Below are 57,168 nucleotides of genomic sequence, written 5' to 3'. Positions count from 1 at the left end.
CGCACCGCGCCCCGGTCACGGGGGCTCCGACGGCAGCCGTCGCCCGGCCCAGTCGACCGCGTCCCCGGGCTCGCGCGAGGTCCTCATACGCCGGACGGGCGGACCGGACACCGTGAACGGGCCGCACAGGCGACCGCTCCGGGGCCGGCTGCTCCGGGGGCGGCCGGGCCGAGGTCGGGCGGGCCGAGGTCGGCCACTCCGGGGTCGGCCGCCCACTGCGCCTGGAGGACCGCCGGGTGGGTCCACCACGTCGTTTCCCTGCGCGCGCCCGCCCAGCCGAAGCCGAAGTGGACGTGATCCGTGTGGGGGTTGGGCCCGGAGAAGGGGGTCCAGCCGACCCGTGCGCGGTACGACTCCCAGATCCGGCCGTTCCAGATGATCCGCGTGATCCCGAAACGCCGGGCGAGAGCATGGGGGTTGCCGTGCCGGTCCGTGGCGAGCAGCCAGCCGAGGAGATCGGCGGCGAGATGACCCCGTGTCTCCACGTCGACACCCCAGTCCCACGCGCGGCCCTCCGTGTGCTCGGTCCGCCCGCCGCCGCAGGCCCGGCCGACGCCCAGGTCGGTGGTGCCGGGGTACGCCCGGAGTACGAGGTCGCAGAAGCCGATGGGGCCGGGCTTCGCCGTGGGGTCGCAGTCCCTCCGGCCCTGGTACGAGGCGTAGTTCTCGATCTCGGGACCGAAGTCCGGGGCGGCGGGTGGCATGTGACGGTGCTCCTTGTCGTGGGACGGACCGGGTGGGACCGGCCGGAACGGCGGTGGGCCCGGCCGACACGACGGCCGGAACGGCGGCCGGGTGAGCCGGACATGAACGGAAGTGCGGTGACGGCGAGTCCGCGATGTCACTCCTGGGAGTACGGCGGACGCGTACGCCCCGCCTTCCGCACGGGCTCGCCGTAGCGTGACGACTACGCAGTGTCGCCGTGCTCATGGTTTCGGCCAGAGGGCCGGTCAGCCAAGGAGGTGACTGTCGTCTTGCGCGACGGGAAACGGGAAACAGCGGCCGAGCAGCGGGTTTCGCCGCCCGACGAGACCTTCGGCGCCCGGCTGCGCCGGCTCCGTACCGAGCGCGGGATGTCGCTCGCCGATCTCGCCCGGCACGCCCACTACAGCCGGGGCTACCTCAGCAAGGTGGAGAACGGGCAGAAGCCCCCCACGTACGGCCTCGCCAGCAGTTGCGACGAGGCGCTGAAGGCGGACGGCCTGCTGCTGACGCTGGCCCCGGAGCGCGAGGGCGAGGCCGGGGCGCTGTGCCCGTATCCGGGGCTGGCCGCGTTCCGGTCCGAGGAGGCCACCTGGTTCTTCGGCCGCGAGCGGGCCACCGCCGAACTGATCGCCCGCCTGACCGAACGGCTCACCGACCGACGCTCCGACGGCCGGTCCGGCAGGCGAACCGCCGCCCCGGCCGACCCGATCGACCTGTCCGACCTGTCCAACCCGAACGACCTGTCCGCCCGATGGGCCGCCGCCCCGACCGATCCATCCGAGCCACCCGGCCCGCGCGCCGCCCGGAGCGATCACCCGACCGGGCCCGGGCACACGCACGCGACCGGCCCCCGATACGGGCAGCAGGGCGCGGGCCCCGCCGGCGGCGGGGCCGAACTCCCGTACCGCCCCGGGCCGGTCGTCGTCGTCGGCCCCTCCGGTGCCGGCAAGTCCTCGCTCCTCCACGCCGGTCTCGTACCGGCCCTCGCCCGTGGCGCGCTGCCCGTACCGGGCTCGCGGGAGTGGCCCGTCCTGTCCCTCACCCCCACCGCCCGCCCGCTCCACGCGCTCGCCCGGGGCATGGCGGAGGCGACCCGCGGCGGACTCGACCCGAACGCGGCGTTACGGGCCCTGAAGGAGGGCACGTTCGCGGAAGCGGTCCTGGACGCCGTACGGAACCCGGCGGCCGGCACCCGCCACCTCCCCCGGCAGAACCCCCCGCCCCCGCCCGACCGGACCGGCCCCCGGACCCCCGGACTCCTCGTCGTCGCCGACCAGTTCGAGGAGATCTTCACCCTCTGCCCCGACGAGGGCGAGCGCCGCGCCTTCATCCGCGCCCTGTGCTCCCTCGCCGCCCACACCACCCCCGGCGGTCCGGCCGTCCTCGTCGTCCTCGGTGTCCGCGCCGACTTCTACGGACGCTGTCTCGGCCATCCCGAGCTGGTGGCCGCCCTCCAGGACTCCCAGCTCCCCCTCGGCCCGATGACCCGTGACGAAATGCGCGAGGCCATCACCGGACCCGCCCGCCGCACGGGCCTGGAACTGGAACCCGGGCTGGTCGAGGTGCTGTTGCGCGACGCGGGTGTGCAGGACGACCACGCGCCGTGCCCCGGCGTCGGTGCGCTCCCTCTCATGGCGCACGCCCTGCTCGCGACCTGGCAGCAGCGGGAGAACGACCGGATGACGGTCGCCGCGTACCAGCTCACCGGCGGGATCAAGGGCGCGGTGAGTGCCAGCGCCGAGCGGGTGTACGAGCGGCTGGACGAGGCCGGGCGGGCCGCCGCCCGGCGGGCGCTGCTCCGCCTGGTGCAGGTCGGGGACGGCGACCAGGACACCCGCCGCCGTCTCGGCCGCGAACGGCTGCTGTCGCTGCTGCCCGACCCGGAAGCGGCGGACGGTGTACTGACGGCCTTCGGGGACGCCCGGCTGCTCACCCTGGACGCCGACGGCGTCCAGATCACGCATGAGGCGCTGCTGTACGCCTGGCCCCGGCTGCGCGGCTGGATCGACGCCGACCGGGCCGGGCTGCGCAGCCGACAGCGGCTGCTGGAGGCGGCCGAGGCGTGGGAGAACGCCGGCCGTGATCCGGCGCTGCTGTACCGGGGTACGCAGCTCGCCGTGGCCGTCGACTGGTTGAGCGGGCGGCTCGCGGACGGCAGCGCGCTGGAGCGCAGGTTCCTGGACGCCGGTGAGGCGCGCCGCCGCGCGGAGGCCGCCGCGCAGCGCCGCCGTACACGCCGGCTGTGGCAGCTGGTCTCGGCGCTGTCGGTGCTCGTGCTGCTGACGGCGACGGCCACCGGATTCGCGCTGCGGCAGCGTTCCGCCGCCCTGGCCGAACGGGACGCGTCCGCCGCGCAGGTCGCGGTCGACCACGCGGAACGGATGCGCCAGGTCGACCCGTCCCAGGCGATGAAGCTGAGCCTGGCGGCGTACCGGATCGTCCGTACGCCCCAGACGCGGGGCGCTCTGCTGGCCTCCTCCGGGAGCGTCTACTCGACACCGGCCGCGGGCCACCGCTATTCGGTACGGGCACTGGCCTTCGCCGGGAAGGTGATGGCGAGCGCGGGCGAGGAGGGCACGGTCCGGCTCACGGACACGGGCACGCCCGCCCGTCCGCGCGCCCTCGCCGTCCTGCGCGAGCCGAAGGGCGGCACGAGCGTGGCCCTCGGCCCGGGCGGGCGGCTGCTCGCCACCGGCGGGGAGGACCGGGCGGTACGGGTGCGGGATCTGCGGAAGGGACGCCGTGAGGTGTTCTCCGCCCGCACGGGGACGGAGGTGGAGGCCGTCGCGTTCAGCCGGGACGGCAAACGGCTGGCGGCGGCCGGAGCGGACGGCTCGGTCCGCGTGTGGCAGCGCACGGGCTCGGGCGGGTACGCGGCGGCCCCGGGTGATTCCGCCGGTTCCACCGGCTCCGGCAGCCCGCGTGGTTCCCGTGGCGGCTCCGCCGACTCCCACGGCTCTGCCGGCTCCCGTAGCTCTGCCGACTTCCCTGGGTCCGCCGGCTCCCGTAACTCCGTCGGCTCTGGTAGCTCTGCCGGCTCCGGCGGCGGGACGGCGGCGGGTTCCGGAGCCGGGGCGGCGGGCTCCAGCCGGTCCGGGGCCGGCCCGGGCAGGTCACGGGCAGCCTCCGGCCGCTCCCCCGCCTCCTTCGGCGGGCAGGCGGCCCGGGAGCACACCGGCCCCGTGAACGCCCTCGCCTTCAGCCCCGACGGCCGTACGCTCGCGAGCGCGGGCGACGACCGCACCGTACGGCTGTGGGATCCGACCCGGCCGGGGCGGCCCGTGCTCACCGCCACCCTGCGCGGGCACCGGGCCCAGGTGCGGGCGGTGGCGTTCGCACCGGACGGCCGGCTGCTGGCGAGCGCGAGCTTCGACCGGACCGTACGGCTGACGCCCGTGGACGAGGCGCGGCGCCCCGGCGCTTCGCGGGAGCTGACCGGACACACGGGTCTGGTCAACAGCCTCGCGTTCCGCGCGGACGGGCGGCAGCTCGCCAGCGGCGCGGACGATCAGACGGCACGGCTGTGGGAGGTTCCCTCCGGACGCCATGTGGTGACCCTTCCGCAGCCGAATCCGGTGCGTTCGGTGGCGTACGCCCCCGGAGGCGGCACCCTCGCGACCGGGGACGACGAGGGGCGGTTGCTGCTGTGGCATCTTCCGCCGCCCGTGCTGCTCGGCCCGCCGGGCGGGCTCACGGCCGTGCGGTGGGCCCGCCGGGGCACCCTGCTGGTGACGGCGGGCGCGGACGGGACGGCCCGGTTGTGGAGCGCCCCCGCCCCCGGGACCCGAGCCGCCTCCGGCGCACCCGCCGGCACCCCCGTCGGTGTGCTGCGCGGCCACAAGGGCCTGATCAACGCGTTGGACGTGAGCCGTGACGGGCGGCTGCTGGTGACGGCGGGCGACGACCGCACGGCCCGCCTGTGGGACATCGGCAAGCCCGGTAAGCCCGTACGCCTCGCCACCCTCACCCGGCACACGGATCTCGTCCACGCGGCGGTCATCAGCCCCGACGGGCGGCTCCTGGTGACGGCGGGCGAGGACCGGACCGCGCGGCTGTGGGACATCAGCGATCCGGCGAAGCCCGTGGGACTCACCACCCTCACCCGGCACACCGACCGGATCAACGGCCTCGCCCTCAGCGCGGACGGCCGGTTCCTCGCCACCACCGGCGGGGACTACCAGGCCCGGCTGTGGGATCTGACCCATCGGCGGCGGCCGGTGCTGCGCGCGACGCTGGGTCATCCCAACCAGGTCAACCGTGCCGCGTTCTCACCGGACGGGCGGCTGCTGGCGACGACGGACGACGACCGCAGGACCCGGCTGTGGGATCTGCGCGCACCGGGCCGGGTCGCCGGGATCCTCGTCGGCCACCGGGAGGCGTCCCGGGAGGCCGTCTTCGCGCCGGACGGCCGTACGCTGGCGACCACCAGCGACGACCGCACGGTCCAGCTCTGGGACGTCGGCGACCCCCGCCGCCCCGCGCTCCTCACCACCCTCACCGGGCACACGGGTCCGGTCCTGGGGGCCGCGTTCAGCCCCGACGGCCGGTCGCTGGCGACCGCGGGCATGGACTCCACCGTGCGGCTCTGGAGCAACGACGCCGGGGAGGTGGCGCGCCGGATCTGCGCGCTGGACGGTCCGGGGCTCACCGAGCCGGACTGGCCCGAGCACTTCCCGGGCCAGACCTACCGGCGCTCGTGCGGCTGAGCGGGCGCGCGGCCCACACCCGGGCCCTGCCCATGCCAGGCCCGGCCCCGAGGGTCAGAAGCCCTCCTTCGCATACGCGTCGTACGCCGCCGCGGGCGCGACATCCGCGTCGCACGGCGCGCCCCGGGACAGCTGCCACTGCGTCAGATGGCGCACCGGCCGGTCCGCGTCCTTCATCGCCCGGCGGATCCCGGCGGCGGCCTCGGGGTCGTTGTAGTAGACCTCCCCGATGATCCACGGCTGCTGGTAGCCGATGCGGTCCATCGCCGCGTCCGTGTCCATGAACTGCCGGTACTCGTCCCCGTCGTGCGGCTTCCCGTACAGATGGACTTCGAGGACGGCCGGCGGACGGTCCCCGTACACCTCCGGCAGCTGCGGTACGCGGCCCGCCGACCAGACCGTCAGCGAGAACCCGACCGTGTCGGCGGTGCCGTAGGCGCGGGTGTAGTCGGCCCACAGGCGCTTGTCGTACTCCAGGAGAGCGCGGTACTCCGGCTCCGGCGGGGGCGCTCCCTCATTGACCAGATCGAGGACGTACGGCACACCCGAACGGACGACCAGCTCCCGCACCTGCCGGATGACGGAGAGGTTTTCGGCGTACAGGCTTTCGTCGACGGTGGTCCAGTTCATCGGGTCGTTGGCGTCCAGAGGGAAGAAACCCAGCTCCACTTCCTCGAACCCGTTCTCCGCGACGGCTTTCAGCAGCCGGGACAGATTCTCCGCGTTTCCGTCGGAGAGCCGTCCGCCCGTGGAGTCCATCACCGTTCCGGAATCGGGACCGCGGTGATGGAACACGGGAATCCGCAGCCGCTTCTGGCCCGCGTCGGCCATCTGCCGCAGGTGCGCCCGGATCAGTTCGGGGGCCTGGTCGTAGCTGTTGACGACGCCGTACGGCTCACGGTGGCAGCCTTCGAGGTGGTAGACGAAGTAGTTCGAGCCGCCTTTGAGCGGGGGCGCGGGGGCGATGCCCGCCGAAACGGCGTGCGCGGGCCGGAATTCCGCCGGCCCCGAACGCACCGACCCGGAATACACGGGACCGGAATACACCGGACCGGAATGCACGGGACCGGAATGCGCCGGCGCGGCGATTCCGGATACGGCTGTTCCGGGCGCGGCACCCGCCTGCGTTCCCGCGAGGGCGAGGGCGATTCCGAGTGCGGCTCCGCCGGTCCGCCGGCGTGTGCTCCGGGAACGGACGGTCCGGCCCGGACGGCGCGGCCGGTGGATACGGCGGCCTCCCACCAGGCTGCTCTTCCGGCTGTTCACCGGCTCGTTCTCCGGCTTCTTCCCCGGGCTGTTCTCCGGCTTCTTCTCCGCGCTGTTCATCCGGCGCATGGCGAACCCCTGTTCCTGTGCCTGCCGTCCACAAGGGCCGGGTTTTCCGGCTCCCGCCCGGAAAGTACGCGCGTGCGCACGGACCGGGGGACGGCCGCGCCACGGCTCGCGGGCGCGTGACACCATCAGCCCGTGCTCGACATCGGCTACTCCCTCTCCCGTCGTTTCCCCGACCCCCCGCAGACCGACTACCGGCGCGCGGACGTCCGGTCGCTGCGGCACGACCTGTTCTGCGGGGACGTGTATCTCGCCGACACCGAGGCGGACCGGGAGCTGTCCACGGCCTGGGGATGGGTGCCGGTCCTCGACTTCGCGTGGGCGCTGTGCGACATCGCCGAGCAGCTCGACCGGGACCCCCTCGGCAGCCGGGCCTCCCGCCCGCAGCACGCCGAGCTGGACTTCACGGAGTCCGCCGACCGGATGCTGTTCGAGCGGCGGTTCGGTTGGGTGGACGTGGCGGCGGACTGGACGGCCGGGGACGAGCCCCCGCTCACCTTCAGCCACGCGGAGCTGCGCCGGGAGGGGCGGGACTTTCTGCACGATCTGATCGCGGACCTCTCCGACATGCACGAAGGGCTCGCGGACAATCCCGTGGTCTGGGACCTCCAGGCCCGTTTCCCCCGTAGCTGACCCGGACGCGGTCCGAGCGGGCCGAGCGATCCGCGCGGGCCGAGCGGGGACCACGGGGTCGGGAACCCCGGCGCGCCCGGAGCCGTACACGGCGGCGGACCGGGCACGGCCCGCTGCCGGCGGAAAGCCGGACATCCGGTTGACCTCAAGCGCCCTTGAGGTTGCAGGGTGGAGCGGAAACGGTCCGTACGCCACCGCTGCACCCCCGGGAGCACCCATGCACGCGATCCGCCTCCACGCCTACGGCCCCGCCGAGAACCTCTCGTACGAGACCGTCGAGGACCCGGTCCCCGGCCCCGGCCAGGTGCGCATCGCCGTCGCCGCGGCCGGTGTCCATCTCGTCGACACGGCCCTGCGGAGGGGGGCGGCCGGCCCCTTTGCCGGCACTGCCGAACTGCCCACGATCCCCGGCCGCGAGGTCGCGGGCACGGTGGACGGGCTCGGCGAGGGCGCCGATCCGACGTGGCTCGGCAAGAAGGTCGTCGCGCACCTCGGGACGGTGCCCGGCGGTTACGCGGAACTCGCCGTCACCGAAACCGGCAGACTCCACGAGATCCCGCCCGGTCTCGACGAGGCCGAGGCGGTGGCCATGATCGGCACCGGTCGTACGGTGATGGGGATCCTCCAGTTCACGGATCTGGAGCCCGGCTCCATCGCGGTCGTCACGGCCGCGGCGGGCGGTATCGGGACCCTCCTCGTGCAGTACGCCAAGAACGCGGGCGCCACCGTCATCGGCCTCGCGGGCGGTCCGGTGAAGGTCTCCCGCGTCCGCGCGGCGGGCGCCGACCTCGCCGTCGACTACACCCTGCCCGACTGGCCCTACCGGGTCCGCGCCCACCTCGGCGACCGGGACGCGACCGTGCTGTTCGACTCGGTCGGCGGGGCGACCGCGCTCGCGGCCGTGGATCTGCTCGGCAAGGGCGGACAGCACCTCGTATACGGCTGGTCCGGGCAGGACCCGCACGACGGCACTCCGCTGTCGTTCACCGACGAGGAGCTGGCCGACCGGGGGATCACCTCGCGGAACGTCCTCGGCCCGGAGATGCTCCAGCCGGTGGGCGGGGACATCCGCGTCCTGGAGGAACGCTCGCTCGCCGAGGCCGCCGGCGGCCGGCTCCGCCCGCACGTCCAGCGTTTCCCCCTCGCCCAGGCGTCCGGCGCGCACCACGCGCTGGAAACACGCGCCACGATGGGCAAGGTCGTGCTCGTGCCCTGATCCCGGCCGGGGTGAGGAGCCCCTCACGAGCGGGGACCCCGCCACCTCTCGCCGTCGCCGTCCGCCGTGTCACGCGAGGACACGGCGGGCCGGTTCACCCGCTCACCCGTCCACCCGCTCGCCGGAGAGGCCCCGCACCGGAGAGCCCCCGCACAGAAGGGGCCCCTCGCGGCCGGTCACCGGCGCTCAGCGGCCCTTCCCGCGGCCCAGCAGCGCCCGGGCGATGGACACCTGGTCCTGCGGCAGGCGCGGTTCGCCGTCGCCGAGGCACCACAGGGAGTTCTGGAGCACCCGCCCGAGCGTCCACGCCCGCGCCCGCTCCCGGTCCAGCCCCAGCGCCTCGGTCATCAGGTCGAACCGCCACGGGGCCTCGGCCGGGTCGAAGCGGTTGACGAGGGCGGGCAGCAGCTCGAAGCCGGGGTCACCGGCGAGCGGCTTGGGGTCGATGGCGAGCCAGGGCTCGCGCTCGGCGGCCAGGATGTTGCCGTAGTGCAGATCCCAGTGCAGCAGCCGGTCGCCGGGCTCCCCCGCCACTTCCCGTACGGCGGCGGCCCAGTCCTTCAGCAGCCGGCGCTCGTCCGCGGCGGCCACCCGCTCCAGCGCGCCGGGGACCGCGTCGAGCATGGCGTCGGCGATGTCGGCGAGGCGGCGCACCCCGCCGGGCGCGGACCGTGCCGTCAGCCGGGCCAGCAGCTCCGCCAGGATCCGGACGGCCTCCCGCGCGTCCTCCACCGCGGACAGATGGCGTGAACCCAGCCGTTCCAGCAACAGGGTGCCGGTCGCGGGGTCGTGGTCCAGGAGCCGGGCGGCACCGTCCCCGTCCCAGGCCCGCAGCGCCTCCGGCTCGCCCGCGGTCTCCTCGTCCAGGTCCTGGAGTTTGAGTACGGATTCCGTGCCGTCGGGGTGTCTCACGGGCAGGACGAGCGCGCACATGCCGTGCATGGCGGGCCCGGCGGGGGTCAGCTCCCAGCGTTCCAGGAACTCCTCCGCACGCCCGGGCAGGGCGGCGAGAAAGGCACGGGCTCCCTCTCCCCCGTACTGGAGCTGTTGCTCGGCCAGCGCTTCCGGAACCTCGATCACGCCATCGATCCTACGAACCCCAGATCAACGAATTCCGTTATTCTCACGGCCCCTCCGCCGTGCTTACAGTCGTATGTCCGCAGTTCCGCTGACGGAACAGCCCGACGACCCCATGACGACCCCATGACGACCCGATGAGCAGGGACCCTATGAGCAGCACGGCGAGCACCGTCAACGGCGGCATATCGTTCTGGTACGCGCAGGACGGATTCCCCGCGCCCCGCGAACCGCTCCCCGGTGACTCCACCGCGGACGTCTGCGTCGTCGGCGGCGGATACACCGGTCTGTGGACGGCGTACTACCTGAAGAAGGCCGCGCCGTTCCTGAACATCACGGTCCTGGAGGCGAAGTTCTGCGGATACGGCGCCTCCGGGCGCAACGGCGGCTGGCTCTACAACGGCATCGCCGGGCGCGACCGCTACGCCGCGCTCCACGGCCACGACGCCGCCGTACGCCTCCAGCAGGCGATGAACGACGCCGTCGGCGAGGTCATCCGGGTGGCCGCCGAGGAGGACATCGACGCCGACATCCACCAGGGCGGGGTCCTCGAAGTGGCCCGCACCCCGGCCCAGCTGGAGCGTCTCAAGGCGTTCCACGCCGCCGAGGTCGCGTTCGGCGAGAAGGACCGCCTGCTGCTCGGCGCCCGCGAGACCGCGGAGCGGATACGGGTGGCCGGAGCCATCGCCGCGGGCTGGACCCCGCACGGCGCGCGGCTCCAGCCGGTGAAACTGGTGAAGGGCCTCGCGGCGGCCGTCGAGGCGCTCGGCGTCACCGTCCACGAGTCGACCCCGGTCACGGAGATCCGGCCGAAGCACGCGGTCACCCCCTACGGCACAGTCCGCGCGCCCTACATCCTGCGCTGCACCGAGGGCTTCACGGCGACGGTCAAGGGCGAGCGCCGGGCCTGGCTGCCGATGAACTCCTCGATGATCGCCACCGAGCCGCTGCCGCCGTCGGTGTGGGAGACCATCGGCTGGGACGGGCGGGAGACCCTCGGCGACATGGCCCACGCCTATGTGTACGCCCAGCGCACGGCGGACGACCGGATCGCCATCGGCGGCCGGGGGGTCCCGTACCGCTTCGGCTCCCGTACGGACAGCGACGGCAGCACCGCGCCCGCGACCGTCGAGGCGCTGCGGGACATGCTCGTCCGCTTCTTCCCCGCCGCGGCGCGCGCCCGTGTCGACCACGCGTGGTCGGGCGTCCTCGGCGTGCCCCGAGACTGGTGCGCCACGGTCACCCTGGACCGCTCCACCGGCCTCGGCTGGGCGGGCGGTTACGTCGGCTCGGGCGTCACCACCACCAATCTGGCGGCCCGCACCCTGCGCGATCTGGTCCAGCAGGACTCCGGCCAGTCCGGCCCCACCGATCTCACCACCCTGCCCTGGGTGAACCACAAGGTCCGCAAGTGGGAGCCCGAGCCCCTGCGCTGGCTGGGGGTCCAGGCGATGTACGCGGCCTACCGGGGCGCGGACCGCCGCGAGTCGTCGGGCCGTACGACGACGACGGACCGGGTCGCCCGACTGGCCGACCGGATCTCGGGCCGCCACTAGGGTCTTCCCGCGTTCGGGGCGTCGGCGCCGGGGCCGGTTCCGGGACACCCGCGCCGGGCCGGGGTTCCGCGCCAGCGCCGGGGCCGGGGGTGCCGGCGCCAGCGCCGGGCGCTCTCGCCGGGGACACGGTACGGAGCCCGGGCCCTCGCCCGGCCGCTCCGACGCCCGGGTGCGGGGTCTCCTCGTCACGCCGCCGCGCGCGTCCGGGCATTCCGCTCCTGCCCCCGCCCTCCCCCGCTTCACCTCGCCTCGCCGGTCACCCGTTCGGCCAGCACCGGGGAGCGGATCCCCCTGCCCCCTCCGAGGGTGGGAGCGACGCACCGACCGCACCCGGGGGAGCCCACGCGGAACAAACACGAACAACAGAGACAACGCGACCAACACGGCCGACGGGAACGACGGGATCGACGAGAGGGAAAGGCATGGCGGCCACGGCGGAGTTCCGGAACGGCTACCCCACCCACGAGAGCGCCCGGGCCGTGCTGGCGGAGACCGAGCTGCGGCGAGCCGTCGAGGCGTACCGCTACTTCTACCCGACCGTCTCCCTGGAGGGCGTTCTCCAGGGCACGCGCGACGCGGGCGCCGTCGACAACAGCAACGCGCTGCTGTTCATCGCCCGCCCCCACCACCTCGGCTTCACCCTGAACTCCGACACCCCGTACTCCGTCGGCGTACTGGATCTGCGCCGGAGCGGCCCGATGGTGATCGACCTCCCTCCCGGCCCGCTCATCGGCCTGGTGGACGACCATCACCACCGCTGGCTGACCGACCTCGGTCTGCCCGGGGCGTACGGCTCGAAGGGCGGCCGCCATCTGCTGCTGCCGCCCGGCCACGAGGACCGGCTCCCCGAGAAGGGGTACACGGTCGTCCGCAGCGACTCCTGGACCGTGTTCTGCACCCTGCGTGCGCTGCCGGTGCGCGGCGATGTGGAGACCGCGAAGAAGGCGCTGTCCGCGACCCGGTTCCACCCGCTGTCCCGGAGCGACGACCCGCCCCCGTACACCTTCACCGACCACAGCGACCGGCCCGCCGACTGGACCTGTCTGCGGTGGGAGGACAACCTCGACTTCTGGCGGGTCCTGCACGGGGTGATCGACTCCGAGCCCCCGGTCGAGGAGATGCGCCCGATGCTGGGGCTGCTCGCGGAGCTGGGCATCGAGGCCGGCAAGCCCTTCGCGCCGGACGGGCGGATGGCGGGCGTGCTGAGCGAGGCGGCCCGCCGGGGGCGCGACGGTCTGCTCGTGTCCGCCTTCGCCTCCGTCCGGCCCGACCGTCTCGTGTGGCCCGACCGCACCTGGGAGTGGGCCGGACTCCGCCCGGAGAACGGCTCGTTCGAACGCGAGGGCTCCCTCGACATCGAGGCGAAGGACCGCTGGTTCGCCCAGGCGATCGTCGCCTCCCCGGCGATGTTCCGCCGCGCGGTCGGGCAGGGCTCGCTGTACTGGCTCGGTCTGCGCGACCGGGAGGGCACCTACCTCGACGGCGGGCGCGCCTACCGGCTCACGGTGCCGCTGCCCGTGCCGGCGACCCTCTTCTGGTCCCTGACGGTCTACGACGCGCAGACCCGTTCCGAGATCGTCACCGACCAGGGCCGGGCGGCCCTTCGCTCGCTCTTCGACGGTCTCACCCCGGAGTACACGCCGAGCGTGGACCTCTTCTTCGGCCCCACGGAACCGCCCGGCGGCCCGGACCGCTGGATCCGTACGACGCCCGGCCGAGGCTGGTTCTCCTACTTCCGCGTCTACGGCCCCGAACAGGCCGCGTTCAACGGCTCATGGCGACCGGGCGACTTCGAGCGGACGGACCGGGACCCGCCGGCCCCCGCGCCGCGCGCGATGTGACCCGCGCCTCCCGGCGAGGGTCCCCCTGCCTCCCTTCGACGGGGCGAGGCAGGGGGCGTTCCCCCGTAACAGGGCCGCATGGCGTGAAGGGGCCGGGGGGCCGTGCGGCCCGGGTGGGTCAGCGGACGGTGTAGTTGCTGTCGCAGTACTGGAGCGTCCCGTTGGGGTACCTCAGACACGCCACGATGGTGACGTCGACGTTACTGCCGACGGGAGGCAGAAGCACCGGCTGGGCGGCGCACGCGGTGCCCGCGCCGTTGGCGTCCTCCACCTCCTGGCTGTACGTTCCCCACTGGAGTATCGCGACGGCACCGTAGCCGTCGGAGGGACCCCGGTCGCAGGCCTCGACGTATCCGGTGGTGTCCGAGAGGGCGTATGCCTCGGCCGACCCGTATCCCCCGTTCGGGGAATGCTGGGAAAGCCAGCCGATCACGAACTCCGACCCACGATCGGACGGGGCCGCCGAACTGACCGAGGCGCTCATCGCCACCGTGGCCACGGTGGCTGCGGAAAGGGCCAGGACTCGTCTCAGACGCATCTGCTTCCTCTCATGTGCGGCGCATGGCTGGACCGTTCGACTGTGACGGCCTGCGGCCCGGCTGTCCTTGACTGTCCCTGCACAGTTGTTGACGATCCGTGCACAGATTCGGCGGACGCCGGCTTACGGGCCCCGCTGCCGGGCCATCCTTGGGCACCGCTCACGGCCCCGCATCGGCGCGTAACGCCCCCGGCGAGCGCCCCCGGACGACCCCCTGCGCAACGGGACCGTCCTCCGCAAGAAGACCGACCCACTGTCCCCGGACCGTCCTCCTGCTCCCGGACCGCCCTCCGCAGAGAGACCACCCCCTGCAGCCGCACCGCCCTCCGCAGAGAGACCACCCCCTGCAGCCGCACGGCCGTCCCTACGGAGACCTCCCTCCGCCGCCCCACCCTTCCGTCGGCGGGACCCGTCGGGTACACCCCACGCCCCCGATGCCGCCCTTCCCGCCGCACACCGGGACGGGCAGCATCGGGCCATGGACCTTCACTGCTTCCTGTGCCTCTTCGACGACGACACGACCCCGCGCCCCCTGACGATGATCGGCGGCCACCTCGTGTGCAGGGGCCATATGCACTCACTCGACAACCCGCACCTCGACCGCCTGCGGCGCGAGCAACTGCGGGAAGCGAATCCCCCCGTTTTCCAGCCACAAGCCGGGTACACCCCGCCCACGCGCCGCGCTCCGCGTACCTGACGGAGCCTCAAGAGGGCAGATGGTCAGTTCACATCGCCGCGCACGCCCTCGCCGAACAGACCGTCGACGTACGTGACGTACTTCGGGGTGAACCTGCCCTCGCCGGTGATGATGCCGCTGACGTTCTCTCCGGGTGCGAGGTCCATGGTGTTGATCTGGTTCTCGTCCTCGCCGAGCTCGGCCTCGTGCTTCGTGCTGTTGGTGTCGGTGATCGTGAAGTACAGCGGGTTGATACTGATCTTCTTGTCGCTGTTGTTCGTGACCGTCACCTTCACGCTGGTGAACGCCCCGCCGTCGTTCAGGATGCTCGGAGTGAAGGTCGCCTTCTTCGCCGTGACCTTCACCTCCGGCTCCGGCTCGGGCTCGGGCTTCTTCTCGGCCTTGGCCTTCTCCGGCTCGGCGGCTGCGGCCGGCGCCTTCTTCTGCGCGGGGGCTTCGGCGGTCGGGGTGCCCTTGTCCTGACCCGTAGCGGCCGTGTCGTCGCTGAGTGCGGCTCCGATGATGCCGAGCAGCAGCAGGCCACCGAAGACGCTGCCGAGGACAATGGCGACGATGGCCCCGGTGGACATGCGCTTTTTCGGCGGGGGCGGGAATCCGGGGTAGCCGTGTCCGGGCTGGGGTGGACTGGGCGGGAATTGCTGGCTCATGCGTGAACTGCCCCTCGATGGGTTGTGATGGGGGGGAACGTATCGGTGGAGAGCAGTGGCAAGGAGGCACGGCCGGGAGTCTGTTACGCCACTGATACGGAGTGTGTGGCGAAGCCCCTGCCGGTGAGGTTCGGCAGGGCTCGACCGGCGCTCCATGGCTTCCGGAAGGATGTCTCGGCCCCAGCGCCAGGCGCCCTCGCTGCCGGGCGCGTACGTGGAGCGGTGCGCCAGGGTGTGCCCAGCCGTCGCTGACGATGGCGATCCAGCAGCACCCCGAAAACACGCTCGCTGGTCAGGGGCCCGTGCTCACCCCGCACATCGACGCACAACTGGCCGTCCGGGAAGCCGCCGATCAGCCGGTGCGCCCACCGGATCGCGAACGCGGACTTCCCGAATCCGACCGGGCCCGAGACAAGGGCGACGTTGTCCCGGGCTTGCGGTCCTGTCACCTCGTCAGCTGCTCTCAGCTCTGCCTCACGGCCGACCAGGAACGGTCCGTCGACCGGGTAGTACTCCTCGGTAACGCGTCGACCTCGTCACCACTGGGCACCGCAATTCACCCACCCAATTACTGCAGACGCCGCATGGACGGCTGCCCGGCACTCTGGTGAAGTTCTCACAAATTCTGAACAAATTCCTTCGCGCCACCACGCGATATTCAAGACAATTACCCCCTCACGATTTTCGAACGCTAACCCGAAATCAGGCGTGACTAATCCACCCGCCTCTCGGCGAACCACCTCGCACTTCATTCCCCGGCCATTTCTTTTCCGAAACTCCATGCCGCCAGGCTGAACAGCACGCCGCCGAGAATGAACCAGGGGTTCCAGAGGGCGAGCGTCCAGAACTTCTGCGCAGAACTGACTCCATCGACCCCCGACGCGCCCGTGATGAGCAACGTCTCCACGCCGATTCCCCGGACCAGCAGCAGCACGCCGATCCCCGAACCGAGCAGCTTGAGTAATGTCCACGGGCGCCCGTGCACACCGCGCCGCCGCAGCCCCAGCGCCACCAGGGCACCTGCCAGGCACAGGAAGCCCACCGCCCAGAGACCGCCGACCACGAACCAGTCCGGCCGCTCGACCGCAAGCTGCTTTCCGGCAGAGATATCCAGTCCGTCTTCCCCACCGAGCGCCCAGAAGAAATGCACACCCGCGAAAATCGTCGCCCAGCCGAAAGCGAGATATCCATGCCACCGCGAGCCACTCGATCGCAATTTGTCACCATGTCCCGATTTATGACTGTTCTGGGCTCTTCCCCGAGCGCCACAGTGCCGCACAGCGGGCAAACGACGCAAACATTCCAGAGAAATCTCGAGAGCGAGATCCCCACATTGGCAGATACCCGACGCCGATATGATACGAACGAGTGCAAGCCCTTGCAACGGCCCTATTTCCCCTAGTACTCCAGCCGTAGATCGTGATCTCGATGGTGAGGGGCGCCGAGGCGGCAGGTGGTCAGCGTCGATCATCTCGTCCGAGATCGCCCACGCCGTCGCGGGCGTCGGCTCCTTCTTCGGTTACCTGAGTTCACCGAGACGGAGGGCGTCTCTTATCTCGCTGAGCTTCGCCGTCGTTGCCGTGGTCTGCTCCTGCGCTTGTTCAGCGAGTCGGAGGGCGTCGTCAATCTCGCTGAGCTTCACGGAGGACAGGACGGCCTCCCGCTCTATCAGGTCGTCCCGGGACACTGTGGTCAGCCACGTGCACGGGGTGAAGCCTGGACGCGGGAACGCGAGCCGCAGCACGCCTTCGAACGGCAGTCCTTCACCGGCGCCGACCGTCACTTCGATGCCCAGACCGCTGATGTCGACGCCTGCCGGAGCGACGACCTGCATCACCCGGATCCCGGACGTGTCCTCTCCCGACAGCAGTACGACCAACCTCCGCTCGTCGAACTGGACCCACCAGACTTCGCCACGTTGCACAAGTCCTCCAGACACATGACGGCAGGCAGACGCTGCGCGACCCCGACGCGCTGTGGAGACGGGTGCGGCCACCGTTGATCATCGGTGTGTGAAGACAAACGATCATGCGGTGGCCGCAGGTCACAGCGTAGACCCTGCCCGCTGGCAGGAGGCGTTCGAGGGCCTGATGGCCCGGATCGCGGGCCGGTTCACGCGGGTGGAATCCCGGCGCCGGGCCCGGAAGTTGGTACTCGGCCTGCTGTCGGACCTGCCGCGCAAGAACTGCTGGACCATCGCCGAGTGGGCCGGGGACAGGACCCCGGACGGCATGCAGCACCTGCTCGGGCGGGCCAAGTGGGACGCCGACCAGGTCCGCGACGACGTGCGCGCCTACGTGGTCGAGTATTTGCACGACGACGAGGCAGTCCTGGTTGTCGACGAGACCGGCGACGTGAAGAAGGGCACCGACACTGTCGGTGCCCAGCGGCAGTACACCGGCACTGCGGGGAGCTGTATTTCAATTAGTGCTCGGTGGACTGGTGTTGGCGGGACACTGGGGTATGGCTGCGTGAACGTCCGGCAGAGCCTTCGCCATGACAGCTCTGAAAACCAAGTTCGATCAGCTCCTGCCCATCTCGATGAGCGTCGCCGCCGGCTCTATCGCCAGCGAGGCCGCGTCACTCGGCCACGGCGGGATCACGGTAGTGGCCGCCGCCTCCGGCGCCGGCACTGCCACCATCGCACGGGGAATCGCCGAGTTGTCCGGCCGTCCGCTACCACCTGGCCGGATCAGAGCACCGGGAGCCAGCCGGAAACCGCTGACGGTCACCGACACCGGTCTCCTGCCCGCGCTGGAAGCACTGATCGAGCCACACACCCGTGGCGATCCGGTCTCACCGCTGCGCTGGACCACGCTCTCGCTGCGCAACCTGGCTTCGATACTGACCGCACAGGGTCACACGGTCAGCGCGGCAACCGCCGGACGCCTGCTGCGCGCCCTGGGATACAGCCTGCAGGGCACCGTGAAGACCTCGGAAGGCGCCGGTCGTCCAGACCGTGACGCCCAGTTCACCCACCTGAACGCCACCGCCACCGCATTCCTCAACGAGCACCAGCCGGTGATCAGCGTGGACACCAAGGCCAAGGAGTTGCTCGGCAACCGCGGCCTGCCCGGCCGCACCTGGCGGCCGGGCAGGGACCCGATCCGCGTGGACTGCCACACCTTCATCACCAGCGCCCAACCGGTGGTCATCCCCTACGGGGTCTACGACATCGCCCGCAACACCGGCTGGGTCAACGTCGGAACCGATCACGACACCGCCGAGTTCGCGGTGGAATCCATCCGCCGCTGGTGGCAACACTGCGGACGAAGCGACCACCCGGATGCCACCCGCCTGCTGATCACCGCCGATTCCGGCGGATCCAACGACCCCCGCCGTTGGACATGGAAGAAGCACCTGGCCGCCTTCGCCCTCGAGAGCGGACTGGAGATCACCGTCTGCCACCTCCCACCCGGAACATCGAAGTGGAACAAGATCGAACACCGGATGTTCTGCCACATCACCGCGAACTGGCGCGGCCGCCCACTCACCAGCTACCGGGTCGTCATCGAAACCATCGCCGCCACAACCACCCGCACCGGGCTGAGGATCAGCGCCACGCTGGACACAGGCAGCTACGTCCTGGGCACCACGGTCACACCCGCCGAGTTCCAGGCCCTGCCGATCACACCCCACACCTTCCACGGCGACTGGAACTACACCCTGGCACCGCTTCCGCCCCGGCCGCCCGAGCCAACCAGAAGCCGGCGCCGGATCGATCCCGCCCTGACCACGATGCTCACCGATCCGGCCCTGACCGGAATGTCACGGCCTGCCTTCGACCACCTGGTCGCCAGCTCGGAACCGTACTGGGACGCCCTGGCCGAGGCGGCCTTCCAACGACGCTTCCACCGCCCACGCAGCTACCTCCACCCCCAAACCAGCAGCCTGGACCACTACCACCGCCTCCTGGCAGCCCTATTACGCCGCCGCGGAGCAATCACCAGCACCCTCCTGGCCCAACTCCTCAAGGTCACCCGCACCAACCTGTCCAACCAGTTCCAAGACGGCCACCGCCTGCTGGACCTGCACCGCGTCGCCGTCACCCCATTGCCCGGAACACCCGCCCGCACCCTCAAACAGCTCAAGGCCCGCCTACCACTCCCTGAAGACCCCCCAACAGATCAACTCTGACAGTTATTCGGATACGAGCCCCGGGCCGGATCGAGAATTCCCAGATCGGGGTGTTCCTGGCTTACGGATCCGACCGGGGACGGGCTCTGATCGACCGCGAGTTGTATCTGCCGAAGGGCTGGACGTCTGACCGCGAACGGTGCCGGGCTGCCGGCATCGGCGACGATGTCGAGTTCGCTACCAAGCCGGACATGGGCCTGCGCATGCTGGAGCGTGCGGTGGAGGCCGGTATCCCGTTCGGGTGGGTGACCGCCGATGAGCTCTACGGCCAGACAAGCCGTATCCGGATGTGGCTGGAAGAACACGACATCCCTCACGTACTCGCCGTCCCGAAATCGCAGATGGTCATCACATGGAATTCTTCGGCCAGGCCCGCGCGCACGAGTTGGTCAGCCGCCTTCCCGATGACGCGTGGGTACGCCTGAGCTGTGGCGATGGTGCTCACGGCCGACGCGAGTACTACTGGGCCCAAGCCGGGATCCGGCCCTGGCGACGCGAAGGCCGGGACCACTGGCTGCTGGCACGGCGCAGTCCTACCGACCCCAAGGATGTCGCCTACTACATCTCCTTCTGCCCCGCCGGAACTTCGCTGGAGGAACTCGTACGGATCGCAGGATCTCGGTGGATGGTCGAGGAGTGTTTCCAGACCGCGAAAAATGAGACGGGGCTCGATCACCATCAGGTCCTCGGCTACACAGCGTGGTACCGGCACATAACCCTCTCCATGGCCGCACTCGCCTTCCTCGCCATCCTGCGAGCCGAGGCAAAAGGGGGATCCGAAAAACGGCACCCATCAATCCCTCATACCCGTGACCATGAACGAGGCCCGGCGGCTCTTCAACCGTATTTCCTCTCCTGTCCGCCACTGCATCCAACACGCCTTCGCCTGGTCATTATGGCGAAGAAGAAGCCAAGCCCGAGCCCGAATCAGCCACTACAAACGCAGAGGACATCACGGAGTGTCGTTGCAGTACTAGACGGCTCTGTCGCGGCTCTTCCAGAGATGTTCGCGACCGGGCGCATATGCATTCTTGTGTGACAGAACGAGTCCGTTCGCCCTGAGGGAGTCCAGCGTGCGTGACTGCGCAGAGTACGCGGACATGCCGGAGTTGAGCAGTTCGAGCAACTGGGAATAGCCCCGAATCGGCGGTTGTCCGGTATGAAACTGGTACCACCATTGCCCGTTCAGATATTTGGCCACCTCCTCCGCCAACCCCACATCGTTCTTCAGAGCGGTCAGGCTGCTGATCCGGCCACGCAGCCCAGTGGAATCCATCACATGATCCACCATTTCCCGCGAGGTCATCGAAGGGAGGGTGCGGCCGGTAGCGGGCAGCAGCGAGTATGCGACAGGAGTGTCATGGACGGGGGAAAGCCATACGCTTTGATTAGCCGCGTACCCCAGCGTACAGAACGGTTCTGGTGACCCGTCAACCCGAACTTCGGGGATCACGGCCAGTTCGTACATACCCTCGCCGACACCTTCACTCCGATTGAGGACGGCCAGCTGTTCGAGGTCGACCAGGCAGATATAGACCTCAAGCTCGACGTTCTTGCACAGGCTGTGCCCCAGCAGAATTTCGCCGTACAGGTAGCCTTGGCCATGGAGCCGGCAGGCGGCGACGTCAGCTCCTCGCATGTGGCCTTTGAGGACCGGCAGGCAGTGCCCGCTCGATCCGTCATTTGTCAGGGAGTAGTTGAGCAGTTTGGTGTGCAGGGTCGACGGGTTGCGATTGGCCCCGTAGGCGAGCACGGGAAACCTCTGGGACAGGCCGGGAAGGTGCAGTTCTCCGAGCAGTTCTTCAAGGGGCAGATCAGAACTCCCCAGCGTGACCAGATACTCACCGTCCTCGCCGGTCGTGATCGGCAGAACCCGATCACGCCAGAGGAGGTAACTCCAGTCCGCGGAGACCCCCGGGTAAGTCTCAGGAAACTTGCGAGCCGGGCGCCAGTCGTCTACGGAAGTGCCCAGGGAGTGAATTTCCTTGAGTGCGACGCGGTTCACCATGAGGAGGCCCCTTCCCTGAGAGCTTGACGTGTACACCTCTCGCAGGGCAGCGCAGAGGAGCTGCGGAAGAGAACGGGGCCGTGTGCCGGCCGCGTATCAAGTCGGCTACCTGTGCCGATGCTCCTTGTTCTTACGTCGCCCGGTGTGGATCAGGAGCCCGGATCGACCTCTCTCCACTTCCAGCGAATGCGGTACCGGGCATGGATGGGGAGCCAATCGGTCTTGACCGGGACGACATGCCAGTAGACGACACGCCCGTCGTCGAGGACAGCAGGCTTGTCCCGTGAGGGCTCGACCCTCGACCTGCCGCCCGTCTGAACGAATCCGAAGACTTCGGTGCATCGATACCCCTGGGCAAAGATCAGAATGACAGTCAGGGATTTTGTGGGTCTTTCTATATGAGTCTCGAAGTCGTCCTCGGCCTCTCCGTCGTATGCCCCTGAAAAAGCAACCCTGTTGACTACCCGGCAGGTGACACCCTGCGGCAGACCGGACAGAGGTACAGCCACAGCCTGATTGACCGCCATATGAGTGGAGTCGTATTCACCGGACTCATAGGGATGGCTCGTCGAGGAGGCCGATAACTGTCCGCGAGTACTGTAGATGGAAACGAGCCCGCTTCCCTCATCCGATTCACGCTGTATCAGATACGCATCGGTGAGAAGGGCGGACCCGGGGCTCTGGGGGTCCCGGCTCGGACTGCCCTGAAGATTCACGATCTTCACCAGATCCTGGACGATGAAGGATTTCCCCTCGTCGACATCCCCATACCTGAGAGGGCTGTCGATGTCCGGTAGCCGTCGCCTTCTCCAGTGCCATGTCCCCTGGGCCGATGCAATGGCGATCGACACCAGCACCGCAATCGCTGCCACAATTGCTTCTGCGCTCATCTCGGATTCCTGTAGCTCCCTGCTGGTTCGGTCAGGGCAAGCCTGGAGCGCAGCCCTGGAGAAGGGGGGCAGGAACCATCATGGCGCACCCGTCATGCAAGGTCACTGGAATGGGCAGATCAGTGACCACTGGGGTGGTAGTGCGGGGGGTTATCGAGATGGAACTTGTGGTGCCGTTGGGGCCGGCTGTTCGCCGGCTGTGGGTATCACCGACCTGACTCTTCGGCGATCTTGGAGTTTGCCGGCGCATCGGTGTGACCCGGCTGGAACCGGTCACCGAGACCGTTCCTGCCGCGCCGACAACGGTTGCGCGACGACCGAGGTGCGGGTTGACTGCCGCCATGCGACAGAGCGAGCAGGACGGGGCGCACCTGCTGGCGGAGCTGGACGCGACGCCGCCAGCCGAGTTGCGGCGGCGCGCCGCGATTGTCACGGCGCTGTCGGGTGGTCCCGCGTCCTTCTCGCAGAAGACCGTTTCCTACCGGGTGGACGGTGCAACACGGTTTGCGTGGAACGACAGCGGTGGTCAGTCTGTCCAGTGGTACTTCACCGACGGCGGTCGGGCACTGCTGATCGCCTTCGAGCACGAGGGCGAACTGAACATCCCCGGCCGGCCGGCAACTTCGCGCTTCAGCGGACCTACTATCGGGGCGTCCCCGAGGACCTGCTGCGGTACGCCGGGGATCGCACCCCGGCTTACGAGAACCTCACCCTGACCGACCCCGACACCGGTGCGACACTCCTGACGGCGACCGGGGTGTGCTGGTACGACGGCGCTCACCGGCACATTGCCGACGGACTGCTGGAGTACTGCGCGGACGAGGGCATCGACCTCGACCTCGAGTCGGGGCTCGACCTGAGCCCGTACCTCCTCGACCGGGACCTCACCCCGGAGTCCTACCTCGACCACTACTACTACCGCGACGACTGGGGCGGCCTGACGGCCGCCGGGCGTGCTGCCGCGCTCGACACCATCCGTCCCGTCTTCGCCCAGTACCCTCCGCCCGGCTGAAAGGGCGTTCTGTTCCGATCGGGCTGTTGGGTGAATCGGGTGACGAAGTGCCTTGGACACCACGCCGGCGTACGGCCCAAGGCCCATCAGAACCGGGGCTAAGGGGTCATCTCATGTGGTGAGTCGGCGGTAGCAGATGAGGGTGCATGCGATGCTGGTGAAGGCCAGGAAGTGTTCGGCCTTGCGTTCGTAGCGGCGATGCAGGCGGCGGCATCCGGCAAGCCAGGCCATCGTGCGTTCGATGGTCCAGCGGTGCCGCCCCAGCCGCTTGGAGGACTCGATGCCCTTGCGGGCGATGCGGTGGCGGATGCCGCGCTGACGCAGCCATCGGCGCAGGTGGTCGTAGTCGTAGCCCTTGTCGCCGTGGAGCTTGGCCGGCCGTCGCCGGCGCGGTCCGCGGCGGGGGCGGATGGGCGGGATGCCGCGCACGAGGGGTTCGAGGGCCTGGCTGTCGTGCAGGTTGGCGCCCGAGATGCCGATGGAGGCGGGTAGACCGGTCTGCTCGGTGATCAAGTGCATCTTCGAACCCTTCTTGCCCCTGTCCACAGGATTCGGGCCCGTCAGCTCCCCCCTTTCAGGGCCCGCATGTTCACCGAGTCGATCGCGCACCGCGACCAGTCCAGATCGCCGCGCGAACCGAGCTCGTCCAGGACCAGGCGATGCAGCTTCGCCCACACCCGGGCCTTCGACCACTCCGCGAACCGGCGGTGAGCGGTGGCACCGGACGGGCCGAACACCGGCGGGACCTGTGCCCACGTGCAGCCCGTGGTCGCCACAAAGATGATCGCGGCCAGCACCTCACGGTCTCCGTACCGGCGCCGGCCTCCGCCCTGCGGGCGGATCGGCACCTCCGGAACCACCCGCTGGAACAACTCCCATAACCCGTCCGGCACCAGACGCTCGACCATCAACACACAACCAGGCTACCGGCACCTCCAAATGAGATGACCTCTTACCGCCACCTACACCATCACCGCGTGATCGCACATGAACCCTCCCTGAATGAGGTCATGGGCATGTAAAGTGACGGAGTGTCAGGAGAACGGGGAGACCTCTCTATTCACTCCCATCTCTCTCCGCACAGAGACGCGTTGACCGGAGGCGGTTGACGCCTCCAAGGCGCTTCGACCCCTGCTCCGCACGAGAGTGTCCGAGGTTCTCGAACGAAGGGCAAAATGCATGCTCAGACCGAGAATTGCCGTGGTCGTTTTCACAACCCTTCTCCTCATTCTAGGGCTGGCCCCGCAGGGTGCCGCTGATGATGGCGTGCGAGAGTTCACCAGGACTTCCTTCACCACCCTCGACGGAAAGCCGTTCACTGCTCCCCCGAAGCGCTCCCATGACGCGCGCAGGGATGGGAAGGTTCGGGAATCGCCGCAGGAAGCGAAGCGGCGCGGAGACCTCGCCGCGAAGCTGCCCAGCAGGGACCGGATTACCGCGTCCGCGAATATGAGCGAATGCTGGGACGCTGTGGCGCCCTCCACGGGCGGAGTGATCACTCTCAACCACTTCACCTGGTGCAGTGTCGGGCTGTTCTCCGTTGAAGACGTCCGGTGCAATCCCGGGTGCCAAACCGTCGGAACGATAACTTTCCGGGCTTCGATGCAGGGCATGGGGCACCAAGGGCCCATCGCTGCCAGTGACCGCAAGACACGGGTATGGCTGCTGCTGGACGAGCCCGTCCTCTCCACGCCTCCGCCAAGGCTTGATCGTCAGCTGAAGTTCAGCGGCAGCTGCTCCACGACGACGCCAGGGGCGAATTGCCTGATTGGAGACGACGGCGACACCGCCAGGCTCGACCAGTGGATGACCCTCGGTTCCACGTTCTTCGATTTCACCGTGCCGGAGGGAAGCGTCTCCGGCACGGACAGGATTGCCTACGCCGACTTCACTATTCATGCCGAAGTCCTGGGGAATCCGTTCAACAAAGACTCCATGTTGTTCGGCCCTGAATCAGGATTCCGCTGCGACTCCTCACCCAAGGTCAACTACTACGGCTGCGTCTACCCCGAAGTGGTCTCCCAGTTCCGGCTCAAAGCGACACCAGATGTCATTGAAGAAGCGAAGCACGTCTGGAAAGCGCAGCATCGACCGGATCTGACGCTGCCGCTCTCCAGTGTCAAGAAGTCCATCCCTGGATCTATTGCGAGCGGCAAGCCGCTCGAAAGGATGGTCAGCACAACGGACAAAAAGGCGAACAACGATAAATCCGCGCGGTACTGTCGCCAGTACTGGGGCAGAGGATACTCGCAGGGCAACACCATGCAGTGCGACGAGTACCCATTCCAATCGACCTATCAAGGGTCGTCGATGGGTGGAGCGGAAACCTCTCACTTTTCCGTCCAGGTGATATCAGCCGACCAGAACAGGAAGGCCGGAGAGCACCTTGACAAGTTCTACAACCAGGAGCGGATCCTCGATCAGGACGAGTTCTATGTCGTCGTCCTCACTGCGGACGGCAGGCCCTTCGGCCAGGGTGACGCCGTTCCCGTCGGCCCTGTGGCGCCGATCGAGTACCCCCAGTGCCGCGACAATCGCACTCCCGAAGTGCGGGACGTCACCCCCAGGGCAGCTCCCGAGCAGACGTTCCTCGACTACGCCAGAACCACTCCAGACGGATGGACCGGCGGTGATTCCACCTACTCCGTCACCCTGCCCGACGGCCGGCGCCTCTGGGTGTTCTCCGACACCTTCCTGGGACCGCTGAACGCCAATGGAACCCGGCCCACCAGCGCACGGTTGGTCAACAGCACGTTCGTTGTCCAGAACGGAAGCCAACTCACCACGATCACCGGGGGAACCGCGGAGAACCCTGAGGCGATCATGCCGCCAGCAGCACCGGGCTACTGGTACTGGGCGGGCGACGCCATGATCGCTACCATTGGAGGGACGAAGTACCTCCAGGTCATCTACCAGGAGTACCACAAGTTCGGTGCCGGAGCGTGGGACTGGCGCTTCAACCGCAACGTCGTGGCGACCTTCTCACTGGACAACCTGAAGGAGCCCGAACGGGTCGACCAACTGCCCTCCGCGGCGAAGGTCGCCTGGGGATCGGCCCTGCTCGACCCGAGTCAGAGCAAGGACGGATACACCTACATCTACGGCGTCTCCGACGCTCCGGTCAACAAGAAGATGCGGGTCGCCCGCGTCAAGGGCGCCGACCTGAGCAAGGCCGACGAATGGCAGTTCTTCGACATGCAGGAAGGCAGCTGGATGCGCGGTGAGCGCGACGGCGCCAACTCCCTGACCGGCATCGCCAACGAGTACAGCGTGACCCCGTGGAACGGAGGGTTCGTCCTCGTAAGTCAGGACAGCACGGAGGCGTTCAGCGGAAAGATCCGGATCTGGCACAGCTGCTCGCCCTACGGCCCGTTCGCAAGCGCCGTGGATAGGGACCTGGTCTACCGGATGCCGGAACCAGGCGCATGGGGAAGCTACGGGGACGCCGACATCTTCTCCTACAACGCCCACGTTCATGCCAGCCTCCAGCAGGGAGACCGGTGGACGCTGTCGTACAACGTCAATAGCATGGACAACCGAGTCGTACCCGAGGCCGCCCACTACCGCGACCCGGGTATCTACAAGCCGCGTTTCGTCTCGTTCCGCCTGGTGCCCAATTAGACACAGCCCCGTCACCGTGCCCCCGCCCCCAACCTCGTGGGGCGGGGGCACACCGGAAAGGATGGCCGGCATGTCCATTCCCGAATCCTGGGACCGAATCGAGTCCTGGCTACGAGCGAATGCGCCCGCCAGCTACGCGTCCCTTCCCGCCCCGGCGGACCCGGAAGCACTCAGGTCGGCGCAAGCCGCCGGCCTTGACTTCCCCGAGGAACTCCTCGCCTCACTGTCACGGCACGACGGATCCGGCGAATTCATCCTGCCGGTGTTCCACCGCCTGAGCAGCGCACGCTCAATCGCGGACGAGTACCAGCGGCTTTGCCTGGTGGAGTTCGAACGTCACCAGCAGGAAAAGAACCACCATGGACAATCACCCAACGATCCCGTCCCGATACCTCAGGAGGGCTACTACTACTGGAGTCCCGAATGGCTCCCGTTCGCCTATGACGAAAGCGGAAACTCGCTGTTCATCAGCCTGGCCGCCGACAGGACGAACGGCAGGGTGGGCGTCCACGAGAAGGACGGCGGCGGATCGTTCGACGAGCAACCCGCGTTCGCATCACTGACAACACTGCTTGAAACCATCGCAGATGGTCTCATCACGGGGATCACCGACATGTGGGGTCAGTGGCAGCCATATGTGGATCGCGAAGGATATCTGGAATGGCAGCCCTCGGTCAGCAGCGCCGCCACGAACTGAGATACGGCAACGCGTCCCGGTGCCAGACCAGGGCGAACCCGTCCCGTCAGTCGTATGCAGGCCCTTCCTGACGGCGTCCAGGCTGCTCGTGATCACGCCCGCAAGGCTCTGAGCCAACACCCCGCGACTGGGAGATGGCGGTACATCGACCCGATCCATGGGCAGACGCATCGCCGTGGGCACGCGCAGTGGCTCGCCGAGAACGCCGTGCTCCGGTTGATCGTCGGCAACGCCATCGCATCGGTCCGCAAGGGCGAATCCTCGGTCGAGGAAGCGATCCTCCACGCGGCCGTCCATGGTTGGTACGAGGGACATGTCCAGGGCGAGGACGAGTGCCCCGGCTGCGACTTCCGGGGTCAACTGCCCAAGGGCGGCAACCGAGGCTGAGCACCAACCAGAACGGGGAGGGCCACCGATGTGTCGCCGACGCTTCCCGGCTTTGCCGCTCCGCTCGCCTATTCCAGGTACGTACCGGCGAAGGCCCCGTCGAACCCGAGAGCGGCCAGTCCCTGCTCGACGCTGGGGAAGGTCGTCCGGTCCGGGATGGCGATAAAGGCGTCGAAGTCGGCGCGGTTGATCTCGGGCTCGAGCCACTGGTTGCTACAGCGGCAACAGACCCAGACGTCGCGGCCCTGGTTGATGAGCAGCCAGTCGCGCCGGGCGTGGCAGGCCGAGCACATCACGGGAATCCCCTGAAGGGACAGCTCGCGCGGGTGGCTGAGGCAGCGGGTCGCGCCAGGTCCACTGGCGGGCTGCGTCTCGTACCGGAGTCGCGGCAGGGGATCGCCGCTGGCAGGGCCTGCAGGCAGAACGGGGATCGGCTCTCCGTGGTGGTCGGTCGTTGTGAGGCCGCCGTGCGCGGCTGGTGTCCGGGTGTCCTGGGGCGGATCGCCTACGGGCAGTCGGGGTCGGCCGGTCAGCGAAGTGACCCGGCGTCCGGCACCGACCTGACCGGGCTGCGGCCTGTCCTGTCCGGCCCCGTCGGCGCGGGCGGTCTGGATGCCCTCGGGCTCACCCGGGTGTCCGGGTTGGCCGAGGACATCCCGGACACTCCCCTCGGCCGACCACCGGTCACGGTCGCTGACCGGTCCCCGAGCGCACGTAGCCCGTGGTCCTCTACGACTGTCTCCGACCTCGCCCGGCCACGACAGGTACCACCACCCCGCTGTCAGGCGAGGAGCAACTGTGCCCGGGACCGCACTTGGACGAACCACCCCGCACGCACCCACGGCCCGATCCACACATCCGCCGGTCCTCCTCGGCCAAGACACCCTCCCGACCACGGCCGATGACACCTACCCCACCCGGGAGAGGGCCGGAATGTCTGTGGCGGCCCTACAAAGCCATCCGACGAATCACTGCTCGGCGTTCCGCGTTCCGGCCACCGCCGATACACGCCCCCTGCACGTTCGGCCACCACTCGGCCACCAGAGACACTCCGGCAGAGCCTCCGACCCGGCGCACCGCCGGCTTCAAAGTCTCGGAGAAACAAAAACCCCAGGTCACAGGCAATGCGACCTGGGGTTTCTCCGAGCCCCCTGTCGGATTCGAACCGACGACCTACGCATTACAAGTGCGTTGCTCTGGCCAGCTGAGCTAAGGAGGCAGCCGCAACAGTGTAACCAACCGCCCGCCCCGGCCCCGCCCGGGATTTTCGTTCCCGTCGGATGCTGACAGAACAGAACTCGCCAGGTAGCGTCACTTGGAGTCCATACGTGGACTACACCAATCCTTTACTCGGATCGTCCGGCACGTTCCTGCCGGTGGAGGGACACAGCACCATGGCCACAGTCACGTTCGACAAGGCATCCCGCATCTACCCGGGTGCCACCAAGCCCGCGGTGGACAAGCTGGAGATCGCGATCGAGGACGGCGAGTTCCTCGTACTCGTAGGACCGTCCGGCTGCGGGAAGTCCACCTCGCTGCGGATGCTCGCGGGGCTTGAGGACGTCAACGGCGGATCCATCCGGATCGGGGACCGCGACGTCACGCATCTGCCGCCGAAGGACCGGGACATCGCCATGGTGTTCCAGAACTACGCGCTCTACCCGCACATGTCCGTCGCCGACAACATGGGCTTCGCGCTCAAGATCGCCGGGGTCAACAAGAGCGAGATCCGCACCAAGGTCGAGGAGGCCGCGAAGATCCTCGACCTCACCGAGTACCTGGGGCGCAAGCCCAAGGCGCTCTCCGGCGGTCAGCGGCAGCGAGTGGCGATGGGGCGGGCCATCGTGCGGGAGCCGCAGGTGTTCCTTATGGACGAGCCGCTGTCGAACCTCGATGCCAAGCTCCGTGTCTCCACCCGTACGCAGATCGCCTCGCTCCAGCGCCGTCTGGGCATCACCACGGTGTACGTCACCCACGACCAGACCGAGGCCCTCACCATGGGCGACCGGGTGGCCGTGCTCAAGGACGGGCTGCTCCAGCAGGTCGACACCCCGCGCAACATGTACGACAACCCCGCGAACCTGTTCGTCGCCGGCTTCATCGGCTCCCCCGCGATGAACCTCGTCGAGGTCCCGATCACCGACGGCGGTGTGAAGTTCGGCAACAGCGTGGTCCCGGTCTCCCGTGAGGCCCTGACCGCCGCGGCCGACCGGGGCGACACGACCGTCACCGTCGGCGTCCGCCCCGAGCACTTCGACGTGGTCGAGCACAACGGCGGCGCGGCCACCTCCCTCACCAAGGACGCCCAGGACGCGCCCGCCGGTCTCGCCGTCTCCGTGAACGTCGTCGAGGAGCTGGGCTCCGACGGCTTCGTGTACGGCACGGCCCAGGTCGGCGGCGAGGCGAAGGACCTGGTCGTCCGGGTCGGCGGCCGGTCCGTGCCGGAGAAGGGCGCCCAGCTGCACGTCGTGCCGCGGCCGGACGAGATCCACGTGTTCGCGACGTCGACGGGCGAGCGCCTCACCGACTGACGCCCGGGCGCCCGCGTACGACACCGAAGTGGTCCCGCTCGCCAGCGGGGCCACTTCGCTCGGTTCCGGGCCCGGAACACCGGCACCGGTGCCCGGCATCGGGGCGCCCGTACGACAGCGGCACCGGCACCGGCACCGGCACCGGCACACCGACGCCCGATGTCGATGTCGACAAATAACCGAACACAGCGGGGATTTCCGGGCCTCTGTCAACACGGAAATCGAAAAGGACCTGAGAACCGTCCCCCGCCAGGGTGACTGAATGTCTCCAAATCATTACCGCCCGCTACGCTCGCTCGCGTGACCCACTCAGCACGCCGAATCGGCCGCACTCTCGCTCTCGTTCTGCCCGTTGTCCTGGTGCTCTCCGGAACCCTCGCGGTCACCAGCGTCCCGTGGGCCGGGCAGTCGACGGAGTCGCGGATGCTCACCGCCTCCTCCCAGAACGTCTCCGTACGCGCCACCTCGCGCGCCCCGCAGGACGTCCTCCGCGACCGGCTCCTCGCCGAACTCCGGCAGAAGGACCCGGGAACCGTACTCACCCATCTCCAGCGCGAGGTGGAGGCACGGCCCTCGCTCGCCCAGCACTGCATGTCCATCGCCCGCGCCCTCGGCCGTGCCGCCGTCGAGCGCCTCGGCCCCACCCGCGCCCAGACGTACTCCAAGCCCGTCTGCGACACCTCCTTCGCCTCCGGGGTCGCCCAGCAGGCCCAGGGGAGCTGACCCGGGGCCCGGGGGCGCCACGCCCCCCGCTGGTCCGTGCCGCATATGGTGCAGGGCATGCAAACGCCCATGTATCCGACGCAGGCCGTCGTCCTGGCCGGTGGCCAGGGGTCGCGGCTGCGCCCGTACACCGACGACCGCCCCAAGCCGATGGTCGAGATCCCGGGAACCGGGACCCCGATCATCGGCCATCAGCTTTCCTGGCTGGCCGCCGAGGGTGTGACCGACGTCGTCGTCTCCTGCGGCCATCTCGCCGGGGTCCTGCAGAAGTGGCTGGAAACGGCCGAACTGCCCCTGCGGGTCACCACGGTCGTCGAGACGGAACCGCTCGGCCGCGGCGGCGGGCTCAAGTACGCCGCCGCCCGCCTCCCCCACCCCGACCGGCCCTGGTACGCGACCAACGGCGACATCTGGACCCGGTTCTCGCTGCGTGACATGGCCGCGTTCCACACCGAGCGCGACGCCGCGGCGACCCTCGCGCTCGCCCGGCCCCGGATTCCCTGGGGAGCCGTCGAGACGGACGCGTTCGGGCACATCACCGACTTCATCGAGTCGCCGCCGTCGCCGTATCTCATCAACGCCGGTGTGTACGTGTTCTCCGCGGCCTTCAGCGAGCTGCTGCCGGACCGGGGCGACCACGAGCGCACCACGTTCCCCGGTCTCGCCCGTGAGCGCCGGCTGGCGGGCTACCCGCTGCCGCAGGGGGCGTACTGGCGCGCGATCGACACCGCGAAGGACCTCACCGAGGCCGCGAAGGAACTCGCCTCCCAGAGCGGCTGAGGCCCCGCGCGCTCCTGCTCACCGACGGGCGCGGACGGGCCGCATCGGGCGACTCAGGCGTGGGCGCTCCGGAACGGGGCCGAACCCGGCCGCCACGCACCGGGGGCGGCCTGCCGGGGTAAGCCCGTCCCACCGCGACCGGTTCGCGGACCTGCCGTACGCCGAGGGTCCACGCGCCCGGACACGGCCGGTGGCCGTTCCCAGCAGGCCCCGCAGTGTCCCGACCGCACGGCGGAGGGGGCGGTCTCCCCGGGGAGACCGCCCCCTCCGCCGTGTGCGCGAGGCACCCGCCGTGTGCACCGGGTCCGTCAGCCGAGGAGGCCGCCGATCACCCGGCCACCGCCCGAGGTGCCGTTGTTCTCGGCGCCACCGGGGGCAGTGCCACCGCCGGAGCCGCCGCTCCCGGCGCCGCTGCCCGTGTTGCCGCCACCGCCGCCGCCACCGCTGGAGGCGGGTCCGGAGCTGCTCGACGGCGGGTCGGCGGGGGTGGTGCGGCCGGGGGCCGACTGGCGGCCGTTCGTGCCCTGGGTCTGGCGGGGGCCCTCGCCGACCTGCCCGGTCTCGCGGACCGTCTCGTCCGACGGCTCGGACTTCTTCTTCTCGGTGCCGCTGGAACGGCTCGCGGACGGCGACGGCTTGTCGGTGTCACCACTCGGGCCGGCCGACGTACGGCCGCCGGTGGGCCGGTCCTGCGGCAGCGAGGAGCCGGGCAGATGGTTGGTCGGATCCTGGTTCGGACCGGGCACGGTCACCATCTCCGTGGAGCGTACGGCCCCGCCGAGCACCGAACCGATGAGCAGCGTCAGGCCGACCACGACGGTCGCGACCACGGCTCCGCGCCGCAGGACCCGCCGCCGCAGCTGCCACAGCTCGGAGCGGGGGCCGAGCTTGCGCCACGCCTCGCTCGCGAGCCGGCCGTCGACGGAGTAGACGGGGGCGCCCGCGATGATCAGCGGGGACCAGGCGGCGAGGTAGATGATGTCGGGCGCGTCGTACGCCGGGACCGTCCGCCAGCTCACCGTGAGGATCAGCGCCGCCGACAGCAGCGCGCCGACGACCGCCGCGACCCGCTGCCAGAGGCCGAGGACGGTCAGCACACCCACCACGACCTGGAGGAAGGCGACCGTGAGGCCCGCGCCCACCGGGTGGGAGAGGGCGAAGTCGCGCAGCGGCTCGGCGAGGGCCCACGGGTGGAGGGAGTTGAGCCACTTCACCATGGAGCCGCGCTCGCCGCCGTCGAAGTAGACGGGGTCGCAGAGCTTGCCCATGCCCGCGTAGACGGAGATGAAGCCGAGGAACACCCGCAGCGGCAGCAGCACCACACCGAGGTTCATCCGGCGGCCGGGGTAGTAGGCGTGCCGCACCGCGTCGTTGCCGTGCCGGTGCGGCCGGCCCGTGGTGACGGTCTCCTCCAGCTCGTCCTCGTACGTCTCCGGCCCGTACGGGTGGGTGTCGTACGCGCCGACGGCCTGGCGCATCGGCGGCAGCAGCGGCCGGTCGTGGCCGCCGGGGGGCGGGGCCGTGACCGTGGGCGTGGGCTCGGTGTCGTCGGACAGTTCGACGCGCGGGATGACCTGGGTCGTGCCGCCCGTGTCGTAGCCGCCGTAGCCGCTGCCGTAAGGATCGCGCTCGACCGTGGCGGTGGCGGATGCGGTGCTGTTGCGCACGGCCTGGAGGAGCCCGGTCGCACCGGCGTCGCCGGGCGCGGACCGGCCGCTCCAGACGACGGGCGCCCGCCGCCGGACCGGGGCGCCGGACGCGCCGGCCGCGGCGGGGGTACGGGCGGTGTCCGCCAGGGCTCGTACGGGGCGCGGGCTCTGGGCGAGCTGCACCCGGAAACTGGCGTGGTTCACGATGACCTGCGCGGGGTCGCAGTGCACCTTGATCATGCTCAGTGCGGGCTGATCATCGAACCCGGGCCGGGGCGTTCTGGTGTCCACACTCATCTAACCGAGTGACATCGCGTTAGGACACTGCCGTGACGGGCCCTATCTGTCCGAGGCCCGTCAAGCCCTGGTGAGAGGCCCGGAACGGGTCGATTCCCCCGGTGCAAGCCTGCCGCGCCGGGCCGGACGGTGAACCTTGGGGGCCCGCGTTTGAACCGCCGTCCGGATCACCGCCCGACGACGTGCCGGTCCGCCCTCCCGGCCACTACCGGATCGGACCGGCCCTCCCGTCACGGTGGGCGCCGCCGGGCCCGTACCACCGGCGACCTGCCGTGCCGGGACACCCCTGCCACCGGCGACCCCGCCGACCAGGGAAACCCACAGCCCTCGCCCCGTACGTACCACCACCGGACCGCACGCCCGGCCACGACCGGCGAACGGGACACGGCCGGGACCCGGGGCGCGGGCACCCGACGCGCGGGCACGCGCTCAGTGGCGGCGCTTTCAGTGGCGGCGCTTCGACGCCTCGTACAGCACGACACCCGCCGCGACACCCGCGTTCAGCGACTCCGCGCCGCCCGGCATCGGGATGCGGACGAGATAGTCGCAGGTCTCGCCGACGAGCCGGGACAGGCCCTTGCCCTCGCTGCCGACCACGATGACGACCGGGCCGCCGAGGGCGTCGAGGTCGCCGACCTCGTGCTCCCCGTCGGCCGCCAGGCCCACCACGGTCAGCCCGGCCTTCTGGTACGACTCCAGGGCCCGGGTGAGGTTGGTCGCGCGGGCCACCGGCGTACGGGCGGCGGTACCGGCGGAGGTCTTCCACGCGCCGGCGGTCATGCCCGCGGCCCGGCGCTCGGGCACCACCACGCCGTGCCCGCCGAAGGCGGAGACGGAACGGACGACCGCGCCCAGATTGCGCGGGTCGGTGACCCCGTCGAGCGCGACGATCAGCGGGTCGTCGCCCTCGTCGAAGGCGGCCGCGGCGAGGTCCTCGGGGTGCGCGTACTCGTACGGCGGGACCTGGAGGACGAGCCCCTGGTGGTTGAGCCCGTTCGTCATCCGGTCCAGCTCGGGGCGCGGAGCCTCCATGATGTGGAGGTTGCCGCGGCCGGTGGCGAGCTGGATCGCCTCGCGCACCCGCTCGTCGTTGTCGATGAACTGCTGGACGTAGAGCGTGGAGGCGGGCACCCCGTCGCGCAGCGCCTCGAAGACGGGGTTGCGGCCGACGACCATCTCGGACGTGCCCTTGCCGCCGCGCCGGGCGGTCGGGCGGCGGGCCGCCTGCTTGGCCTTGGCGTTGGCGACGCGGTTCTTGACGTGTCCCTTACGGGCGGACGCGGGCGGGGTCGGGCCCTTGCCCTCCAGGCCGCGGCGCCGCTTGCCACCGCTGCCGACCTGCGCGCCCTTCTTGTTGGACGTGCGGCGGTTCCTGCGCTGGCTGTTCCCGGCCATGACTACCTGTTTCCGTGAATCTCGGTCTGCACGTGGGTGCAGAGCGTACGTATGTCAGTGTGCCGCCCCGGGGCCCGAGGCGGCACATCGGTCCGTGCGCTCAGCGCGGACCCAGTGTCCAGCGCGGGCCGTCCGGGCCGTCCTCGATGACGAGTCCGGACTGCTGGAGCTGGTCGCGGATCGCGTCCGCGGTGCCCCAGTCCTTGCGCCCGCGGGCCGCCTCGCGCTGCTGGAGCACCAGCCGTACGAGGGTGTCGACCACGCCGTGGAGATCGTCGGGGCGGTCCGCGTCGCCCGCCCACTGCTCGTCGTACGGATCGAGCCCGAGGACGCCGAGCATGGCGCGCACCTCGGCGAGGCGGGCGACGGCGGCTTCCTTGTCGTCGGCGGCCAGTGCGGAGTTCCCCTGGCGGACGGTGGTGTGGATGACGGCGAGGGCCTGGGGGACGCCGAGGTCGTCGTCCATCGCCTCGGCGAACGCGGGCGGCACCTCGCGCGCCGGCTCGACCGGTCCCCCGGCCTTCTCGCAGACGCGCTGCATGAAGCCCTCGATCCGGGCGAAGGCGGACTCCGCCTCGCGCAGGGCCTCGTCGCTGTACTCGATCATCGAGCGGTAGTGCGGTGTCCCGAGGTAGTAGCGCAGCACGATGGGACGCCAGTGCCTGACCATCTCGGAGACGAGCACCGAGTTGCCGAGCGACTTGGACATCTTCTCGCCGCTCATGGTGACCCAGGCGTTGTGCACCCAGTAGCGGGCGAACTCGTCCCCGTACGCCTTGGCCTGCGCGATCTCGTTCTCGTGGTGGGGGAAGACCAGGTCGAGGCCGCCGCCGTGGATGTCGAAGGCGGGGCCCAGGTACTTGTGCGCCATGGCCGAGCACTCCAGGTGCCAGCCGGGCCGGCCGCGGCCCCACGGGGTCTCCCAGTCGGGCTCGCCGGGCTTGGCGGCCTTCCAGAGGGCGAAGTCGCGGGGGTCGCGCTTGCCGGTCTCGCCGTCGCCCGAGGGCTGGCGCAGATCGTCGAGGTCCTGGTTGGAGAGCCGGAGGTAGCCGGGGAAGGACTTCACGTCGAAGTAGACGTTGCCGTCGGCCGCGTAGGCGTGGCCGCGCTCGATGAGGCCGCGCATCATCTCGACCATCTCGGTGATGTGGCCGGTGGCGCGCGGTTCATAGGTGGGCGGCAGGCAGCCCAGGACGTCGTAGCCGTCGTTGAACGCGCGCTCGTTCTCGTATCCGATGGACCACCAGGGGCGGTTCAGCTGCGCCGACTTCCAGATGATCTTGTCGTCGATGTCGGTCACGTTGCGGATGAACGTCACGTCGTAGCCGCGGTGGGTGAACCAGCGGCGCAGGATGTCGAAGTTGAGCCCCGACCTGATGTGCCCGATGTGCGGGGCGGCCTGGACGGTCGCGCCACAGAGGTAGATCGAGACGTGGCCCGGCGTGAGCGGGCTGAAGTCGCGGATCTGCCGGGCGCTGGTGTCGTACAGGCGAATGGTCACGCCACAAGGGTAGTGGGCCGGTGGCAGTGCCCCGCGACCCTTGCGGGCCGCGGACGCAACTTTGTGTACCCGTACAAGCGCCGGGTGGCTCAGATCCGTCCCACGACCTTGCGCGGGGTGATGCGGACGACCACGCGGGGGGCGTCCTGGCCCGCGGCGGGGTTGAACTCGGCGTACTTCTTGCCGACGTACTTCACGGCCAGTTCGTCGATGAGCTCCTGGCCGCCCTCGGTGGTCAGCTCGGCGGTGCCGCGGATCTCGGCGTAGGTGTAGGGGGCGTCGAAGGGCTGGACGACGACCGTCACCCGGGGGTCGCGGCGCAGGTTCTTCTCCTTGCGGCGGCCGACGGTGGTCGAGACGAGGAGGTCGTCGCCGTCCCGCTTCACCCACACCGGCGACACCTGGGGGCTGCCGTCGGGCTGGATGGTGGCGATGTTCACGAAGACGGGGCTGTCGAGGAGCGTCTTGAGGTCGTCCGAGAGTGCGGCAGACATGTGGTGTGCCTTTCTGGGCGGCTGATCGGTGTTCGTACTCTTCTGCGAGCTTCTGTGATCTTCCATGCGCTTTGGTGTGCTCGGTCTACTTCGGTCCGGGGTCGGACCGGGTCGGGCCGGTGCGCCCCGCCGGATGTACCCGGTCGGGTGTGCCCCGCCCGGTGCCGCCTGCCGGATGTGGCCGGCCGGGGCCCGCGGGCGGGTCGGGTGCGCGCCGGACCGATGGTGCCGGTCCGTCCGCTTCCGGTGGGTGAGTGATCGGTGATCGGTTGTTACGAGTACCCGCCGGGTGAACCACTCCACACCCTCCGGCTATTTCCCCGGTACCCGGGGGGGCCGGAGCGTTACGCCGTACGGAACACCAGCGCCGTGGCGACGGCCGCGAGCCCCTCGGCCCGCCCGGTCAGCCCCAGCCCGTCCGTCGTGGTCCCCGATACGGACACGGGCGCGCCGACCGCCGCGCCCAGGGCCTTCTGCGCCTCCTCGCGCCGCTTGCCGATCTTGGGCCGTACGCCGATCACCTGGATGGCGACATTGCCGATCTCGAAGCCCTCGGCCCGCACGATCCGCGCGGCCTCGGCGAGCAGGGTGACGCCGGACGCGCCGGACCACTCGGGCCGGGAGGTGCCGAAGTGGGCGCCGAGATCGCCGGCGCCCGCCGCGGAGAACAGCGCGTCACAGGCGGCGTGGGCGGCGACATCACCGTCGGAGTGGCCCGCGAGGCCGTCCTCGCCCTCCCACAGGAGTCCCGCGCACCACAGCGCGCGGCCCGGTTCAAAGGCGTGGACATCGGTGCCGATGCCCACCAGGGGGACCGGGAACGCCCGGGGAGCGTCCGGGTCGTGGGGGGCGTTCGGGGAGTGCCGGGGGTTCTTGCCGGGGGCCTCAGAAGCCATCGTTGGCCCTCCTGCGGGCGAGTACGGCCTCGGCGAGGACGAGGTCGAGGGGACGGGTCACCTTGAACGCCTCCTCGTGGCCCGGTACGACCACGACGGGCTCGCCCAGCCGCTCCACCAGGCCGGCGCAGTCGGTCGCGCCCTCGCCGTCCGCCTCTACCGCGCGGTGCGCGGCGACCAGGGTGGCGCGGTCGAAGCCCTGCGGGGTCTGCACGGCGCGCAGCCGGGCCCGCTCGGGGGTGGCGACGACGGGCTCGGGCGCGTCCCCGGCCGGGTTCGGCTCGACCTCCTTGACGGTGTCCGCGAGCGGCAGTGCCGGGACGACGGCCGGTGCCCCGTCCCGTACAGCCTCGATGACGGAGTCGACGGTGTCGACCGGCACCAGCGGCCGGGCCGCGTCGTGGACGAGGACGACGGTGATGTCGTCGGGGAGGGCGTCCAGGCCGAGGCGTACGGACTCCTGGCGGGTCGCGCCGCCGGGGACGACCACGACGTCGGTACGGTCCGGCAGCGTGAGGTCGGCGAGCAGCGACTTCACCCCGGTGGCGTCCTCGGGCGGTGCGACCACCACCACGAGCCGGACCGCGCGGGACGCGGCCATGGCCCGTACGGCGTGGACGAGCATGGGCGTGCCGTTGAGCGTACGGAGCGCTTTGGGGGCGCCGGGGCCGAGCCTTACGCCCCGGCCGGCCGCCGGGATCACCGCTGCGGTACGGGGCGTGAGCGATTCGTCTGACATCGGTTGCACTCCGGCAGGTTTGTTTCCTCGGCCGACATGGGTATGGCCTGGGGGTGCCCCCGACCGAAGGTTGGGGGAGTGCCGGGCGCGACGCCTTGACAGGCCCTTCCGTGACTACTGGTCTGCGCCAGCCGCCCCGGGCCCGGCACACCGCAGGATCAGCGCGCGCAGTTGTCCGTACATGATGCACATGGCCGAGGCGGACGTCTGGCAGTGTCTGAATGTCGTCTGTGTGCTGGAGGGGTGACGAACGACCGATCGCTGTACGACTGTGGTGGAGAGACAGACATGCCGCAGCGCCCGGCAACATGACCGTGATCAAAGGCGATCACCGATCGTGTCAGCGGGCACCGCGGCATTCGTGTGTCAGGACGCGAGGACCTCGTCGAGCAGGGCCTCGGCCTTGTCTTCGTTGGTGTTCTCCGCGAGAGCGAGCTCGCTCACCAGGATCTGGCGAGCCTTGGCGAGCATCCGCTTCTCTCCGGCGGACAGACCGCGCTCGCGCTCGCGACGCCACAGGTCACGCACCACTTCGGCGACCTTGATGACATCGCCGGAGGCGAGCTTCTCGAGATTTGCCTTGTAGCGACGGGACCAGTTCGTCGGCTCTTCGGCATACGGTGCGCGGAGCACCTCGAAGACCCGGTCGAGCCCGTCCTGACCGACCACATCGCGCACGCCCACGAACTCCGCATTGTCCGCCGGCACACGAACCGTCAGGTCGCCCTGGGCGACCTTGAGCACCAAGTAGGTCTTGTCCACGCCTTTGATCTGGCGAGTTTCGATGGCCTCGATCAGCGCGGCCCCGTGATGGGGATAGACCACGGTGTCGCCAACCTTGAACGTCATGTGACAGGTACCCCTTCCGTGGCTATCCAGGGTAACACGGATACGGCTTCTTCTGAATGGCGTTTTCGCAGGTCAGGGCATATCTCGGGGCTTGACAACAGCGACAGGAACGTGCTGCGGACGACTTGCGGAACCGGGTATTCGCAGGTCGGGGCCGCTGTGCGGACGGACGGAAACGCACGCGCCACACCTGCCAGGACACCCCCGAAGGCGGGTGAACGTCCCGATTTGCCTGGTTCTTGGCGGTGAACTTCCCGTACTCCGTTCGGGGGTCGGTCACCCGTACGGACGGACGGACGCGGTGAATCCGAATTGATCATCGGAGACCCCCCGGGGGGCATTCCGTCAATGAATGCGAGCGGCACGGAGAATTGATCACCGCCGATATCCGAACGCGTGCGAAACGACGTGTTCGAAAGCCCGCGGGGACGCCTGTGGGAACCATGCGTCCGGGAGACGGGCGGGCAGGCGGGGGGTCCGTCGGCCGGGCGGCGCGGGCGACGGACACCGCCCCCGCCGCGGGCCCGGGCGGGCGTCCCGGCGGCCCGGCGGAGTCCCGGGGAGGGCCCGGCCCCGGAAAGAGGCGGAGAAAGGCCGGAACCGTACGGGTGACGAGCCCCCGCGGAGCGAGTGTGAGGGCCTCGATGAAGGGCCTCTCATCGAAGAGGCGGGTCGGGTGCGGGCCCGGAGCAGGGGCTCTGTAATCTGTGGACGAACTGACGCCGTCCCGGCCGGTATCGCGAACTGACGCGGTCCCGGCCGCTATTGCGCCACTCCGCAGGACCGTCCCACCGCCAGATCCGTACGTGCAAGGAGATGCCGCCGCCGTGAGCCTCCCCCTTACTCCGTCCGGGGGCGCCCCTCGCCTTCGGCGCGGCGCCGTCGCCGTGACCGCTGTCGTGCTGTCGTTCACCGCGCTCACCGCGTGCGGCGCGGGCAACAACGCGCAGTCCCTCGGCGTCAAGCCGGACACCGCGTCGGCGACGGTCGACACCATCAGCGTCCAGAACGCGAATGTGATCACCCAGCCGAAGGCCGGCGCGGCCGGCCCGGCGGTCGTCTCCGCGACGATCTTCAACGCGGGTACCAAGGACCAGACGCTCGACTCCGTCACGCTGCCCGGCGGCGGCACGGTGAAGCTGAGCGCGGCCGGCGGTCCGGGCGCGATCACCGTCCCCGCCGAGGGATCGGTTGTCATCGGCGGCAAGGGCAACCCCTCCGCCGTGATCGACAACGGCCAGTCCCTGACGGGGAACATCGGCGGGGTGCAGGACGTCGTCTTCCGGCTGAGCGACACCGGCGAGGTGAAGCTCCAGGCGTTCGTCGTCCCGGCGTCCGCCGACTTCGCGGACTTCGGCCCGAGCAGCCTCCCCCCGCAGCCGGCGTCCCCGAGCACGACCCCGGCCGGCTCGGCGAGTCCGAACTCGTCCGGCTCGCCCTCCGAGGCGCCGTCCGGACAGCCCGGCGGCGAGGGCGAGACGGCGCCCGACAGCCCCTCGGACGCGTCCTCGGCGCCCGCGAACGGCTGACGCGGACCCGCGTACGGAGTCCATCCGCTGCATGCAGAGGGGCGCCCCGCCGGAGATCCGGTGGGGCGCCCCTCTGCGTGCAGCGGGCGCGGGCGGCGTGCGAACCGCCCGTACGGGGTGCCGAGCGTGGCCGCCCCGGCGCGGTCCGCGCGTACACGTTCACGGTCCACGCGTCCGGGGCGCGGGCGCAGGCGGCGGACCCGTGACGCGAGGGGCGCGGCCCGTGCTGTACGGGACGTGACCGCGGCCCGGCGGGGCGGACCCCGCGGATCACGGCACGGCCGGCGCCGCGGTCTACGGCTCGAACTTGTAGCCCAGGCCGCGCACGGTCACCAGATACCGGGGAGCCCCCGGGTCCGGCTCGATCTTGGCACGCAGGCGCTTGACGTGGACATCAAGGGTCTTGGTGTCGCCGACGTAGTCCGCGCCCCAGACCCGGTCGATGAGCTGCATCCGGGTCAGCACCCGGCCCGCGTTGCGCAGCAGCATCTCCAGGAGGTCGAACTCCTTCAGGGGGAGGTCGACCTTGCCGCCGGACACGGTGACGACATGGCGGTCCACGTCCATCCGGACCGGACCGGCCTCCAGGGCGGCCGGGGTGATCTCCTCGGGCTCGCCCCGGCGGCGCAGGACCGCGCGTATCCGGGCGACGAGCTCCCGGGACGAGAAGGGCTTGGTGACGTAGTCGTCGGCGCCGATCTCCAGACCGACGACCTTGTCGATCTCGCTGTCCTTGGCGGTCACCATGATCACCGGGACGTTCGAGCGGCCGCGTAGCTGACGGCAGACCTCGGTGCCCGGCAGCCCGGGCAGCATCAGGTCGAGGAGGACGAGATCGGCGCCATTGCGCTCGAACTCGTCGAGCCCCTCGGGCCCCGTGGCCGCCACAGCGACCTCGAAGCCCTCCTTGCGGAGCATGTAGGACAGGGCGTCGCTGAAGGATTCCTCATCCTCGACGACGAGCACTCGGGTCACGGAAGGACCTCCGGGGCAGGGATGTCGGTGTGCGGATCGTTGTCGTAAGGCCGGTCGGGGCCGTACGGCCGGTCGTGGCCGTCACGGCGGTCGGGACCGGCACCGGGGTCCCGGCCGTTGTCATGGCCGTGGCCATGGCTGCGGTCGGGACCGTGGTTCCGGTCGGTGTCGTAGGGCGGGTCGTCGACCTCGTCGGCGTGATCCGGGCCGGTGTGCGGGCCGGAGGCTGATTCCGGGCCGGTGATGGAACGGTCCCGCACGGCTCCCGCTTCGGGAAGCCGCAGGGTGAAGGTGGAGCCCTGGCCTTCGGTGCTCCACACCGTGACCTCCCCGCCGTGCGAGGCGGCCACGTGCTTGACGATCGCCAGCCCGAGGCCGGTGCCTCCGGTGGCGCGGGAGCGGGCGGGGTCGACCCGGTAGAACCGTTCGAAGACCCGCTCGCGGTCCTTCTCGGAGATCCCGATCCCCTGGTCGGTGACGGCGATCTCGATCAGGGGCCCTCCCGGCGCGGGGACCCGGCGGGCGGAGATGCCCACGCGGGTGCGGGCCGGGGAGTAGTTGACCGCGTTCTCGACGAGGTTGCCGAGGGCGGCGGCGAGCTGGCCGCGGTGACCCCAGATGTGCAGGTCGGCGGTGCCGCCGGCGGCCATGGTGATGTTCTTCGTGGACGCCGGGTGCCGGGAGCGGTCGATGGCCTCGGCGACCAGCTCGTCCACCCGTACGGGCTCCGCGTCGGCCAGCGGGTGGTCGTTCTGCACCCGGGAGAGGTCGATCAGCTCCTGGACCAGGCTGGTGAGCCGGGTCGCCTCGATCTGCATGCGCCCGGCGAAGCGGGAGACCGCCTCGGGGTCGTCGGAGGCGTCCATGACCGCTTCGGAGAGCAGGGAGAGCGCGCCGACGGGCGTCTTCAGCTCGTGCGACACGTTCGCGACGAAGTCGCGCCGTACCGCTTCGATACGGCGGGCCTCGGTGAGGTCCTCCACGAGGAGCAGAACCAGCCGGGAGCCGAGGGGCGCGACCCGGGCGGATACGGCGAGGGCCTCGCCGCGACCGGTGCCCCGCCGGGGCAGATCCAGCTCGACCTGTCGGATCTCGCCGTCGCGCCGGGTGTCGCGGGCCATGTACAGCATGGGCTCGACGGTCAGCTTTCCGCCACGGACCAGTCCCAGCGCGTACGCTGCCGAGCTGGCCTTGACGACGGAGTCGCTCTCGTCGAGGACGACGGCGGAGGAGCGCAGTACGGACAGGACCGTGTCGACACCGGGCGGCAGCACGGCGTCGGTGTGCAGCGAGGTACGGGTCGGCCTGCGCTGTTCCCGCTCGCTCCAGCGAAACGCCAGCACGGCGATGACACCGGTCATCAGACCGGCGATCGCTGCCGCTGCGGCGACCGCCGCGTTCACGTCCATGCATCCAGGTTAGGCGTGGTCAAGGTGGTGCTCCCCGCCGAACGACTTCAGCTGCGGGACTCGTCGCCCAGAGTTCACCAGGGGGATAGTGCCGGTTCATTCGGGAAGGAGGGGCCAGACTCCTTGTAGACGGAACGTGGGAGCGTGGGAGTCCGACAGCCCCACCCGGACCCCCGGCCACCTAGAGAGGGAACTCCATGCGGGACGCGTACCACGAGGAACTGGACTCGATCGGCGAGGGCCTGGTCGAGATGGCCCGGCTGGTCGGGTCGGCGATCGGGCGCGCCACGACGGCCATGCTCGACGCCGATTTGAAATTGGCCGAAAGCGTCATCGCCGGCGACCAGAAGGTCGACGATCTCCAGCACGATCTGGAGGCGCGTGCGATCGCCCTGCTGGCCCGGCAGCAGCCGGTCGCCACGGATCTGCGGATCGTGGTGACCTCGCTGCGGATGAGCGCGGACCTGGAGCGTTCGGGCGACCTGGCCCAGCATGTGGCCAAGCTGGCCCGGCTCCGCTTCCCGCAGTCCCCGGTGCCGCGCGACCTCCAGGCGACGATTCTGGAGATGGGCCAGCTGGCGCAGCGCCTGATGGCGAAGGCCGCGGAGGTGATCATCACCAAGGACGTCGATCTGGCGCTCCAGCTGGAGACGGACGACGACGAGATGGATCTGCTGCACCGCACGCTGTTCCAGCATCTGATGGACGACCGCTGGAAGCACGGCATCGAGACCGCGGTCGATGTGACGCTGCTCGGCCGTTACTACGAGCGGTTCGCCGATCACGCGGTGTCGGTGGCGAAGCGCGTGGTGTACCTGGTGACGGGTGAGCACGCGGACGAGCTCCAGCCGGTGACGCCGGTGGAGGGCGCGTAGGCGCGGCGAGGCGGGGGCGGGTGCCCGCCGCCGGTGGTGACCGTGAGGAGGCCGAGGCGCCTGCCTGCGGGGCGGGGGTGCGTGGTGCCCGCCGCGGGCTCCTGGCCCTCCGCCGGGCGGAGGCGGTGACGCGGGCCGCGGGCCCGTGAGGTCCCCCTCCGGTGACGGCGGTGCGGTGTACGGCCCCCTCCGGTGACGGCGGTGGGGCGCGTACGGCTCCCGCCGGTCGTGCCGGGGAGAGCGCGGGAGGCCCTCGCCCGCGGCGGTCGTGCCTCAACGCGCTGTTGATGCGCCCGCCGCGCCGGGCATGACATGGCCAGAGGCGGCTTGCCCCGCACACGCCCCTGCGCCCATGAGCCTGAGCCGTACGGCTGCGAGCCCGTCTCGGTGCCGTACGCCCACGAGGAGGAACTCCCATGGCCGATTCCCCCACTTCACAGCCTCCGGCGGAACCTCCCGCCGACGTCGTCCACCTTCCGGTCCTCGGCGCCTGCGGCTGCGGCCCGGGCTGCGGCTGCGGCTGCCAGTCCGGGGGGCCGTGCCAGTGCGGCGGCTGCTGCGGCTGACACCCGACCCCCTGCCGCCCGGCACCGGACATCCCCACGCTCCCGCGGGCCCGCCCGGTCACCGGGCCAGGCGGGCCCGCGCACTACCCGCACCGGCCGGGGCCGGCGCGCTGCCGGCCGGTCCGGCGCCAGCCGGGTGCCGCTGCCATGGGCCTGCTTGCCGGGTGACACCGCGCAGACCTCACGGCGGGCAGCCGCACCCTCGGCGGTGACCGCTGCGGCGGTTGCGGTACCGCACTGCTGTACCGCTCATCTACTAGTGATTCAGGCAGTAGTAGCTGGGGGAGACAGCTGCAACCCTGACGGCCCCGGCACAGCAACAAGCCCCCTGCCCCGCGGAAAACCGCAGGCAGGGGGCTCACGGCAGGAGGGCTACTTCTTCTTGCCCTGGTTCTTGACCGCCTCGATCGCCGCCGCGGCGGCGTCGGGGTCGAGGTAGGTGCCGCCGGGGTTCAGGGGCTTGAAGTCGGCGTCCAGGTCGTAGGCCAGGGGGATGCCGGTGGGGATGTTCAGGCCCGCGATGGCCTCGTCCGAGACGCCGTCGAGGTGCTTGACCAGCGCGCGCAGGGAGTTGCCGTGCGCGGCGACGAGGACCGTGCGGCCGGCGAGGAGGTCGGGGACGATGCCGTCGTACCAGTACGGCAGCATCCGGACGACGACGTCCTTCAGGCACTCGGTGCGCGGGCGCAGCTCCGGCGGGATCGTGGCGTAGCGCGGGTCGTCGCTCTGGGAGAACTCGGTGCCGTCCTCCAGCGGGGGCGGCGGGGTGTCGTACGAGCGGCGCCAGAGCATGAACTGCTCCTCGCCGAACTCGGCGAGGGTCTGCGCCTTGTCCTTGCCCTGGAGGGCGCCGTAGTGGCGCTCGTTGAGCCGCCAGGAGCGGTGGACGGGGATCCAGTGGCGGTCCGCGGCGTCCAGCGCGAGCTGGGCCGTGCGGATGGCGCGCCGCTGGAGGGAGGTGTGCAGTACGTCGGGGAGCAGACCGGCGTCCTTGAGCAGCTCACCGCCGCGGACCGCCTCCTTCTCGCCCTTCTCGGTGAGGTTGACGTCCACCCAGCCGGTGAACAGGTTCTTCGCGTTCCACTCGCTCTCGCCGTGGCGGAGGAGGATCAGCTTGTACGGTGCGTCGGCCATGCGTACGAGCCTAGTGGACGGGCTCCGGGCTCTTTGTAGCCGTCTCGGTTGACGGCCGGCGTCCATCGGCTGGCGGCCGGAGCCACGTGTATGTAATGTGCACTTGCCCCTAGGGACACTTACACCCACGGGCGTCGACGAGCCGTTCACCTGCCGAGGGCCCCTGGGGGGATACATGTCCGTTGCCGGGCCGCGCGCGGCCGGTCTGAGCCGTGCCGTGCGGGAGAGCGTGTCGGGGCTTCCCCGGGAGTTCTGGTGGCTGTGGACGAGCACGCTCGTCAACCGTCTCGGCGGGTTCGTCGCGACCTTCCTCGTGATGTACCTGACGTTCGAGAAGGGGTACTCGGCCTCGTACGCCGGGCTCGTCGTCTCCCTGTACGGGCTCGGCGGCGTCGTCTCCTCCCTCGGCGGCGGTGTGATGGCGGACCGGCTGGGACGGCGGCCCACCCTGCTGATCGCGCAGGCGTCGACCGCCGTCTCCGTCGCGCTGCTGGGCCTGGTGCAGCACCCGATCGCGATCGCGGTCGTGGCCTGTGTCGTGGGCATGGCGACCAACGCCTCCCGTCCCGCCGTGCAGGCGATGATGGCGGACATCGTGCGCCCCGAGGACCGGGTGAGGGCGTTCTCGCTCAACTACTGGGCGATCAACCTGGGCTTCGCGGTCTCCGCGATCGCCGCGGGCTTCATCGCCGAGTACAGCTATCTCGTGGGCTTCCTCGGTGAGGCCGCCATGACGATGGCCTGCGCGATCCTCGTCTTCGTCAAGCTGCCGGAGTCACGTCCCGAGCGGCCGGCCGCCGCCGGAAAAGCGGAGTCGGACGTCGGCCTGGGGATGGTCCTGCGCGACGGACGGTTCATGAGCGTCGTCGGGCTGTCGTTCCTGATCTCGCTGATCTTCATGCAGGGGCACACCGGCCTGCCGCTGGCGATGGGCGCGGACGGGCTGCGCCCTTCCGACTTCGGCATGGTGATGGCCCTGAACGGCGTACTCATCGTCGTCCTCCAGATCCCCGTCACCCGCTTCATCGAGCACCGCGACGCCCGGCGGCTGCTGATCGTCTCCTCGCTGCTCGTCGGATACGGATTCGGGCTGACCGCCTTCGCCGGGTCGATCGGGATGTACGCGCTCTCGGTGGTCGTCTGGACCGTCGCCGAGATCGTGAACGCGCCGACCCAGACGGGCCTGGTGGTGCGGCTCTCCCCGCTGCACGGCCGGGGCCGCTACCAGGGCATGTACACGATGACCTGGTCGGTGGCGACGCTCTTCGCCCCGCTGATCGCCGGTGCGGTGATCGACGGATACGGGGCGGGGTGGCTGTGGGCGATGTGCGCGCTGCTGGGGACGGTGGCGGGGCTGGGCTACTGGGCCCTACTGCGGAATCTGCCGGACGCCGAAACGGAAGCGGAGGCAGAAGCGGGTGCGGGTGCCGGTGGGGACGGTGGTGCCGGTGGGGACGCGGGCGCGGGTGCGGTGGAGGCCGTGGAGCCGCTGCCGTCCGCGGGGGCGACCGAGCCGGTGCGGTCGGCGGAGGCGGTGACATCCGCTGTCACAGGCAGTGTGAGCGCCGACGGCGGGCCGCCCGCCGCCAGGACCACCGCCTGAGCGGCTCGTTGTCGGTGCCGGCGGCTACGGTGCCGCCAAGCGCGCGGGCGCCCGCGCGTTCTCGTCGAGCCGCCTGCCGTCGCCCCGCCACCGCCCCGACCGGCCGTGGGCTTACCACTCCGACTGCTCCGGGCGGCCCCGCCCCGGGCCCGGCAGCGGTTCGCGTACGGCCGCTCACGAAGGCGGCGACCCGCCGTGCTGATTCCCCTCCTCCCCGAGGGCTCGCCGACACCCGGGGAGGAGGAGAGGTCCAGTACCCCCGGCACGCCATGTCCACGGATGTGAACGGCGTTCAGGAGCGCGTCGTCGCCGAGCATGCCATGGCACGGCGGCGCACAGGAAGGTGTCACATGGGTCTTACGGGGGCGCTAGGGGGCGTATGCCGCCCTCAGTCCTTGGTCAGGTTTGTGAACGCGTCAAGATTCCGCGTCGACTGGCCGCGCGACACGCGCCACGCGTACTCCTTGCGGATCGCCTGCGCGAAACCCATTTCGAGGAGCCGGTTGAACGCGCCGTCCGCCGCCTCCAGGACCGACCCGAGCAGCCGGTCCAGCTCGTCCGGTGTGATCACGGAGAGCGGGAGCCTGCCGGTCAGATAGATGTCGCCGAGCGGGTCGATCGCGTAACTCACCCCGTACAGCCGCAGATTCCGCTCCAGCAGCCAGCGGTGCACCCCGCCGTCGTTCTCGTCGGGATGGCGGATGACGAAGGCGTTGATGGAGAGGGAGTGCCTGCCGACGCGCAGGGAACAGGTCGTGGAGAGTTTCTGGGTGCCGGGGAGTTTGACCACGTACGAGCCGGGTCCGGGGTGCTCCCATTCGAGGCCGGCGTCGGTCAGCGTCTTCTCGATGATCTCCGGGATGTCCGGGACCTCCGGCGCCTTCCCCGCGACCCCGGCGGGCTCGTGTGCGTCAGCCATGGTGGGAGCGTACCCGCCGGCGGTGTTCGTGCATCGCGGCCGTGTACACGTCCGCCGTCGCGGACGCGGCCGTGTCCCAGCCGAAGGACTCGGCGTGGCGGGCCGCGGCGGCGCCCATCCGGGCGGCGAGGGCCGGGTTCGCCAGGAGCCGGTGGAGGGCGTCGGCGTAGTCGGACGGATCGTGGCCGGGTATGAGAAAGCCGGTGACCCCGTCCCGTACCGCGACCGGCAGCCCGCCGACCGCCGCCGCGACGACGGGGGTGCCCGTCGCCTGTGCCTCGATCGCGACCAGGCCGAAGGACTCGCTGTACGAGGGCATCACCAGCGTGGACGCGGCACGGAACCAGTCCGCGAGCAGATCCTGCGCCACGGGCGGATGGAAGTGCACGACGTCCGCGATACCGAGGCAGGCGGCCAGCTTCTGCAGGCCCTCGGGTCTGGCGAGGCCGCTGCCGCTCGGGCCGCCGACGACGGGGACGTACAGACGGGAGCGCAGTGACGGTTCACGGACCAGCAGCTGCGCGACCGCGCGCAGCAGGATGTCGGGGGCCTTCAGGGGCTGTATCCGGCCCGCGAAGAGAGGGACGAAGGCGTCCTGGGGCACACCGAGCCGGGCCCGGGCACCCGCGCGGCCTCCCCCGAAGCCGAAGCCGGCCCCGGAACCGACGAAGGGGGCGCGGGCGCCGTCGGGGCTGAAGCGGTCGAGGTTCACCCCCGGGTGCACGACGGCGACCTTCGCGGGGTCGGCGTCGTAGAAACGGACCAGCTCGTCCGCCTCCTCGGCGGTGTTCGCGATGAGCCGGTCCGCGGCGTTCACGATCTGCGTCTCGCCGATCACGCGGGAGGAGGGTTCGGGCAGATCGCCGTCGGCGAGAGCGGCGTTCTTGACCTTGGCCATGGTGTGCATGGCGTGGACGAGCGGAACGCCCCAGCGCTCGGCGGCGAGCCAGCCGACATGGCCGGAGAGCCAGTAGTGGGAGTGGACGAGGTCGTAGTGTCCGGGCCGGTGGCGGGCCCATGCCTGCATGGTGCCGTGGGTGAAGGCACAGAGCTGGCCGGGCAGATCCTCCTTGGCGAGACCTTCGTACGGGCCGGCGTCGACATGGCGTACGAGGACTCCGGGCGCGAGTTCCACGGACGGCCGCAGGCCACCCGCGGTGGCCCTGGTGAAGATCTCGACCTCGATGTTGATGGCGGCGAGGCGCTTGGCGAGTTCGACGATGTAGACGTTCATCCCGCCCGCGTCGCCCGTGCCCGGCTGGTGGAGGGGGGAGGTGTGCACGCTGAGCATGGCGATCCGGCGCGGCTTGCGGTGGCCGACGGGGAATCTGAGCCGGGGAGCCACGAAACCGCTGGAGACGCGGGAGACGTACTGGCTCACGCGAAGGTCCTCCTCGCTCCGGGCACGGCGCACTGCGGGCACAATCAGGCACCGACTCCGCACAACAGTGGACTCTCATCTTCCATTTCCGGGACCTCGGCGCTTTGCCAAATCATTACCATTTGGGGTGGCGGTGGGCGCCTCCGGGGTGGCTCCGAGCCCCTTGCGGGGCGGCGGTGGCGGTGCTTCGCGGGGTGCGGGCGCAGGGGCGGGTTTGCGTGGGGGCGGGTGCGACCTCGGGGGCAGGGGCGGGCTTGCGGGGTGGGTACGGGCTTGCGGGGTGGGTACGGGAGCGGAGGGCCGGGCCGCCCGGAGCCGGGGCTCGGGAGTCCGGGGCGCCGGGAGGGGCGGCGGCCGGGGCTCGGGCAGCCCCGGGCTGGGGCTCAGGGGGTTGAGGCCCGGGCGCAGGTGCCGGGGGCCCGGGTCTGGGGCCCGGGGGGGCTTCGGTGGGGTTTCGGCCGCTGCGCATACCCTCGCTTGCATGAGCACCCGCCCCGTCGGCACCGTCACGCGCGGGACGACCAACCCCAACCGGCTGCGCCGGATGGACCGCTGGATCGCCGCCGTCCACGGCCCCGCGCTGCGCCGCAGCGACCGGCCGCTGGCCGTCGACCTCGGGTACGGGGCCGCTCCCTGGACCACCCTCGAACTGCTGCGGCGGCTGCGCGCCGCCGACCCCCGCTGCTCGGTCACCGGGATCGAGATCGACCCGGAGCGCGTCGCGGCGGCGAAGCCGTACGAGGAGGAGGGGCTGAGTTTCCGCCGCGGAGGCTTCGAGATCCCGGTGGAGGGCCGGCCCGTGCTGATCCGCGCGGCGAACGTCCTGCGCCAGTACGACGAGGGTGAGGTCGCGGACGCGTGGGCACGGCTGTGCGGGCGGCTCGCGCCGGGCGGGCTGCTGGTGGAGGGGACCTGCGACGAGATCGGGCGGCGGCACGTCTGGGTGGCGCTGGGGCGCCGGGGGCCGCGCACGGTCACCTTCGCGACCCGGCTCGGCTCGCTGGACCGCCCGTCCGACCTCGCGGAGCGGCTGCCGAAGGCGCTGATCCACCGCAATGTGCCGGGCGAGCCGGTGCACGCGTTCCTCCGGGACTTCGACCGGGCGTGGGCCGCGGCGGCCCCGTACGCCTCACTGGGCGCGCGGCAGCGCTGGATCAGGGCGGTACGGGACCTGCGGGCCGACTGGCCGCTGACGGACGACGGCCGCCGGTGGCGGCAGGGCGAGGTCACGGTCGCGTGGTCGGCGGTCGCGCCCCGGACGGGGACGGCCTGAGGCAGGGGACGGGTGGGCCGGGGCGGGTGAGTCAGGGCGGGTGAGTCAGGGCGGGTGGGCCGGGACAGGCGGGGCGGGGCGCGCGGCAGATGCGAGCGCGCCCTTCCACGCGCTCCCCGATCCGGGTGAATGGGCGTGCGAGTAGGGAACATGCGGGGCCGGCCGTTCGTCACTGACAGGTGGGAGTGATCGACTGGGGGTGGGCGAACTGCCGTACGGCTCTGTCACTTTTCGGGACGCCGTGGCACCATCACGACAGCGTTCACAAGTTACTGACGGTAAATCAGATGTTGCAGGAGTGGGAGAAGGGGGAGTCGTGAACCGACGCCACTGTGCCGCCGCCGCGATCGCTCTGGTCTGCGCGCTGACCGTGCTGGCGTCCCCGGGCACGGCTCTTGCCGCACCCGGGGCGCCGAGTGCGCCCGGCGCCCCGGGGGTTCCGCAGGCACCCGGCGCTCCCCTTGTTCCCGGGCCGCCCGCGCCCTCGGACAGTTCCTCCCCCACCGGGAAGAAGTCCCTGGAAGAGATCCGGGTGGAGCTGGAGACCCTCTACCACCAGGCGGTTTCGGCGACCGACGCGTACAACCTCGCGAAGGAGGACGCCGAGCGCCAGTCGGCGGAGATAGTGAAGCTGGCGCAGGAGACGGTCAAGGCCCAGACCCGTATCGACGACCTGAAGAACCGCGCGGGGGCGGCCGCCCGGGCCCAGTACCGGGGTGGCGGCCTGCCGCCCGAGGCGCAGTTGATGCTGACGAGCGACCCGCAGCTCTTCCTCGACGGCGCCGGACGGATACAGCAGGGCCAGAAGGCCACCCGGGACCTGCTGCGCGAACTGAACACCACCCAGGCCGAGTTGGCCTCGTACAGCGAGGACGCCAGCGGCCAGTGGAAGAAGCTGGAGGCCAACCGCCTCAAGCAGGCCAAGGCCAAGAAGGAGATCTCCACCAAGATCGCCGCCGCGGAGAGGATAGAGAGCCGGCTGGAGAAGGAGGAGAAGGCCCGCCTCCTGGTCCTCGAACGGCAGGCGGCGGACAAGGCCCAGACCAGCTGGCTGAGCTCGGGCGTCATGAAGGACATCGGCGGGACGGCGACCGGACAGGGCGAGAAGGCGGTCGCGTTCGCGACGGCGCAGATCGGCAAGCCGTACGAGTGGGGTGCGGAGGGCCCCGGTTCGTACGACTGCTCGGGGCTGACCTCCCAGGCATGGGGCGCGTCCGGCCGGGGCATCCCGCGCACCTCGCAGGAGCAGTGGCGGCGGCTGCCGAGGATCGACGTCAAGGACATGCGGCCCGGTGACCTGATCATCTACCACGCGGACGCGAGCCATGTCGGCATGTACATAGGAGACGGCGCGATAGTCCACGCCCCTCGTCCGGGCCGGACCGTGACCATCGCGGGCGCGGGCTCCATGAAGATTCTCGGAGTGGTACGCCCGGACAAGTGACGACGGTGCCGGGGAACCCGGCCCCGGACCCACCGCCCGTGGGGGCGGGAGCCGTGAGCGGGGAGCCGGGAGCCGGACAAGCGGGGTGGCGGACAAGCGGGGTGGCGGACCGGGCCCGTGGACCGGGGCGGCAGGGTCAGGGTCATGAGGCAGCGGGGCCGGGCCTGTGGGCAGCGACTCGCGGGAGCGGGCAGCGGGTCGGGCCGGGCGCCCCGACCGAGGCACCCGGCACTTCCCGCCGGGTCCGTCGGCCCACACGCCGGCACCGGCGCCCGCCCGGGCCTGGCACCCCCGCCGGGCCCGGCACTCCACACCCTCACTACCGGCACCTCCCGCCGGGCCCGTCGGCCCACGCACCGGCCCGGGCGCCACCACCGCCTCCGGCACCCCACACCCAGCACCCGGCCCACACCCTCGGCACCCGGCACCCCGGCCGACCCATCAGCCCACGCACCGGCGCGAGCCCGGCGCCCCACACCCAGCGCTCCGGCCCGCCCCTTCGGCACCCGGCGCCCCAGCCGACCCCATCAGCCCACGCACTGGCGCGAGCCCGGCACCGCACCCGCACCCACGCCCGCGCAGGACCGCCGCCAGGCCACCCTCGGGACACAGTTTGACATTCCAGGCATCTCCGGCGTGATGGCCCGCACAGCGCACCCCCGCAGCGGCCCGTGGGGGCGTGATGTTCGTCATGACGGGGGTGCCAACTGCCCGCCCATCACCGGCATATGCCGACGGCCCCGTATCAAATGCCATTCCGCTACGGCGGGGCCAAACGCTATGGTCCCCGTCTGGCGGGATGTCGATCGCCGTGCCGCCACCCCTCGGGGGGAGGGAAAGGAAACCGGACCCATGCCCGTACCCGTACCGCGACAGAGGAACGCTCCCGTCGCGGAGACCGCCCATGCCGGCGCCGGAAGCGTTTCCGGTGTGCCCGCCGGCAGTGGTGTCTCGCCCGGTGATCTGACACTTCTGGTGATCGAGGACGACCCGGCGGGCACGTTCCCGGTGCCCGAGCCGCCGGACCCCGGCGCGACGGGCACCCGTGTGCGGATCCGTACCGCCCGCAATCTCACCGAGGCCGAGCGGCTGCTCACCGACGACGTCGACTGCATACTCGTCGACCTCTCGCTGCCCGGCTCGGGCGACGACGGGCTGGGCCTTCTGCGGCACGTGCTGCGGCTGGCACCCCGGCACGCGGTCCTCGCGCTGACCACGTCGGGCGACCAGGAGCGCGCGGCCGAGGCCGTACGAGTGGGTGCGCAGGACCATCTCTTCCGTGATGAGCTGGACGGGCGGCTGCTGAGCCGTACGGTCCGCTACGCGGTGGAGCGCAAGCGCGCCGACACAGCCCAGATGAAGCTCGCCGAGTCCCGGCTGCGCGCCCAGGAGAACGCCCGGCTGGAGCGCGGTCTCCTGCCCACTCCCCTGCTCCAGGGGTCGAATCTGCGGTTCGCGGCCCGTTATCGGCCCGGTCGCTCGCGCGCGCTGCTCGGCGGGGACTTCTACGACACCGTCCGCACGCCGGACGGCACGGTCCACGCGATGATCGGCGATGTCTGCGGGCACGGCCCGGACGAGGCGGCGCTCGGTGTGGAGCTGCGGATCGCCTGGCGGGCGCTGACGTTCGCGGGCCTGTGCGGGGACGAACTGCTCTCCACCCTTCAGCAGGTGCTGGAGCACGAGCGGGAGAGCGACGAGATCTTCGCGACGCTGTGCACCGTCGACATCGCCCCGGACGGCCGGCGCGCGGGCCTGTGCCTGGCGGGCCACCCGTCCCCGCTGATCACGCGCGAGGGGCGGGCCGCGCAGCTGCTTCCGTACGAGAGCGGAGGTCCGGCCCTCGGAGTGCTGCCGCGCGCCCGCTGGCCGCGCCGCCAGGTGGAGCTGGGCGGAGCGTGGGGCCTGCTGATGTACACGGACGGGCTGATCGAGGGCCGTACGGGACCGGGTGAGAAGCAGCGCCTGGGCCAGGAGGGCATGCTGGAGATGATCAACCGGCAGCTGGCGGCGGGGCTCGACGGAGAGGCGCTGCTGGAGTCGGCGGTCGCGGAGGTGCGGGAGCTGAACGGCGGGGAGCTGACCGACGACCTGGCGGTGCTGCTGCTGAGCCGGGCGCGGCAGAACGCCTGACGGAGGAGACGGTCGCGGGCTCCGCCCCCGGCCGCCGCTTCGGATCGCGTGGCGCCCAGGGCTCCTGGCGCGGCACGAGACCCCCGGCCCGGGCGCGGGAGGCTCCTGGTCGGCGCGGCGCTGGCGGACGGTCCCGGACGGTCGGTGGCTTCCTCCGGTCGCGGGGCGTGCCCCGGTGGCGCGAGGGCCGGACCCGGGCCCGTAGGGCGCGACTTCTGGGCTCAGTGGGCCGGGGCCGGGTGGGCTCGCGCGGGGCGGGGCGGTTTACCTGCCGCCGTTGTACGGGCCGTAGGGGCCGTCGCTGCTGGAGCCGCCGCGCCGACCGCCACCACCGGTGACCTGCTTGAGCGCGGGCCGGACGTCGACGAAGAACACGATGCTCGCGATCAGCCCCGCGATCGACAGGAACAGCAGATTCAGCGGGACCAGGTTCACGACGACGGCGAGGCCGAGAATGATCAGCCAGAAGCCCTTCGTCTTCTTGTCGGCGGCGCGATAGGCGTCCTCACGGGCGATGGCTGCCATGATCAGCGCGGTCACGGAGGTGACCAGGAAGACCAGGCCGATCACCAGCCAGAGCATGCTTTCGAATCCCACGCGCAACATGTGAGCACCGCCTAGGTGAGTATTGAGTAGCGCCTCCGCCAGCCAAGGTACCTGGGGTACCGGGAAAACGGACCGGACCCCTCAAAGGTGCCCGGTCCGCCTCCCTTCACGCGCGTTATTTGGCGGGCGGAGTGGTCTTCTTCGCGGCCGGCTTGCGGGGGGTGGCCCGGCGGGGCGCGGGAGTCTTCTGGGTCTCGGGCCCGGCCTCCGTCTTCACCTCGGCCCTGGCGGCGGGCTTGGCCTCGGTCTTCGCCTCGGCGGTCTTCGGCTGAGCGGCCCTGGGCTCGGACTTCTGCTCCGGCCTCTGCTCCTGCTTCGGCTCCTGCTTCGGCTCGCTCCTGGTCGCGGCGGCCTTCGGCTGCGCGGGCCGGGCCTGAGCCGTACGGGGCTGCGTCGTCCGGGGCTGCGTCGTCCGGGGCTGAGCCGTACGGGACTGGGCCGTACGGGGCTGGGCGGCCCTCGGCTCGGTCCTGGGCGTGGCCTTGGGCTCGACCGCGACGGCGATCTCGGCGATCTCCTCGGCGGTCTCGCCACGCCACTGCCGTACGGTCTGCTCACCGTGCTCGGCGACCCGCTCGTAGGTCTCCCGGGCCTTGACCGCGTACTCGGCGGCGACACCGACACCGCGCAGCGCGAGGTCCTGGGCGGTCTCACCGAGCTTCTTCAGATCGGCGTCGAACCCCCCGATGACCTCGTTGACCTTGGCCTGAACGGTGGCCTGGGCCTCCTTGGCCTGAATGGCCACCTTCTCCTGCACGGCCTTGGGGTCGGTGTTGCGCAGCTCCTCGATCCGCCCGGGGGCCTCGGCCGCGAGCTGCTCCAGCAGCGCGGGAACCTTCCTGGCCCGCTGGACGGCGAGGTCGGCCGTGCCGGCCGCGAAGTAGAAGGGGGTCGGGTCGCTGAACGTCTTGCGCAGGTCATCGGTGATGGCCATGGGAGTGGTCCTCCTGGGACGCGAATTCAGTGTGAGGGTCGGCTTGCGGGTGGTCCGGCGTCGCCGCCGTCGCCTCTGCGGGCGCCGTCGGCAGCGGTGGCCGAGTCCGTGGTGTCGTGATCGGCTGGTGCGGTGGGAGCGGCTGGGGCGGCGGCATCCGGGCCCTCCGTGACCTCGAATCCGTTCTCCTTGCGGAACGACTCGTAGATCTGGAGCAGAACGGCCTTCTGCCGCTCGTTTATGGAGGGGTCGGCGATGATCACGGCACGCGTCTCCAGCTCGTCCCGGTCCCGCTCGTCGAGGATCCCGGCCCGCACGTACAGCGTCTCGGCGGAGATCCGGAGCGCCTTGGCGACCTGCTGCAACACCTCCGCGCTCGGCTTGCGCAGCCCGCGCTCGATCTGGCTCAGATACGGATTGGACACCCCGGCGGCATCGGCGAGCTGCCGCAACGACAGCTGCGCGCTGCGCCGCTGCTCACGGAGGTACTCACCGAGATTGCCGACGTTGAGTGATGCCATGTTTCCGATGGTGCACAACCTTGCTAACTATTGCAAGCACTTGCTTGCAATAGTGCGCCACACCACGGGGCCCGGTTTGTGTGACTTCACGCGGTAGGTGTCCGTTCCCTGTCCATCTGCGGGTTCCCGCGGAGTCTGCAATGTGAAGTGAACGGGTCCCGGACGATCTGCGCAGCAAGCCGTGAAGGGACCGCGGTAGCGCCACTGTCCCGTGAAGCCGTGGCGAGCTGTTGGTGCTGGTGCTCTCGCGCTTGGCAGTCAGGATGGCTGGACTTGGTCGAAAAGGGCGAGGGCTTCGGCGGGGTCCGGGCT

At 70.6% G+C, this 57,168-nt stretch carries 46 protein-coding genes, 1 tRNA gene and 3 pseudogenes; 23 read left to right on the top strand and 27 right to left on the bottom strand.

The window, feature by feature from the left end:
• Positions 1-83 precede the first annotated feature (83 nt).
• Positions 84-704 carry a hypothetical protein gene (locus tag ACFYT4_RS21905; RefSeq protein ID WP_389271376.1) on the bottom strand — a complete coding sequence of 207 codons (621 nt, stop codon included), beginning with the start codon at positions 702-704 and terminating at the stop codon, positions 84-86.
• Positions 705-962: 258 nt separating this feature from the next.
• Here ACFYT4_RS21905 and ACFYT4_RS21900 point away from each other — a divergent pair, with 258 nt between their 5' ends.
• Positions 963-5,411: a helix-turn-helix domain-containing protein gene (locus ACFYT4_RS21900; protein ID WP_389271373.1), complete on the top strand. Its 4,449-nt coding sequence runs from the start codon at positions 963-965 to the stop codon at positions 5,409-5,411.
• A 54-nt stretch (positions 5,412-5,465) separates the two neighbouring features.
• On the opposite strand, the gene ACFYT4_RS21895 is transcribed toward ACFYT4_RS21900, so the two are convergent.
• Entirely contained in the window at positions 5,466-6,428 is a 963-nt protein-coding gene (locus ACFYT4_RS21895) for a hypothetical protein (RefSeq protein ID WP_389271370.1), read from the bottom strand.
• 450 nt (positions 6,429-6,878) lie between these two features.
• Here ACFYT4_RS21895 and ACFYT4_RS21890 point away from each other — a divergent pair, with 450 nt between their 5' ends.
• Together ACFYT4_RS21890 and ACFYT4_RS21885 are read left to right on the top strand one after the other, a co-directional pair.
• Positions 6,879-7,376, top strand: coding sequence for a hypothetical protein (locus ACFYT4_RS21890; RefSeq protein WP_389271367.1), 498 nt, complete (start codon positions 6,879-6,881; stop codon positions 7,374-7,376).
• 217 nt (positions 7,377-7,593) lie between these two features.
• Complete coding sequence (locus ACFYT4_RS21885) at positions 7,594-8,592, top strand: zinc-binding dehydrogenase (protein ID WP_389271364.1); 999 nt, start codon at positions 7,594-7,596, stop codon at positions 8,590-8,592.
• A 186-nt stretch (positions 8,593-8,778) separates the two neighbouring features.
• On the opposite strand, the gene ACFYT4_RS21880 is transcribed toward ACFYT4_RS21885, so the two are convergent.
• A complete protein-coding gene (locus tag ACFYT4_RS21880; protein ID WP_389271623.1) occupies positions 8,779-9,681 on the bottom strand; it encodes an aminoglycoside phosphotransferase family protein in 903 nt (300 codons plus the stop codon).
• A 140-nt stretch (positions 9,682-9,821) separates the two neighbouring features.
• Between ACFYT4_RS21880 and ACFYT4_RS21875 the strand changes: the two genes are divergently transcribed.
• Complete coding sequence (locus tag ACFYT4_RS21875) at positions 9,822-11,225, top strand: NAD(P)/FAD-dependent oxidoreductase (RefSeq protein ID WP_389271361.1); 1,404 nt, start codon at positions 9,822-9,824, stop codon at positions 11,223-11,225.
• Between the two features lie 422 nt (positions 11,226-11,647).
• Entirely contained in the window at positions 11,648-13,066 is a 1,419-nt protein-coding gene (locus ACFYT4_RS21870; protein WP_389271358.1) for a DUF1254 domain-containing protein, read from the top strand.
• Positions 13,067-13,184: 118 nt separating this feature from the next.
• On the opposite strand, the gene ACFYT4_RS21865 is transcribed toward ACFYT4_RS21870, so the two are convergent.
• On the bottom strand, positions 13,185-13,604 hold the full coding sequence (locus ACFYT4_RS21865) for a hypothetical protein (RefSeq protein ID WP_389271355.1): 420 nt from the start codon (positions 13,602-13,604) through the stop codon (positions 13,185-13,187).
• 478 nt (positions 13,605-14,082) lie between these two features.
• On the opposite strand from ACFYT4_RS21865, the gene ACFYT4_RS21860 reads away from it, so the two are divergent.
• On the top strand, positions 14,083-14,301 hold the full coding sequence (locus tag ACFYT4_RS21860) for a hypothetical protein (protein WP_389271352.1): 219 nt from the start codon (positions 14,083-14,085) through the stop codon (positions 14,299-14,301).
• Positions 14,302-14,324: 23 nt separating this feature from the next.
• Here the strand turns inward: ACFYT4_RS21860 and ACFYT4_RS21855 are convergent, their stop codons facing one another.
• The 3 genes from ACFYT4_RS21855 to ACFYT4_RS21845 all read right to left on the bottom strand — a co-directional run bounded on the left by ACFYT4_RS21855 (position 14,325) and on the right by ACFYT4_RS21845 (position 16,872).
• Positions 14,325-14,948 carry a DUF4352 domain-containing protein gene (locus tag ACFYT4_RS21855; RefSeq protein ID WP_389271349.1) on the bottom strand — a complete coding sequence of 208 codons (624 nt, stop codon included), beginning with the start codon at positions 14,946-14,948 and terminating at the stop codon, positions 14,325-14,327.
• Positions 14,949-15,696: 748 nt separating this feature from the next.
• A complete protein-coding gene (locus ACFYT4_RS21850; protein ID WP_389271346.1) occupies positions 15,697-16,419 on the bottom strand; it encodes a DUF3995 domain-containing protein in 723 nt (240 codons plus the stop codon).
• A gap of 48 nt (positions 16,420-16,467) precedes the next feature.
• Positions 16,468-16,872: a type II toxin-antitoxin system PemK/MazF family toxin gene (locus tag ACFYT4_RS21845; protein ID WP_389271343.1), complete on the bottom strand. Its 405-nt coding sequence runs from the start codon at positions 16,870-16,872 to the stop codon at positions 16,468-16,470.
• A gap of 166 nt (positions 16,873-17,038) precedes the next feature.
• Here ACFYT4_RS21845 and ACFYT4_RS21840 point away from each other — a divergent pair.
• The 3 pseudogenes from ACFYT4_RS21840 to ACFYT4_RS21830 all read left to right on the top strand — a co-directional run.
• Positions 17,039-17,359: pseudogene (locus tag ACFYT4_RS21840) on the top strand (transposase); the annotation flags it as partial.
• An 85-nt stretch (positions 17,360-17,444) separates the two neighbouring features.
• A pseudogene (locus ACFYT4_RS21835) lies at positions 17,445-19,060 on the top strand (ISAzo13 family transposase).
• Positions 19,061-19,108: 48 nt separating this feature from the next.
• Positions 19,109-19,866 (top strand): annotated as a pseudogene (locus ACFYT4_RS21830) (IS701 family transposase); the annotation flags it as partial.
• Positions 19,867-20,058: 192 nt separating this feature from the next.
• Here the strand turns inward: ACFYT4_RS21830 and ACFYT4_RS21825 are convergent.
• Positions 20,059-21,093 (bottom strand): hypothetical protein, encoded by a 1,035-nt coding sequence (locus ACFYT4_RS21825; protein WP_389271340.1) that lies wholly within the window; start codon positions 21,091-21,093, stop codon positions 20,059-20,061.
• A 149-nt stretch (positions 21,094-21,242) separates the two neighbouring features.
• The gene (locus ACFYT4_RS21820) at positions 21,243-21,983 is read right to left on the bottom strand and encodes a hypothetical protein (protein ID WP_389271337.1); all 741 of its coding nucleotides are present in this window, start codon (positions 21,981-21,983) and stop codon (positions 21,243-21,245) included.
• Positions 21,984-22,324: 341 nt separating this feature from the next.
• On the opposite strand from ACFYT4_RS21820, the gene ACFYT4_RS21815 reads away from it, so the two are divergent.
• Positions 22,325-22,699: a hypothetical protein gene (locus tag ACFYT4_RS21815; protein ID WP_389271335.1), complete on the top strand. Its 375-nt coding sequence runs from the start codon at positions 22,325-22,327 to the stop codon at positions 22,697-22,699.
• Between the two features lie 41 nt (positions 22,700-22,740).
• Positions 22,741-22,995, top strand: a complete 255-nt coding sequence (locus ACFYT4_RS21810) for a hypothetical protein (protein ID WP_389271332.1) — start codon at positions 22,741-22,743, stop codon at positions 22,993-22,995.
• 111 nt (positions 22,996-23,106) lie between these two features.
• Here ACFYT4_RS21810 and ACFYT4_RS21805 read toward each other — a convergent pair.
• A protein-coding gene (locus tag ACFYT4_RS21805) for an IS5 family transposase (RefSeq protein ID WP_389271620.1) occupies positions 23,107-23,903 on the bottom strand; the annotation gives its coding sequence in 2 pieces (ribosomal slippage) (positions 23,107-23,565 and positions 23,568-23,903; 795 coding nt in all).
• A gap of 292 nt (positions 23,904-24,195) precedes the next feature.
• Here ACFYT4_RS21805 and ACFYT4_RS21800 point away from each other — a divergent pair.
• The 3 genes from ACFYT4_RS21800 (at position 24,196) to ACFYT4_RS21790 (ending at position 27,700) form a co-directional block, all read left to right on the top strand.
• A complete protein-coding gene (locus ACFYT4_RS21800) occupies positions 24,196-26,616 on the top strand; it encodes a hypothetical protein (RefSeq protein ID WP_389271329.1) in 2,421 nt (806 codons plus the stop codon).
• A gap of 70 nt (positions 26,617-26,686) precedes the next feature.
• A complete protein-coding gene (locus ACFYT4_RS21795; protein ID WP_389271326.1) occupies positions 26,687-27,313 on the top strand; it encodes an SMI1/KNR4 family protein in 627 nt (208 codons plus the stop codon).
• Positions 27,314-27,367: 54 nt separating this feature from the next.
• Complete coding sequence (locus ACFYT4_RS21790) at positions 27,368-27,700, top strand: hypothetical protein (RefSeq protein WP_389271323.1); 333 nt, start codon at positions 27,368-27,370, stop codon at positions 27,698-27,700.
• A 68-nt stretch (positions 27,701-27,768) separates the two neighbouring features.
• Here ACFYT4_RS21790 and ACFYT4_RS21785 read toward each other — a convergent pair whose 3' ends face one another.
• Positions 27,769-27,993 (bottom strand): hypothetical protein, encoded by a 225-nt coding sequence (locus ACFYT4_RS21785; RefSeq protein WP_389271320.1) that lies wholly within the window; start codon positions 27,991-27,993, stop codon positions 27,769-27,771.
• A gap of 852 nt (positions 27,994-28,845) precedes the next feature.
• Positions 28,846-28,919: transfer RNA gene (locus tag ACFYT4_RS21780), tRNA-Thr, on the bottom strand.
• A gap of 175 nt (positions 28,920-29,094) precedes the next feature.
• On the opposite strand from ACFYT4_RS21780, the gene ACFYT4_RS21775 reads away from it, so the two are divergent.
• The 3 genes from ACFYT4_RS21775 (at position 29,095) to ACFYT4_RS21765 (ending at position 31,734) form a co-directional block, all read left to right on the top strand.
• On the top strand, positions 29,095-30,231 hold the full coding sequence (locus ACFYT4_RS21775) for an ABC transporter ATP-binding protein (protein WP_389271317.1): 1,137 nt from the start codon (positions 29,095-29,097) through the stop codon (positions 30,229-30,231).
• A gap of 300 nt (positions 30,232-30,531) precedes the next feature.
• On the top strand, positions 30,532-30,954 hold the full coding sequence (locus tag ACFYT4_RS21770; RefSeq protein ID WP_389271313.1) for a hypothetical protein: 423 nt from the start codon (positions 30,532-30,534) through the stop codon (positions 30,952-30,954).
• Between the two features lie 57 nt (positions 30,955-31,011).
• Positions 31,012-31,734, top strand: coding sequence for an NDP-sugar synthase (locus ACFYT4_RS21765; protein ID WP_389271310.1), 723 nt, complete (start codon positions 31,012-31,014; stop codon positions 31,732-31,734).
• 308 nt (positions 31,735-32,042) lie between these two features.
• Here ACFYT4_RS21765 and ACFYT4_RS21760 read toward each other — a convergent pair whose 3' ends face one another.
• The 7 genes from ACFYT4_RS21760 to ACFYT4_RS21730 form a co-directional block, all read right to left on the bottom strand.
• On the bottom strand, positions 32,043-33,680 hold the full coding sequence (locus tag ACFYT4_RS21760) for a DoxX family protein (RefSeq protein WP_389271307.1): 1,638 nt from the start codon (positions 33,678-33,680) through the stop codon (positions 32,043-32,045).
• A gap of 444 nt (positions 33,681-34,124) precedes the next feature.
• Positions 34,125-35,075: a 23S rRNA (guanosine(2251)-2'-O)-methyltransferase RlmB gene (gene rlmB / locus ACFYT4_RS21755; protein ID WP_389271304.1), complete on the bottom strand. Its 951-nt coding sequence runs from the start codon at positions 35,073-35,075 to the stop codon at positions 34,125-34,127.
• A gap of 100 nt (positions 35,076-35,175) precedes the next feature.
• A complete protein-coding gene (cysS, locus tag ACFYT4_RS21750; RefSeq protein WP_389271301.1) occupies positions 35,176-36,576 on the bottom strand; it encodes a cysteine--tRNA ligase in 1,401 nt (466 codons plus the stop codon).
• An 89-nt stretch (positions 36,577-36,665) separates the two neighbouring features.
• Complete coding sequence (locus tag ACFYT4_RS21745) at positions 36,666-37,070, bottom strand: PPOX class F420-dependent oxidoreductase (protein WP_389271298.1); 405 nt, start codon at positions 37,068-37,070, stop codon at positions 36,666-36,668.
• A gap of 344 nt (positions 37,071-37,414) precedes the next feature.
• A complete protein-coding gene (gene ispF / locus ACFYT4_RS21740) occupies positions 37,415-37,966 on the bottom strand; it encodes a 2-C-methyl-D-erythritol 2,4-cyclodiphosphate synthase (protein WP_389271295.1) in 552 nt (183 codons plus the stop codon).
• Entirely contained in the window at positions 37,956-38,705 is a 750-nt protein-coding gene (gene ispD, locus ACFYT4_RS21735) for a 2-C-methyl-D-erythritol 4-phosphate cytidylyltransferase (protein ID WP_389271292.1), read from the bottom strand. The genes ispF and ispD overlap by 11 nt, the downstream gene beginning before the upstream one ends.
• Before the next feature lie 366 nt (positions 38,706-39,071).
• Complete coding sequence (locus ACFYT4_RS21730) at positions 39,072-39,554, bottom strand: CarD family transcriptional regulator (RefSeq protein ID WP_003953493.1); 483 nt, start codon at positions 39,552-39,554, stop codon at positions 39,072-39,074.
• An 887-nt stretch (positions 39,555-40,441) separates the two neighbouring features.
• Between ACFYT4_RS21730 and ACFYT4_RS21725 the strand changes: the two genes are divergently transcribed.
• Positions 40,442-41,083, top strand: coding sequence for a hypothetical protein (locus tag ACFYT4_RS21725; RefSeq protein WP_389271289.1), 642 nt, complete (start codon positions 40,442-40,444; stop codon positions 41,081-41,083).
• 294 nt (positions 41,084-41,377) lie between these two features.
• Here the strand turns inward: ACFYT4_RS21725 and ACFYT4_RS21720 are convergent, their stop codons facing one another.
• Both ACFYT4_RS21720 and ACFYT4_RS21715 read right to left on the bottom strand, forming a co-directional pair.
• Positions 41,378-42,058: a response regulator gene (locus ACFYT4_RS21720; protein WP_389271287.1), complete on the bottom strand. Its 681-nt coding sequence runs from the start codon at positions 42,056-42,058 to the stop codon at positions 41,378-41,380.
• Positions 42,055-43,467, bottom strand: coding sequence for a sensor histidine kinase (locus tag ACFYT4_RS21715; protein WP_389271284.1), 1,413 nt, complete (start codon positions 43,465-43,467; stop codon positions 42,055-42,057). Before ACFYT4_RS21715 ends, ACFYT4_RS21720 begins: the two co-directional genes overlap by 4 nt.
• Positions 43,468-43,664: 197 nt before the next feature.
• On the opposite strand from ACFYT4_RS21715, the gene phoU reads away from it, so the two are divergent.
• Positions 43,665-44,342: a phosphate signaling complex protein PhoU gene (gene phoU, locus ACFYT4_RS21710; protein WP_389271281.1), complete on the top strand. Its 678-nt coding sequence runs from the start codon at positions 43,665-43,667 to the stop codon at positions 44,340-44,342.
• A gap of 938 nt (positions 44,343-45,280) precedes the next feature.
• Here phoU and ACFYT4_RS21705 read toward each other — a convergent pair.
• The gene (locus tag ACFYT4_RS21705; RefSeq protein ID WP_389271278.1) at positions 45,281-46,042 is read right to left on the bottom strand and encodes a phosphoglyceromutase; all 762 of its coding nucleotides are present in this window, start codon (positions 46,040-46,042) and stop codon (positions 45,281-45,283) included.
• Positions 46,043-46,217: 175 nt separating this feature from the next.
• On the opposite strand from ACFYT4_RS21705, the gene ACFYT4_RS21700 reads away from it, so the two are divergent.
• Complete coding sequence (locus tag ACFYT4_RS21700; protein ID WP_389271275.1) at positions 46,218-47,645, top strand: MDR family MFS transporter; 1,428 nt, start codon at positions 46,218-46,220, stop codon at positions 47,643-47,645.
• Between the two features lie 388 nt (positions 47,646-48,033).
• Here ACFYT4_RS21700 and ACFYT4_RS21695 read toward each other — a convergent pair whose 3' ends face one another.
• Complete coding sequence (locus ACFYT4_RS21695; RefSeq protein WP_389271272.1) at positions 48,034-48,564, bottom strand: YbjN domain-containing protein; 531 nt, start codon at positions 48,562-48,564, stop codon at positions 48,034-48,036.
• On the bottom strand, positions 48,557-49,945 hold the full coding sequence (gene mshA, locus ACFYT4_RS21690) for a D-inositol-3-phosphate glycosyltransferase (protein WP_389271270.1): 1,389 nt from the start codon (positions 49,943-49,945) through the stop codon (positions 48,557-48,559). The genes ACFYT4_RS21695 and mshA overlap by 8 nt, the downstream gene beginning before the upstream one ends.
• 481 nt (positions 49,946-50,426) lie before the next feature.
• Between mshA and ACFYT4_RS21685 the strand changes: the two genes are divergently transcribed.
• The 3 genes from ACFYT4_RS21685 to ACFYT4_RS21675 all read left to right on the top strand — a co-directional run bounded on the left by ACFYT4_RS21685 (position 50,427) and on the right by ACFYT4_RS21675 (position 54,795).
• Positions 50,427-51,218, top strand: coding sequence for a class I SAM-dependent methyltransferase (locus ACFYT4_RS21685; protein ID WP_389271267.1), 792 nt, complete (start codon positions 50,427-50,429; stop codon positions 51,216-51,218).
• A 316-nt stretch (positions 51,219-51,534) separates the two neighbouring features.
• The gene (locus ACFYT4_RS21680) at positions 51,535-52,662 is read left to right on the top strand and encodes an NlpC/P60 family protein (RefSeq protein ID WP_389271264.1); all 1,128 of its coding nucleotides are present in this window, start codon (positions 51,535-51,537) and stop codon (positions 52,660-52,662) included.
• An 852-nt stretch (positions 52,663-53,514) separates the two neighbouring features.
• The gene (locus tag ACFYT4_RS21675) at positions 53,515-54,795 is read left to right on the top strand and encodes a PP2C family protein-serine/threonine phosphatase (protein WP_389271261.1); all 1,281 of its coding nucleotides are present in this window, start codon (positions 53,515-53,517) and stop codon (positions 54,793-54,795) included.
• Between the two features lie 264 nt (positions 54,796-55,059).
• Here ACFYT4_RS21675 and ACFYT4_RS21670 read toward each other — a convergent pair whose 3' ends face one another.
• From ACFYT4_RS21670 to ACFYT4_RS21660, 3 genes are all read right to left on the bottom strand, one after another.
• Positions 55,060-55,401 carry a DUF2516 family protein gene (locus ACFYT4_RS21670; RefSeq protein WP_389271258.1) on the bottom strand — a complete coding sequence of 114 codons (342 nt, stop codon included), beginning with the start codon at positions 55,399-55,401 and terminating at the stop codon, positions 55,060-55,062.
• Positions 55,402-55,516: 115 nt separating this feature from the next.
• Positions 55,517-56,335, bottom strand: a complete 819-nt coding sequence (locus ACFYT4_RS21665; protein WP_389271255.1) for a hypothetical protein — start codon at positions 56,333-56,335, stop codon at positions 55,517-55,519.
• A gap of 26 nt (positions 56,336-56,361) precedes the next feature.
• Positions 56,362-56,856, bottom strand: a complete 495-nt coding sequence (locus tag ACFYT4_RS21660; RefSeq protein WP_389271252.1) for a helix-turn-helix domain-containing protein — start codon at positions 56,854-56,856, stop codon at positions 56,362-56,364.
• Positions 56,857-57,168 lie beyond the last annotated feature (312 nt).

The organism is Streptomyces sp. NPDC004609 (assembly GCF_042873655.1).
In the GTDB taxonomy this organism is placed as follows: Bacteria; Actinomycetota; Actinomycetes; order Streptomycetales; family Streptomycetaceae; genus Streptomyces.
Note: the sequence above shows the minus strand (reverse complement) of the source record. Positions and strands in the feature narration are given on the sequence as shown.

Bases quoted from the DNA above. Each gene is read 5' to 3' on its own strand.
- ACFYT4_RS21730 (WP_003953493.1), bottom strand. From the start codon at position 39,554: ATGACGTTCAAGGTTGGCGACACCGTGGTCTATCCCCATCACGGGGCC.
- ACFYT4_RS21785 (WP_389271320.1), bottom strand. From the start codon at position 27,993: ATGTGCTCGGCCTGCCACGCCCGGCGCGACTGGCTGCTCATCAACCAG.
- ACFYT4_RS21765 (WP_389271310.1), top strand. From the start codon at position 31,012: ATGCAAACGCCCATGTATCCGACGCAGGCCGTCGTCCTGGCCGGTGGC.
- ACFYT4_RS21695 (WP_389271272.1), bottom strand. From the start codon at position 48,564: ATGGCTGACGCACACGAGCCCGCCGGGGTCGCGGGGAAGGCGCCGGAG.
- ACFYT4_RS21790 (WP_389271323.1), top strand. From the start codon at position 27,368: ATGCAGGCCCTTCCTGACGGCGTCCAGGCTGCTCGTGATCACGCCCGC.
- ispF (WP_389271295.1), bottom strand. From the start codon at position 37,966: ATGGCTTCTGAGGCCCCCGGCAAGAACCCCCGGCACTCCCCGAACGCC.
- ACFYT4_RS21860 (WP_389271352.1), top strand. From the start codon at position 14,083: ATGGACCTTCACTGCTTCCTGTGCCTCTTCGACGACGACACGACCCCG.
- ACFYT4_RS21820 (WP_389271337.1), bottom strand. From the start codon at position 21,983: ATGAGCGCAGAAGCAATTGTGGCAGCGATTGCGGTGCTGGTGTCGATC.
- ACFYT4_RS21705 (WP_389271278.1), bottom strand. From the start codon at position 46,042: ATGGCCGACGCACCGTACAAGCTGATCCTCCTCCGCCACGGCGAGAGC.
- ispD (WP_389271292.1), bottom strand. From the start codon at position 38,705: ATGTCAGACGAATCGCTCACGCCCCGTACCGCAGCGGTGATCCCGGCG.
- ACFYT4_RS21660 (WP_389271252.1), bottom strand. From the start codon at position 56,856: ATGGCATCACTCAACGTCGGCAATCTCGGTGAGTACCTCCGTGAGCAG.
- ACFYT4_RS21850 (WP_389271346.1), bottom strand. From the start codon at position 16,419: ATGATCGACGCTGACCACCTGCCGCCTCGGCGCCCCTCACCATCGAGA.
- ACFYT4_RS21670 (WP_389271258.1), bottom strand. From the start codon at position 55,401: ATGTTGCGCGTGGGATTCGAAAGCATGCTCTGGCTGGTGATCGGCCTG.
- ACFYT4_RS21870 (WP_389271358.1), top strand. From the start codon at position 11,648: ATGGCGGCCACGGCGGAGTTCCGGAACGGCTACCCCACCCACGAGAGC.
- ACFYT4_RS21675 (WP_389271261.1), top strand. From the start codon at position 53,515: ATGCCCGTACCCGTACCGCGACAGAGGAACGCTCCCGTCGCGGAGACC.
- ACFYT4_RS21885 (WP_389271364.1), top strand. From the start codon at position 7,594: ATGCACGCGATCCGCCTCCACGCCTACGGCCCCGCCGAGAACCTCTCG.
- ACFYT4_RS21855 (WP_389271349.1), bottom strand. From the start codon at position 14,948: ATGAGCCAGCAATTCCCGCCCAGTCCACCCCAGCCCGGACACGGCTAC.
- ACFYT4_RS21745 (WP_389271298.1), bottom strand. From the start codon at position 37,070: ATGTCTGCCGCACTCTCGGACGACCTCAAGACGCTCCTCGACAGCCCC.
- ACFYT4_RS21715 (WP_389271284.1), bottom strand. From the start codon at position 43,467: ATGGACGTGAACGCGGCGGTCGCCGCAGCGGCAGCGATCGCCGGTCTG.
- ACFYT4_RS21700 (WP_389271275.1), top strand. From the start codon at position 46,218: ATGTCCGTTGCCGGGCCGCGCGCGGCCGGTCTGAGCCGTGCCGTGCGG.
- phoU (WP_389271281.1), top strand. From the start codon at position 43,665: ATGCGGGACGCGTACCACGAGGAACTGGACTCGATCGGCGAGGGCCTG.
- ACFYT4_RS21905 (WP_389271376.1), bottom strand. From the start codon at position 704: ATGCCACCCGCCGCCCCGGACTTCGGTCCCGAGATCGAGAACTACGCC.
- ACFYT4_RS21685 (WP_389271267.1), top strand. From the start codon at position 50,427: ATGAGCACCCGCCCCGTCGGCACCGTCACGCGCGGGACGACCAACCCC.
- ACFYT4_RS21815 (WP_389271335.1), top strand. From the start codon at position 22,325: ATGCGACAGAGCGAGCAGGACGGGGCGCACCTGCTGGCGGAGCTGGAC.
- ACFYT4_RS21775 (WP_389271317.1), top strand. From the start codon at position 29,095: ATGGCCACAGTCACGTTCGACAAGGCATCCCGCATCTACCCGGGTGCC.
- ACFYT4_RS21865 (WP_389271355.1), bottom strand. From the start codon at position 13,604: ATGCGTCTGAGACGAGTCCTGGCCCTTTCCGCAGCCACCGTGGCCACG.
- rlmB (WP_389271304.1), bottom strand. From the start codon at position 35,075: ATGGCCGGGAACAGCCAGCGCAGGAACCGCCGCACGTCCAACAAGAAG.
- ACFYT4_RS21760 (WP_389271307.1), bottom strand. From the start codon at position 33,680: ATGAGTGTGGACACCAGAACGCCCCGGCCCGGGTTCGATGATCAGCCC.
- ACFYT4_RS21665 (WP_389271255.1), bottom strand. From the start codon at position 56,335: ATGGCCATCACCGATGACCTGCGCAAGACGTTCAGCGACCCGACCCCC.
- ACFYT4_RS21875 (WP_389271361.1), top strand. From the start codon at position 9,822: ATGAGCAGCACGGCGAGCACCGTCAACGGCGGCATATCGTTCTGGTAC.
- ACFYT4_RS21795 (WP_389271326.1), top strand. From the start codon at position 26,687: ATGTCCATTCCCGAATCCTGGGACCGAATCGAGTCCTGGCTACGAGCG.
- ACFYT4_RS21825 (WP_389271340.1), bottom strand. From the start codon at position 21,093: ATGGTGAACCGCGTCGCACTCAAGGAAATTCACTCCCTGGGCACTTCC.